The organism is Prevotella sp. ICM33, assembly GCF_000517825.1.
Taxonomy (GTDB): Bacteria; Bacteroidota; Bacteroidia; order Bacteroidales; family Bacteroidaceae; genus Prevotella; species Prevotella melaninogenica.
In genome coordinates this window covers 1-44,024 of record NZ_JACD01000011.1, presented here as the reverse complement: position 1 = coordinate 44,024, position 44,024 = coordinate 1, and the positions used below count along the sequence as shown (strand labels likewise).

Sequence of the window (44,024 nt, the reverse complement as noted above, 5' to 3'; positions counted from 1 at the left end):
GTACATATCATAAAGTTCAATGTTCAAACCTCAAAGTTCAAAGTATAAAAATTCGCGTAATTCGTAGTTAACTTTATGATTTGAACTATTAATGACTACGAAACAATGCGGATATAGCAACAATGCAAAAAAAAATAACGATTTTTCTTGTTTAAAAAAAAAATCATTTTGTATATTCGCAGCGTGTTAATATAAAGAATACGATTGATAGACAAGTTTTAAATTATGAAATACACCTCTTGTAGAGAATATAATTGCAGGCAAACTGATAGAAAAGTTCGGTTTATGCCTGTAAAATCCATTCGGTTCTTTTCATCCAAGAACTCTAATCATTATTGGACAGAGTATAATCAGACAAAAACGTAGGATATGTCTAAAATGCTCTACCTTCTTGAAAGATCTTAGAAAGAATCTTCTGGATTTACAACCTACAAGCAAGCGTTATTTCTTTACCTAAAAGATAATTTAGAGGAATCTCTATTACCCCATACCTCTTGTGAACAATACGAATCAAACGTTGAGAATAAAATATGAAAACCTTTTGTACAACTTTAATTTTGTTATGCCTTACTGTCTGCATATCAGCACAAACCTTAGACAGTACTATTACCATTGAAGGTAGAGTGCAAGACTTTGTTACTCATGTAGATGTCCCTGGCTGCTTAGTTGAAGTGCTAAATGCTAATGACAGCTCAGTCGTTGCTTCAACGAAGGCTCTTGAAGAATATCAGAATGGCGAACAGAACTGGAAAACATCTGAATATAGGATAACGATTCCACGTAAGGAGGGTGATTATATCCTTCGCGTTACTGAAGACGGTTTTATGCCTACCTACGTAAAGCTCCCACTGCATCATTTTTACAAGCGAGAGATAAGCAGAGAAGTTGGTACCATCTTTCTGAAACGACCGAAAACAGTAGACTTAAATGAGGTGGTTGTTAAGGCTACAAAGGTGAAGTTCTATCATAAAGGCGACACGATTGTTTATAATGCCGACGCTTTCCAGTTAGGTGAAGGCTCTATGCTTGACGCCCTTATTCGTCAGTTGCCCGGTGCTGAACTAAGCAAGGATGGACGCATATATGTTAATGGAAAGTTTGTTGAGAGTTTGCTTCTCAATGGAAAAGATTTTTTCCGTGGAGATAATACTGTTATGTTTGAGAATCTGCCTACTTATATGGTAAACCAAGTAAAGGTGTATGACCGTCTTGGTGAAAATAGTCGTTTTCTCGGACAAGAGGTGGCAGGAGACAAGAAATACGTGATGGATGTTCAACTGAAAAAGCAATACAACATTGGATGGGTAGGTAATGTGGAAACTGGTGGAGGGACAAAGGAACGCTACTTGGCTCGTCTGTTTGCTATGCGGTTTACTGATCACTCCCGTTTGGCTGTCTATGGAAATATGAACAATCTAAACGACGACCGTAAGCCCGGTGAGAATGACAATTGGTCGCCTTCTGATCTTTTTGGTGGGTTGACACAGCAACAGTTAGGAGGTCTTGACTATAATATAGATGCACGCAGTGGTAAGTATAAACTTAGTGGAAATGCACAGGTTAGGCATGCTGACAACTCGATAGTGAATAACACTAATCGTACAAATTTCCTTGCTAACGGAGATACATACGACCGTATGGTAGCTAATAATAGAAATCACAATTTTACTCTCTCCACCGATCATCAGTTTTATTTTGAGTTTAAGAATGCCAACTTGAATATCAAGCCACGTTTTAACTACCAATATTATAACAATAAAAGCGGATATTCTTCGCTGACGCTTAATCGTAGTTTTACGTCTTTCTCAAAGGCGCAGTTGGATAGTTTGTACACACCAATGATAGGTAGGGAGTTGATTCGCACAGCCATTAACAGAAATCTTCGCAATGGATTATCAATTGGACATTCTTTAGAAGGTTCGGTTTCGATGGAGTCGTTAATTAAGTTCAAGCATTCTCCCGACCATATCACCCTTTATGCTGATGCTTCTTTGAGGCATGCTACTGAGGATAGCTTTGACCGTAACCGAATTGATTATTATACCAACGGTCAGCAAAGTAATACAGACTTCCGCAATCGATATTTCAACAACCGTCCTGACCACGGCTACAGCATGACAGGTAAAGTGACTTACAGCTATTTAGTAAAGCGGGGCTTGTTCTTCGACTTTAGTTATAAATACAATCGGACTACCTCAAACCGATATTCTTCACTCTATCGTCTTGACCAGTTAGCAGATTGGGGAATTAATTCAGAGCACGAGCTTGGAACACTTCCTTCTGTGGATGCTTATAACAGAGTAATGGATATTCATAATAGTTATGACAGCAGGCAGACGGATAATACCCATACCCTCGGAGCCTTTCTTGTATGGAATAAGAAAACGACGAAGTCGGAGTGGTGGGCACAGCTTGTACCTAATTTATCGCTGCTTTCACGGACGATGCATTATCATAGTGGAAATGTAGATACGACTTTTACGAAACGTTCTATACTTTACAATATGTATAGTACGTTCATCAAATGGCGTAGTACTGATCACAAATATGAATTCATGCTTCAATATCATGTGAACGGGCAAGCTCCAGACATGAACCTGTTTGTAAACATCCTCAATACCACTGATCCATTAAACGTAACAATGGGTAATTCCAACTTGAAACCATCCTATAAGCACGAACTTATATCACACTTCCTACGTATATATCCGAAAAAGGGGCTGATGTGGTTAATAGAGGCTCAATATATCCCCACTGTTAACGCTATTGCTATGGGCTATACCTACGACAAGGCTACAGGAAAGCGAACATTCAGACCAGACAATGTGAATGGTAATTGGCGAGGTCAGCTTGCTTTAGGTGGTGCTGGACCATTGACCAAAAATCGAAAGTTGGATTTTAAAGCTATGGCTGGGTTAAGATATGAGAAGAGTGTCGACCTCATTGGTTTGGCAGGCACGTCTGCTGCTAATAGGAGCATAGTAGAATCGTTAAACTACGTTGGTGATTTACAGCTGAACTATAGGCTTGGGCAATCTTCCATTGGTTTCATTAGTAAAGGAAACTGGGCACATGTCGATGGCACTCGTGAAGACTTTAAGGCATTTAATGTGAGTGATTTCAATTACGGTTTAACAGCACAATTACAGTTGCCATGGGATTTCCGACTTGGGACTGACCTGACAATGTACAGTCGTCGAGGTTATTTAGATAAGTCGATGAATAGCGATGATTTGGTGTGGAACGCTCGCCTGTCACGATCATTCTTCAAAGGACAACTTACCTTATTGCTTGATGGCTTCGACATTCTTGGTCAACTGAATAACGTCACACGGACGATGAATGCACAAGGAATCACAGAAACTTACAGTAATGTTATTCCCCGTTACGTGATGCTACATGCCGTCTATCACTTCAATATTATTCCTAAGAAAAAATGAAAAGTATAAGACGCTTCCGAACTTTGAACTTTGAACTTTGAACATTGAACTTTAACGTAAAAGACTACGAATTTCTCTAATTAAGCGAATCCTTATTGCTAAATAATTCGTGTCATTCGAGAAATTCGTAGTCTCAAATCATAAAGTTCAAAGTTCAATGTTCAAACCTCAAAGTTCAAAGTATAATTAAATGGAATTAGAGTGAACCGTTGTTTGCCTGACGAACCATCTCAGATGATGCATAGAGGTAAACCTCTACACGGCGGTTAGCCTGACTAACAGTCTTGTTCTCGATAGGGTTGGCACTACCGAAGCCCTGTACTGAACGAATCTGACGCCTGCTTACACCACGACCCTTGAGGTAAGATGATACCGCATCAGCACGACGCTGTGACAATGGGAGGTTGATGTTGTCGTTACCAGAAGCATCAGTGTAACCCTGGATAGCAACGTCACAGTTAGAGTTGCGCTGCATCAAAGAAGCGAACTTTGTGAGGTCGTTCTTAGCAGATGCGCTGAGGTTTGAACCGTTCAATGGGAAGAGGATACCAGAGTCGAAGGTAACCTTCACACAGTCTAAACCATTAGCATCTGTCACCTTGTCGACACGTGCGTTTGGCAACTGCTGTGCTGCCTCGCGTGCTACCTTGTCCATGTGACGACCGATGAGGGCACCAGCACCAGCACCTATTGCACCACCAATAGCAGCACCAATGGCTGTACTCTTACCATTACGACCTATAATCTGACCGACGATACCGCCTAATGCTGCACCACCGCCGCCACCGATTAATGCACCTGTACCTTGCTTTGTCTGACAACTTACGACAGTGAGGAGACACATTCCTGCTGCCATCATTTTCATATTCTTCATAATCAAACGTATTTATTGATTAATATCTTTTACCTTTTGACTTGGCTTTTTAGCCGCACCTTAATTCATTTTAATTCGTGCAAAGTTAAACAAATATATGCCATTGGGCACGCATTGCCAACATTTTTTTGTATTTTTGCAAAAAATAAAGCTAACTCGGCAAAGTGAAGCAAGTTTCGTTTGCACTCATTTGCATTATTTTCGCAAAGGATAGGCTGGTATTAGCAAGTGGGGACGGGGTTCCCTTTGGTCTTGACTTTCTCAGCCGTATCTGTGTGCAAAGTTAGTGTTTCAAGGCATACTCACAAAAGGGAAATGCCTATAATAGCATGGGAAATCCCCTAAAGGTGCAAAATAAAAAATAGAATAATATATTTATGGCAAAAGAACTAAAAGAGATGACCAAGAGAGCAGACAACTACTCTCAATGGTACAATGACTTGGTAATAAAGGCAGACTTGATTGAGCAGTCTGCCGTACGTGGTTGTATGGTTATCAAGCCATACGGCTATGCTATCTGGGAGAAGATTCAGGCACAGCTTGACAAGATGTTTAAGGAGACTGGTGTGCAGAATGCTTACTTCCCAATGCTGATTCCTAAGAGCTTCCTCTCTCGTGAGGCTGAGCACGTAAAGGGATTCGCCAAGGAGTGTGCCGTGGTTACTCACTATCGTCTGAAGGCTACAGAGGATGGCAATGCAGTGCAGGTTGACCCTAACGCAAAGTTGGAGGAAGAGCTGATTATCCGTCCTACCAGTGAGACAATCATCTGGAATACCTATAAAAACTGGATTCACTCTTGGCGCGATCTGCCATTGATGTGCAACCAGTGGTGTAATGTTATGCGTTGGGAGATGCGTACGCGTCCTTTCCTCCGCACATCTGAGTTCCTCTGGCAGGAGGGTCACACCGCTCACGCTACACGTGAGGAGGCTGAGAAGGAGGCACAGACCATGTTGCGTGTCTATGCTGACTTCGCTGAGAAGTGGCTTGCTGTCCCTGTCGTACAAGGTGTGAAGAGTGAGACTGAGCGTTTTGCTGGTGCATTGGATACCTATACGATTGAGGCGATGATGCAGGACGGTAAGGCTCTCCAGAGCGGTACTTCTCACTTCTTAGGTCAGAACTTCGCTAAGTCGTTCGACGTTACCTTCCTTAATAAGGAGAACAAGCCAGAGTATGTATGGGCTACCTCATGGGGTGTTAGTACCCGATTGATTGGTGCGCTCATCATGACCCACTCTGACGATAACGGTCTCGTTCTTCCTCCAAAGATTGCACCTATTCAGGTGGTTATCGTTCCAATCTTCAAGGGTGAGGAGCAGTTGAAGGCGCTCACCGACAAGTTGCAGCCAGTGATTGATCAGCTCCGTGCGTTGGGTATCACCGTTAAGTATGACGATGCTGACAACAAGCGTCCGGGCTTTAAGTTTGCTGACTACGAGTTGAAGGGTGTGCCAGTACGTCTCGCTATGGGTGGTCGTGACTTGGAGAACAACACTATCGAGGTGATGCGTCGTGACACCTTGGAGAAGGAAAGCGTAAGCTTTGACGGCATTGTTGAGCGTATCAAGAACCTCCTCGACGAGATTCAGGACAATATCTTCAAGAAAGCTAAGGACTTCCGTGATGCTCACATCTACGAGTGCGAGAACTATGAGGAGTTCAAGGAGAAGGTGAAGGACGGCGGTTTCTTCCTCTGCCACTGGGATGGTACTGAGGAGACTGAGGCGAAGATTAAGGAAGACACGCAGGCAACCATCCGTTGTGTCCCTTATATGTTCGAGCAGACACCGGGCGTCGACATGGTTAGCGGCAAGCCTGCTAAGTATCGTGTCATCATCGCAAGATCATACTAATCGTCAACAATACACATAGATTTAACGGCTTCAGGATATTTATAAATGCAGGACTAACAACGAATGCTTATAAATTCTGGAGCCGTTAATCTTTTTTATTCTAAAGTCTAAAATCCTAATTAAACAACTATTGTCTTATGAAAAAATCACTTCTAACTTTCGTTTTACTCCTCGCTGTAACAGCGTTGAACGCTCAGACCTTAATCAAGGCTAACTTCCAAAAGGGTGACCAAGCTACCTATGAGAGCGTAGCTGATATTAAACTCAGTGTTCCGATGGCTGGAAACTCTGAAAGCATAAAGACAAACGGCCAAACAAAGATTACCGTAAAAGATGCTTCTGCAGATGGTTATGTCATCGAAATGACGACAACCAATATCAAGATGGAAGGCAATCAGGAGGTTGCACAGCAGACAGGAAACATGCTGAACCAATACCTCAGTAATGTTCCACTGCTCCTAAAGACAGATGCTAACGGAAAAGTGAAGGACATCTTGAACTATACTGAAGTTCAAACACAGGTTAGCAAATTAGCAATGGCATCCATTGACTCGCTCTATAAAGCCAAACCTGAAATGGAGAAGACACTGCCTAAGTATAAGATGGCTATGTCTATCAACAGCCTACTCACCAAAGAAGCTTTTATCGAGTCTGCTGAAAACAATTCTTTCTTTATCTTTTTTGGTAAGACCCTCAAGACGGGTGACAAAGTAGACATGAATAAGCAAGGCATCAAAACCACTGTTACCTACGAGGTAAACAAGGAGCCAAACGCACTCAATATCATTGGTAAGATTAAGGGCAATATGACCGAAGACGATGTCAAAGCCTTCTTTATTGACAAGATGAAACAGATAGGTGCTGACGAAGCTATGGTTTCAAAACTCGATGCTAACTGGGAAAGAATGAAGCAGATGGGTATGGCAAAAATGGATGTCGACGGTACTTCCATGACTAAACTCCTCAACAGTGGTTGGGCTACTGAATACAGTACGGACGTGAAAACAAAGATGATGGGTATGGAAATGGTCATCACCTCTGTTACTAAATTGGTAGAACATAGCTGGAAATAAGCATCTTCAGAAATTTGGATTGATAAGTCTGTCGCCTAAGTTTTGAACTTTGAAGTAATGTCACACGGAGGGACGGAGAGGACGGAGGATTGTTAGACACAAAGCGATAGGAGTCGCGGAGGCACCGTCGGTGCAGGGAGCAACAGAGTTTGTTTGCAAGCTTTGTTAGCGACGTATGCCCAAAGCATTTGTTTCAAAAGTTATCAAGAATTTGTAAGCTACGTCTCCGTCGCTCTTTGTGCCATTAGCACCTCCGTGCTATTTCGTTTATCTCCGTTCCCTCCGTTTCTCTGTGTGCCTTATTCTGTAAGAAGTTTGGTTTATTACGTCATATTTTGAAAGCCTCTTCTTATTTCCTTCTCTCACGCTAAAGAGTCGCCTCTTTTTCTGTTTGTGTGCTTATGAATCCTACTGACAAGAATTGACAAAACAGACCATGCGCCTATATTTATTTCGTATTTATGCTTAGCACTAATTGTGCGAAGTGTAAGCACCAGATGTGCGGGGCGTCCGCACGTCCATTAGAGGCTGCAAAAGAAATTGAAACTTTAGATTTTAGAGTGATAAGGTTTGCCTCTTGTGTTTAGCGTTTGAAGTAATGTCACACGGAGGTACGGAGAGGACGGAGGATTGTTAGACACAAAGCGATAGGAGTCGCGGAGGCACCATCGGTGCAGGGAGCAACGGAGTTTGTTTGCAAGCTTTTTTTCGGGAGGTATGCCCAAAGCATTTGTTTCAAAAGTTATCAAGATTCCGCACGCTACGTCTCCGTCGCTCTGTGTGCCATGGTCACCTCCGTGCTATTGCGTTTATCTCCGTTTCCTCCGTTTCTCTGTGTGCCTTATTCTGTAAGGAGTTTGGTTTATTACGTCATATTTTGGAAGATTCTTTTTCTTTCTCCTCATACGCTAAAAAGTCGTCTCTTTTTCTGTTTGTGTGCTTATGAATCTTATTGACAAGTATTGACAAAACAGACCATGCGCCTATATTTATTTCCTATTCATGCTTAATACCAGTGGTGCGAAGTATAAACACTATATGTGCGTGCCGTCCGCACATATGTTAGAGGGAGGCAAAAAGGCTCTTTCTCTTACGTCATAAATCATTACAAGGCACTGCTTATTGACTTACAGGCGGACGGATTTAGCGCATTACACTTTTATTTTATCTACAATAACAGACTATTGCGACGTGTAATCGTATAAAAAAACATAAAAATACACAACCAAACGCATTCGGATTTGGTTATTCACATATTTATATGTACCTTTGCACGCCGTATCAATTTTGGATAACGGAAATTAGCTATATTTTTAGGAGGAAATAGTAAACAATTCATGAGACAACTTAAGATTTCAAAAAGTATCACCAACCGATCAAGTGAGGCACTGGATAAGTATCTCGTTGAGATTGGTCGTGAACCGATGATTACCGTTGACGAAGAGATTGAGCTGGCACAGGAAATCCACAAAGGCGGTCGCAAGGGCGAGCGTGCGAAGGAGAAACTGATTAAGGCTAACCTCCGTTTCGTCGTTTCTGTAGCTAAACAGTATCAGCACCAAGGACTCTCTCTCACCGACCTTATCGACGAGGGAAACATTGGTTTGGTTAAGGCAGCAGAGAAATTCGATGAGACTCGTGGTTTTAAGTTTATCTCATACGCTGTTTGGTGGATTCGTCAGAGTATTCTGCAGGCTATCGCTGAGCAGAGTCGTATCGTGCGTCTTCCGCTGAATCAGGTGGGTGCTATCTCAAAGATTAATCAGGTAACGAACGAGTTTGTGCAGCAACACAACCGTCGTCCTTCTATCCATGAGTTGGCAGAGTTGACTGGTATCGATGAGGCTCGCATCCGTCAGAGCCAGAGTGCAGACAACCATCACATGAGTATCGACGCTCCATTTAGCGATGACGATGATAACTCAATGAGTGATATGCTGTCTTCAGGTGACGACTCTCGTACCGACCGTGGCGTAGACTTCGAGTCAATGTCAGACGATCTCCGTGCCGTTCTTCAGAACACTTTGAAGGATCGTGAGATAAAGATTGTCACCGAGTGTTTCGGTATCGGTTGCCAAGAGAAGGGTTTGGAAGAGATTGGAACAGAGATGGGTCTTACCCGTGAGCGTGTTCGCCAGATTCGTGAGAAGGCTATCGAGAAGATTCGTGAGAGCGGAAATGCACGCGTACTCATGAAGTACTTGGGATAAAAAAGACAAAAGATAGATTTCAATTATAGAGGTGGATGTGTCAAATGAGGCGCATCCACTTTTTTATATCTGCTGATGAGGAACCGTAAAGTGCAAGAACCGCTTTGCAGCAAGTCTTTCACTTCTAAGCGACTGAGAAAGACAATAAAACGAAATCAGCAACGTTATATAATGTATGAAACGTAAGGATATTCAGAAATACATATTACTACTATTGTTCATGGTGACTGCGCAGTTGGCATTTGCGCAATCGTTCACACTGCAAGGGAAGGTTTCCGACAAGGAAGGCAACCCTATCGAGTTGGCTTCTGTTATGGTGGTGACGCAAGGAAAACTGTCGATGACCAACCTAAAAGGCGAGTTCAATATGCAGTTGCAGAGTGAAGACTCCGTGAAGGTGCGCTTCTCAATGATTGGCTACAAGACAAAGACGAGGGTTCTCGTGCGCCCAAAGGGAAAGCAGACATTACTCGTACAGCTTGCTGACGACAACGCATTGGAGGAGGTTGTAGTGCAGGGCAAAGCCAAACAGCACGGTACAACGGAAGAATTGGATATTCAAAAAACTAAACAAGGACCCTCTACATCGGGCAATGCTGTCGAAGAAATGGTACAGACTCAGGCGGGTGTTTCTACCCACTCGGAGCTATCCTCACAATATAACGTGCGTGGTGGAACGTTCGATGAAAACTCTGTCTATATCAACAATATAGAAGTATTCCGCCCCTTCCTTGTGCGAAGCGGACAGCAAGAAGGACTCTCTATTATCAATCCCGACATGGTAGAGAGCGTTGGTTTCTCAACCGGTGGATTCGAAGCGAAATATGGTGACAAGATGAGTTCAGCCTTAGACATCACCTATAAACGTCCGAAGAAGACGGAAGCCTCCATCTCAGCCTCTCTCTTAGGTGCCAGTGCCTACCTCGGATTGGCTACGAAGAAGTTGACATGGACCAATGGTGTGCGTTATAAAACCAATCGTTACCTCCTCGGATCACTCCAGACAAAGGGTGAATATCGTCCGTCATTCCTTGATTATCAGACTTATCTCTCATGGCAACCCAACAAACGTTGGCAGGTAGACTTCATCGGTAACATCTCTGACAACCGTTATAACTTCGAGCCAGAAGACCGTGAGACAAACTTCGGAACGCTGCAGAACGTGAAGAAGTTCCGCGTCTACTTTGATGGACAGGAGAAAGACCTCTTCCGTACCTTCTTTGGTTCGTTGGCTATCACACGCCATTTGAGTTCTCGCACCGACCTCTCCCTCCTCGCATCGGCTTTCACGACGAAGGAGCAGGAGCGTTATGACATTCAGGGACAGTACTGGCTGACACAGACGGAGACGTCGGAAAACCTCGGTGTGGGTACGTATATGCAGCATTCTCGCGACTATCTCAATGCTGACGTGAAGAGTTTGAAGCTGATGATGCAGCATCGGGCAGGCAAACATAAGATTGAGGGCGCAGTGACCTATAAACTTGAGCGTATCAAGGAGAACTCTGCTGAATACGAATATCGTGATTCAGCGGGTTATAACGTTCCTCATACAGGTCGTGACTTGAAGATGATTTACTCGCTTCGTGCTCGTAACGAACTCAAGGCGAAACGCTTTGAAAGCTACTTGCAGGACACATGGAACTTCCAGACACGTGACTCTGTTCCAACGCTTTTCACACTGAATTATGGTGTACGCTTTGCGCATTGGGACTTCAACGGCGAGAGTCTGTTCTCTCCACGTGCATCGCTGACCATCACACCGGGTAGAAACCGCAACCTTAGTTTCCGCATTGCAGGTGGTATCTACTATCAGGCACCGTTCTATAAGGAGCTTCGCGACACATCAATCGTCAATGGTGTTACCTACGCAACGCTCAATAAGAAGATTCGCGCACAGCAGTCTATCCACGCATTGGCAGGTATGACCTATCGCTTCGAGATGTTAGGTCGTCCGTTTAAGTTCACTGCGGAGGCTTATTATAAGGCACTCTCACACCTCGTTCCTTACTCTGTTGACAATGTGAAGGTGACGTATTATGGTGAGAATACAGCCACAGGACACGCCACAGGTCTTGACCTTAAACTCTTTGGTGAGTTTGTTCCGGGTGCTGACTCATGGCTGACGCTGAGTGTGATGAACACGAGTATGAAGTTGAATGGTAAGAGTATTCCACTCCCAACCGACCAGCGTTATGCGCTCAACCTTTATTTCACGGACTTCTTCCCGGGTACGACGCGTTGGCGTATGTCGCTGAAATTGGCTTATGCAGACGGTCTTCCATTCTCTGCTCCACACAAGGAATTGGAGAATAACACCTTCCGCGCGCCAGCTTACAAGCGTGCCGACATCGGTATGAGCTATCGCCTATTAGACAATAACGATGGCCATCGCAACACAATCTTTAAGAATATCTGGCTCGGTTTGGACTGTCTGAACCTCTTTGGTATCAATAACGTCAACTCGTATTATTGGGTGACAGACATCGCCGGACAGCAATATGCCGTGCCAAACTACCTTACTGGACGACAGATAAATGGTAGGGTGACGGTGGAGTTTTAGAAAGAAAAGCCTCACCCCCAGCCCCTCTCCGAATGGAGAGGGGAGTGAAATGCGTGATACCCCTACTGATAGAGGAAGTTCTTAAATCAGGTTTTCCGTTAAATATGTGGATGCTTTTCGTATTGCTTTAACGGAAGAATCAAAGTTACTCATTAAACAAAAATATAGCTAAGATAGTCAACTATCTATCCTATTATCATCCTCTGACATTGAAAACCTTTTCATTTTAAGACTTCAAAAATCTGCTAATAGACTTTGAAAAATCATTACATAATTTCAAAGAAAACATCAATAAATTCCGGTAAAAACACATATAAAAAGCAGGTTTGTAATCAACAGAAAATCAATTAGTTATAAAGTAGTAAAGTGCAAGGTGGTTAAATGAACTTCAAAAGGGCGTTAGTAAGGGTCTTAAAGAGCATCTTTTGCAAGCCAAAAGGGCGTCTTTTAGAAGCCAAAAGAGCATGTGTTGGTTTTGAACTATGTGAAAAGAGTTTACAAAAAATAAACCTTGGGAATAAGTTGTTTGTAGAAGACAGATAGATATCGCACCTAATTACATTTAGCATGTAGTTTATCCCCCCTTTGTAAAACCATCTAATTAGGACTAATCATACCATGTATGTGGATTAATCTCATTCTATTAACAATCTACGTATTTAACGGGAGAACCTTAAATCATCTCAAAGCGAATTGTTGCCAGCACTCCCGCTCTCTCATTACTTCCCTTTGGTCAGTGACCATTGGTTCTGAGAGGGGGAGGGACTGGATTTCTTTATGCTTTACATTTCCCTTTGGGGAGAGGAATGGCGAGGAGAGTAGATAGCGAATTTCCCCTATTGATTGGGAAAGTCTTTAAGTAATCTCGAAGCGAATTTTTGTTAGCACTCCCCCTCTCTGTAGGAGAGGGGGTTGGGGGGTGAGGCTTTGGCTCGTTAATGCTTTTTGAGACTCATATTAAACCCAGCACAGATTCCCATACCATTCTGCATATTGCTGTAGGTGGTACGGATAGTAGAGAGGCCAGCTTGAGCAAGGGAATTGTTAGAAACATCGTTCAAAGCCTGTAGGAAACGGTAGTAGGCTGGGGCGATGTGATAGAACTCTAACTGTAATCCTTCCTCTATACCATACTTTGTCTTTAGCTCTGCCAAAGACGCTTTGGTCTCACCTCTTATTCCAGTGTAAGGTTCAACGTTCAGACGAAGTGTGTAAGTCTTGCCGTTGATTGTCGCATCATCGAAGACATAGAACTGCTTATAGAAGTCACTACTGAAGTCGAAATCATCGTCAATGTCTGACAATGGGTTCAGAAGCGGTTCACTTGCCGTTGAGATAGGTATATACTCAGTTACCAAGTCGTATCTTACAGCCACACTATCATAGCTGTTGCTCTTACGTCCCTCCATATAGTCAGCGTAAGAATAGTAGCTCATCACCTCCTGCATATAGCCACCCATATTCTTAAAACAGGTAACATAAAGGTAGCGCAACTTCTTACTCTTGACACGCACAGCATAATAATCGTGTGTCTGGGCAGGGTCGGTGAAGGTGGCTTGCAGCTGCAGGAAGTCTTCTACATTTGCCGAAGGGTCTTTCTTCATACGTACCATACGTGTGGCAATATTGCTGATGCCAATCGGTTGTGGAATCTCCGTAGATGACTCGACAGCCTCTAAGCCCTGCGCTTCAACACGCAACTGCACCTTATCGCCCGCCTTCTGTTGTCCCAGAACACGATAGCGACCATTGCCCAAGGCAGTCACCGTCCTCGTCTGTCCGTTCAATTGATAGCTGATCACTGCATCATCAATCATCACATTCTTCTCTGTTGTGTTATATTGTTTCAAAGGTATGCTACGTGACACCGTGATATAAGTGGTGTCGGAAGTAGAAGGCATACAATAGACAACCAACTTTGGCTTTGCATCAGGCAGATTGCTGACACTGAAATCATCCTTGCAACTCATCACCGATAGGGCAAGGAAGAGGAGGAAAAATATCTTTTTCATGTTCGAAACTTAGAATTTAAATGTGTAACTGAACGATGGAATCACAGGGATGAACGCTATGTTCTTTATCTTCATCTGGTTATTGCCGTCGATTTTCACACGTACCCAGAGTGAGTTCAGGTGGCAATAAGCATTGTAGAAACTGAGGTTCCAGATGCGCTCATGCCCCTTCTTGGTGGTATGGTGGAAGTCGAAGCCGATGTCAAGACGGTGATAAGCCGGCAAGATAACGTTGTTAGGCTTTTCGTAAGCAAAGTTCAACTTGTTGTCATCAGATGAATTAAAGGTCAATCCTCCCTGCTCCTGCGCTGGAACGTCAGGCAATCCGATATACTGAGTAGGGATTGTCATGCGGTTACCTGTGCGGAATGTCCATGCTGCGAAGGCTGCAATCTTCTTTGTGATGTTCCATCTTCCGGTGAGGGTGAGCTTATGACGGTTGTCAAACTTATCATAATACCAACCATCGTAGAAGTCATCAAACTTCTTCTCAGTCCATGAGAGGGTATAAGAACCATGTAGTGTGAGGTTGGAAACGTTGTAATCAGCATCCAATTCAACACCGTAAGAGCGACCATCACCCTCCATAACCATATAGTCCCAGTTGGCTGCTGGTGGCTCCAATCCTGCCCAACTTGAATACTGTAGGATATGACTTGAGCGCTTGTAATAAGCCTCCAACGAGAGCAACCAGTGCTTGTTAGGTTTCATATAAGCTCCTGCAGCCACCTGCCAAGAGCGCATCGGGTGTAGTCGAGCCGTCGTTGGCACCCAGTAGTCGGTTGGAAGATCGAGGAAGGAGTTGGCAATCTTGTGTACAAACTGGCTCATCAGCGTGTAGCTTGCCTTAAGAGACAGACGCTCCGTTGGCTGGAACTTCATCGAAAGACGTGGACTCAGTGTTGCGAAGGTCTTACCGCTAATATGGAAGACATCGGCATTCACACCCCCGTTGAGGCTCCATTTCTCGTTGAGTGTCATCTCGTCTTCGGCATAGAAGGTCAGCTGATGTGCCACATTCTTATTATAACTGTGGGTCGCAATCGTGTCAGCCTTTGCCTCACTATTGGCTTGATAGTTATCAAAACGGTTGTAAGTCTGTGGCTGGAAGCGATGATAGGTATAGTCCTGACCAAAGCGAATGTGGTGACGAGGGCTTGGACGGAAGTCGAAAGCTGCTCGATAGCCAATGTCATCAATAGATGAGCGATAGCCATGAGAGGTCAATGTCAGTTGTTCTTTCTCTCCGGGGCGTGTAAATCTCCACTCGTCTGAGCTGCTAACCGTTGAGCGATTGTGCGTATAAACGGCTGTGAAGTTAGCAAAGAGCTTCGGTGAGAATTGGTAGTTCCAGTCTAAGGCAGCATTGAAGTTACCCCAGTGGAAGCGATTCACATAGATGTCTACGTCATTATAACCACTGCTATTGTTACTGTGCCACTCGTCTTTTGCGTCCAATCGGTCCTCACCAGAGTAGACACTCAGCGACATTCGCGAACGTTCGTTGAAGATATTGGTCAACTTGAAGTTTAAGTCATGGAAGAAATACGACATACTCAACTTATCCTCATTGTCGCTCTTGTGGTTCATTATTGCAAAGGCAGGACGCGTGAGGAGGTCCATCCAGCTACGACGCAAACCGAAGTTATAGGATGTCTTTCCCTTTCTAATAGGTCCCCCGATATGGAAGGCACCATCGAGTAAGCCGATACGATAGCTGCCGTGGGTCTTATAAAGGTCGCCATCAGCCGTGCGAACGTCGATGACACTCGATAGACGACCGCCATAACGTGCTGGGAAACCGCTCTTGTAGAAGTCGACATTCTTCACAACATCGGCATTGAACGAAGAGAAAAGACCTAATGAATGGTTGGTATGATAGAGAGGTGTACCGTCGAGTAAGAAGAGGTTTTCGTCGCCATTACCACCATGAACGTAGAGACCGCTGGCAAGTTCCATACCGTCAGCCACACCGCTCGTACGCTGTAAGGTCTTGATAACGTCCGGACTACTCAACAGTGCGTACTCCGTTTTAATATCTTTCTGTGAGAGAGAGAGTTTTCCAGTCTGCGTTTTCAACAAAGGTGAGTTTAGGTCTGTCGTCACAACCACCTCATCCAACTGTGCTTCGTTTTGCAGGATGATGTCATGGTTTTGGTTTGCAGATAGGTCAATGGTCTCAATAAGGGTTTTATATCCTACGTAGCTACACCTTATTTCGTGTCGTCCTTCGCCCAATGTGAGCGAGAAATGTCCGTAGGCATTCGTCATCGTGCCTTGTCGTGTGGTGAGGTCGTAGATAGTTGCATTGATAAGTGGCTCTCCGTTACGGTCTTTCACATATCCACTGAGCGTAAAACGCTGGTGCGTCTTGTCCTCATCAATGCCCCGAATCATTCTTTCTTTTGGTGCTTCGTTTTTCCATGTTACCGCACCAATCCCGTTAGCCTTGTGTGCATACAATCCCAAAGGGCTGAGCCATAAGGCAGCTAATAAAAACTGTTTATTCATCTGAAATAAATTTAAGCGGTGCAAAGATAATACTTTTAATTCAGAATTCAGAATTCAAAATCCACATATAATTCATAATTTATAATTCACAATTCATAATTATGATTACTAGTATGATTGATAGTAGACAAGTTTACGAGTGGACAAGTGAACCAGTTGCTTGTAGACAGAGTAAATAAAAGACAAAGTAACAGATGAATAAAGTTCTTTTGAGTAACAAATTTACGGGTGAACGAGTTGCTTGTGCTGGACTTGTTTTTAACATTCTCTTGGTTAAAAACTAATGACAAAAGAGGAGCCTAATCCTAAAGAATGAGAACAAGTGCGCACTCCTGACACACGATAAGGTAGGAGATTGTAGTCTATAAGGAAACGAACATTATAATGCTGACGAACTCTGAAGGTCAGTGAAAGACCTGTTCCAAAACCTACTCCATGATGAGAATCAATTAAATCGTCCGTTAACTTTATGTCGGGATAAAACACAGATGAAACCAAGAGTTTACTACCGAGAAGCCAACGCTCTGATAACGGATAAGAGAAATAAGCACCTCCACCTAACTTCCACGTATCGAAGACATTATCTTCAGCCTTGACATTGTCTACGATGACTGACGTACGGGTCACAGAGAACCGCCCACCAACACCAATATAGGGATTAAAGAAGTAGGCTCCCTCAACAGCTGAGGTACATCCACGCGACACCTTAACTTTTGAGCCTTTCCCATTGAGATGCGTACCTAACGGCTCATTAATAAGAAAATTAAGACCAACGTATGACGGCTTCTGTAGCTTATCAAACTTTTCCTCTACATCAGCTTTTCTTAACCCATGCTCCTTAAATATCAAATCCGTAAAATAATAGCCTAATTCTGTAGCCACAATACCTACGCCTGCCCCTGTCAGTACGTCGCTCAGCCAATGCTTATTGTTTGCCATACGCATTAAACCTGTCGCAGCTGCCACTGTGTAAGCACCGACACCTATCCATGGACTCCGATAGCCATACTCCTTATTCAGCATGGTAGCAGTCATAAAGGCTGTCGCAGTGTGCCCAGAAGGGAAAGAGCGTAGGTCCGTACCATCTGGACGCTCTACTTGAGCAGAATATTTTAACGAATTAACAATACCTGCCATCAACGCTACCGACATAGCATCAGAGGCAAGCATACGCCCCCAGCTACTTCTACCTTTCACGCCACTAAACTTTAAGCCAAGCATAACGGCAGCAGGGAGATACTGCGTGTAGTTATCTAAACTCCTATCAAATCTTGGTATATAGTCATTTCGCAAACCACGAAATTGCCTACTCTGCCCTTTCATGATAAGACCGTTTATAATAAGTGGTGCACAAGTATATATAATCCTATCAAAATGCGGTTTCGAAGCGTTACAAGACTTTTCCTCTCCTTCCGCAGGAACACATTTTATAGAGGGAACTAAACCTGTGTCAGCAACAAGGCTTAAACTATCAACCATTTTTATTGAGTCCGCAATCCGTATGCTATCTTGCAATACAGCAGATGCCTTTGCCTGACAACAAAGACATACGAATAGTATCGGTATAAAAAATAACTCCTTAAAACGTTTCATCTCCTCAACGAGCATTGATCGTAAGTTTGTCTAACATGGGTTTATCGGCTACAAAATTACTACTTTTCCACGGGAAATGAGAATATTTTTTACCTTTAAGAGTAATCTTAACAACTATCTGTCGATAAATGATTATAATTTACCGAAATTCACACACCCTCTCCTCATTATTTCCTTTGGTCAGCGACCGCTGAGTTGGAGAGCCTTCCACTTACCATCCTTCAAGACAAGGACCTTATTATTCTTAACCTGACGATAATTAGCGATGCTATCGTACTGCAACAAAGCTATTTCATGAAACCATGGAATATGGAAGAATTCCACTCACAGGAAGATATCTGGTTTATGAACTCACAAAGGTTCAATAAGGCGGACTGCTCCGTAAACTTTTGTTGGATAATTTCATAACCTAAAAATCAAAAGGGCGTTAATTCCATTCGAATTAACGCCCAATTGGTTTTGAAAAGATGCCCTTTTGAAGTCTTACTAACGCCCTTTTGAAGTCCAATTGAGCACCTTTTTAAATGGACTTTCCTAACGTTTTGATATAAAGTGTGTTACAGATGTGCTGATATTGCTTACTTTTAGGGCATTTCCCCACCTTTTATCGAGTTTTTCTGTAATAATATTTCAAAAGAATTATCCATACAATAGATTTCAACTTCACCACAATTAATTTTCATTTTATCGTATATATCTTGCAATGGAATCGTATCTATAACTTTATATTTCTGTGTATCTATAACGATAACTTCTAACTCAGTAGCAATAAGTATTTTCTTTTCAAATATAGCCATTTCACAAAAAAGAAAGCCTAAGTCTAAATACATTATTCTACGTTTCAAGTCAAAATCATAGATAACAAAATCTTGATCAATTCCTATAGCAAATATCTTTGGGAATACTTCTATGAACTGAGGGCGTAATAGGTCACTTGACCAAGCAATTTTTGCATAGGAATCGCCTTCCACTATCTTCCCATATATTCGATAAGAATCATTATGATAGTCTTTGAATACTGAATCATAATTTAATCTTTTATATGTATCATAATCGATAATTTCAATGTTCATTTCTTTTTATTATATGTTTGAATCAAAATCATTACCGTAAAGAGACCAATTTAATAATGCTTTATATAATAATCGAAGTCTGCTTTATTTTTAGGGGCTATCTCACGCATTATAACCCCATACATTCCACTTGGTATTGGTGATTTCCAATAATCTAATCCCTTTCTCTTCAAGAAATAAACAACTTTCATTTTCTCATTGTACGCCTTTGAACCAATTGGGTATACGCATTTGCGTAATTTATATAGAATGTCTACTTCAAAAGTAGGGTAATCAGGCTTATCCACGTCTATTTCTGTAAACTTTCTGCGATAGTCTGCTCCTTTTTGTAGAAGATATAACATAATATCCATCCTGCCATGAATCATACAATTTTCTATTGCGCAATTTTCAGTAGATGTTGCATAATTAATGTTTGCTCCTGCATCAACTAATAATTTAACCTTCTCAAAGGAGGAAAACACAGCAGCACTTAAAGCAAATTCTCTCCTTGGTACAATATCTCCTAAACCATCCTCCTGAACTCCACAAGCTGTTGAATTTGGGTCTCCTCCATACTTCAGTAATAAAGCAAGTACTTTACTTGAAGGTCTTGTAAAGCGACAAGCTAATAAGACTGCACTTTCTCCAAAGTATTTAGTGGAGTCATCATGTGCATTAGGATTAGCTCCTAACTCTAATAATTTCTCAACGGATTCTATTTTATTAGTACTTGTTGCTAACATCAAAAGAGTCTGCTTGTACTTTGGATCTCGGTAATCTACAGGAATATGCATCTGTAAAACTTGTTTCGAAATCTCTGTAGTATCTTCATCCTCAACAGCCTTTGCTAAAGACCATGCAGGCGTATGTTTATACAACCTAAAATCATCTCCTAACATATCTTTTACGTTAGGCTCTATACACGAAAAACAAACGAATAACACTAATAATAAAAGGTACTTCATACTCATCATAATTTTATTCTTTATATCTTAAAATCCTTCCTATAAGTAAAATGAAAAAGCTTAAAATCCATATGTAGTATCCAATCTGCAATGAAACAATATCACTATGTTTTCCAGCTTCGTTAATAACAATATAGGGGCATCCGTGGAATAAGCATCCTAAAATGAGACTGCCTGTTAATAATATTATCCCGATACACTTTCTCTTTATAAATAAAGATATCAAGAAAAGAATATTCGCATACCATGATATATAATAAACAGTTAGTTCGCTATTTATAAATACTCCAGCCCATCCCAAGAATAAAGCCGTGTATCCCATGTAATCAAAGGAACTATCTCTTACAGAGAAGCATGGTAGAAAGCAGCTAATTATAAATGTAATTAGACCTATAAAGGTTATAATTCTCATGTTCATTTATATCCCTTTCTATTTAATTTGTTATAAGTCAATCTGTAAAGTATGTTTTGAAAGAACTAACTTACTTATAAGTTATTCGTGCGCTATCTACATAATATACATCAGGAAAAGGTTCCTTTAGCAAAAATCGTACTACGATATGATTGATAACCGAGTCCCCGTAAATCTGATATAGGCTATCTGATTCATGAGATGTTGGGATTTTTATCTTACCTCCTTTACATTCTATTCTAAATCCACTACTGGACCACCTCCCTCCAGAACCCGTTGGAATATAATACAATACTGGAAGTTGTTTGGTCATATAACCTTTCAAACTTCTGCTTTTCAAATCGCATATAATGTAAAAGATTAACCAAACTACAAAAAACGCACAGCCTACAACATAAGAGTAGTAATGCATTTTTTTCTTTATCCTAAGTATTATATAAGAAAACAGAAAAATCAAAATGTTTAATGATATCATATAGAAATACGTATCTATAATGACATTCGATCCCATATAGAGTAGTATCCACAGCCCCGCTAAGGCCAAGAAATCCCAAGTTGCTTCTTCCTTTAATATTTTCTTTAGATTCATTGTCTCATCGAATATTTATAACTAAAACTTCTCCAAGGAAAAGAATGCAGTTTTTGTCTGCCTTGGAGAGTTCTAAGAGGGAATTAACAGAAATGTCCTAATATACATAATCTACATTCTCCTCCGCTCCTTCGGAAACTCCTTATCAACAATCCGCTTGATGATATAGTTGCGGATGAGCAGAGGAATACCGAAAATAAAAATCACTGGAATGAAAACTGGTACAAGAAGATGCAAATAGAGGTTTGCACGCCTTGACCTGAACGTTTCGCCTTCAAGATTATTACCTATAGGTATGGCCATAATCTCATTTCCGAAGAAGTAAAGCCATAGAGAGATGAGGATGATGATAGAACCTATCACATAAACATTGAGCACTGCCTTCTTGACAATCCTTGGCCGCTCCTTCTCGGGTACGCGCTGCAAAGAACGTACTGACTTGGCTATATTGTTTGCACGATTATACTTGTCGCCCAAAAATTTCTTTAGCATCTTATTCATAAGTTTCTCTTTTAGCCTTAACTGCCTTGAAGTATAAAATAATAAGGGGTCCTTGGATGATTGACATCGTCTCTTTCAAATAGTTGCAGTCCCTCAAAGAAGACATTGTCATCATTGACCAGCTTTTCACAGACATGATTATGAATCTTATAAATGAGTTCAGATACTGTGAAGTAGCTGCCATTGTCTGCTTGCAGGAACACTTTTTCTTCCCTTGAATCTTCCAGTTCATCATCCCAATGTTCGTACTGCACCAGAATACGACTGCCAATCAACTTCAGTTCATCCGTCCAGACACCAGGGGTGTATTCGCCAGTGATTTCTTCATTATACGCTTGCAATTCGTCTGCAAACGCAGCCAACGAATAATATCTCTGTTGCCTGAAGCTCCACGCAATGCCGCATAGCAATTCTTTTGGGAATCCTGTACGCTGGTCTGTTTCTATAGGTTTTATTTGCTGGACTTCTTCTGGCAAGGCATCTGTAAAGAGACGGCCCGTATCCTTGCCGTATTTCAATGCCAAGTCATAATATGACATACTGGCATCCTCGCCAATCATATCGTAGATGGTCTTACGAAGCTCTGGCAACAGGTGGAGATCGTGATAGTTTATCCTGTCGCTATAGGCCTTATATCCTTGCAGCAACAAAGCACTGGAGTAGTCTATGCTACCCGACTTCGAGCCTCTGATTTTATATTCTTCTTCCTGCTGGCGGGATAATTCCGTCCGAAATTTGAGCTCTCCACGTACAAGGTAGACCCCATCGTCATAGTTCAGAAAGAACTCTGGAAAGTCTAAGGTGTGGAAATCAACTGCCTCATAGGCATAATGTGTCCAGTCAAATCCCTGTCTGTTCCGTCGTTTGAAGCTGCTCTTATAGATGAAGCTGCCAGGAATGATAAATTCCCGACTATGTAATTCAGGTGTATCGGATATTTCTTTATACACAGCGACCAGATAACAGTCTGAGAAGAAGTCAAGAGCGCTATCCTTTCCAACCTGTTTCGTTAGCCGGCTAATATCCACAAGAATCTTGCCAAAAAAGTATTTCTTGTAATAATCATTATAGATATAAAAGATATCACCTTCTTTTATCTCTTTCTCAGCATGGGTTATGCCCCTGTTTAGCTTGATTGCCATAATTCTTCTTTGTTACTTCATTACGTGTATTTTGCAATTTCATAACACCACCATATTTATAAATATAATATTATTCTATATATGCAAGACGGCGGATAAAGTCAAAGTCCGACTCTTCGTATTGGCAGATATAGTCCTTGTTTCCTTGTATGCCGAATTTAGCTCCAACTGCACCTTAGCTTCTACGCATAGTTTCTTAACCACATTCCCAATGGTTGTGTCATTCCACGAGAAGCAGCTGTGTGCCGTTTCCATTCTGTAGGTAGCAGAATAACCTGAAACGATGATACATCCAAAATCACTGTCCCCATGCTGCAGATGCACATTCGTAACAATGTTAGAAAAGATTAACCACAAATATTTTAAGAGAAACGATAAGACCAGCTTCTCTCCCGTAAGTATTTTATAAGAATGCAACCTACTTCCTACTTTCAGGTGAAGTTGCTTGGCTTGTAGGATGGTAAGGAAACTTAATCCCTCGTTGTTCAAGTTTTCGTTTTACTTCCTGTGCCATCTTCCCGTTCTCAGAATCAAGGTCAAACCCTTCATCATAATAATCCTGCACTGCAGAGGCAACATTAAAATCAGGATCTATATCACTCATAGGATTTGCTCCTAAATTTAATAAGAAGAGAACCATATCCCAATTATAGATAGAAGCCTGACTTCCAATGATAGAGGCTCCAGATATACAATAGTTTATGTCTGCACCATGTTCTACTAGATATTTAATTTTTTCTTTACTTTGAAAATTGTCATGACATGAAGCTTCTAATGGCGTGATACCGATAGTATCATTTACATTCGCACCATATTCTATAAGAAGTTTCATGTATTTAATTTCATAGTATGGATCTCCTGAGGTTTCAAGGCAGACACCTAATTCTTTTTCTTCACTATAACCTTCCTTTTGGTATCCAGGTTTACTATAGAAATTATTGACAATATTAGGATTAGCACCATTCTCTAATAATAATTTCATAATATCATACTCTTTCCTCATCAATGCAAAGTACAAATAAGTCATACCACCCCCACTCAGCTTGTTAATATCCACACCTTCTTGTATTAGTAATCGTACAGAATCAAGATTATTGTTATAAATAGCTGAAGCCATCTCCAACTCTTTTCCCTTCGAAAAATAATCTGTTGGAAGAGGAGTACTCGTTTTCTTTTCTTTAACCATAAAACTGCAACTTGTTAAAAACATTGATATAAAAACTAAAATAATAAGCTTCACCATAATGAAAGATTACGTATGTAATGTTAATAGGTTTTTATCTTCTTTATGTACTTCTGATAGCCTCTCTAATTCTTCAATAAGTAAAGGAAGACTATGTCCATCTAACAAATATTTCGATGGATCTTGAATATTAACTAAAGTCTCCCACCCTAATAAATAGATAGGAAAATAACAGTTTGTCGAATTTTCTTTGTAAATTAGTAATCGCTAAAGAACTGATTTTAAAGACAAGACAACAAAACTATTATGGAAGCAAAAATAAAGAAAATAAGTGAGTTATCCAAACTTTTGAGTGTTAAAACTCGAATGAGTGATGATTTATTTCATCTTTTTGGCAAGTTTGGCAACGGTCACCTGTTATCTCGCCTTTCATTGGAGAAACAGGACGGAGTTTCGACTTCGCAAGCAACTTGTTAACTTGTCCACTCGTTGACTCGTCCACTTACCATGTTACTCTGTCTTTTATTCACCCTATCTACAAGCAACTTGTTCACTGGTTTACTCGTCTACTCGTTCACTTGTCCACTTGCCTACTCGTCAACAAAAAAACTTCACAACCTTGCATTTTCAATAAATTTTGCTATATTTGCAAATTATTTAATACATATGTATCACATGTTTGTTGAGATTATAGATATTTTATACTATGAGTTTAAGCTGTAGTCATTGTGTATGGAAGGCTCAAAAAGAGTTTTGTTTGTCCTTTTATATGATAGAGAAAGTGTTTCACAATCGGATTTAATAAGATCAGACTAAATATAACAAAGTTTATGAGTAAAAAGTTACTTATGTGTTTTGCCATGCTGTTTATGTGCGTAAGCGCAGCATTGGCACAAACTAAAATTTCGGGTACCGTAGTGGCTGCCGACGATAACGAACCCGTTATCGGTGCTACCATTATGGTCGTAGGCACCAAGTCAGGTGCAGTAACCGATGTTGATGGTAAGTTTTCGCTTACCACTGACGTTGCTAATCCTCAGATCACTGTGGGCTACATCGGTATGACATCACAGACGCTGAAGGGTACTACCGACATGAAGGTGGTGCTAAAGTCAAGCACTCAGACACTGAACGAGGTTGTTGTGACGGGTCTTACCCGCACCGACCGCCGTCTCTTTACGGGTGCTACGGACAAGGTTGATGCAGAGAAGGCACGCCTGAGTGGTGTGGCAGATATCAGCCGTTCGCTTGAAGGTCAGGCAGCGGGTGTGTCTGTTCAGAACGTCAGCGGAACCTTCGGTACGTCACCAAAGATTCGTATCCGTGGTGCTACCTCTATCTATGGTAGCAGTAAGCCACTTTGGGTTGTCGATGGTGTCATCATGGAAGATGCAGCCAATGTCGGTGCAGACGACTTAGCATCGGGTAATCCAGAGACCCTTATCTCTTCTGCGATAGCAGGTCTTAATGCCGATGATATTGAGAGTTTCCAGATTTTGAAGGACGGTTCGGCAACTTCTATCTATGGTGCGCGTGCGATGGCAGGTGTGATTGTCGTTACTACGAAGAAAGGTAAGCAAGGACAGGCACACATCAGTTATACCGGTGAGTTCACCTCTCGCCTCGTTCCCTCTTATAGCAACTTCGATATCCTCGACTCAAAGGAGCAGATGGGTATCTACAGAGAATTGGCAGACAAAGGTTGGTTGAACTTCTCAGAAGTACTCAATGGTAGCGAGTATGGTGTATATGGAAAGATGTACGAGTTGATTAACAAGTACAATGCTAACACTGGTCAGTTTGCTTTGGAGAACACCACAGAGGCACGCAACCGCTATCTACAGCGTGCAGAGTTCCGCAATACCAACTGGTTTAAGGAGTTGTTCTCATCAAATATTATGCAGAGCCACTCTATCAGCTTGAGCGGTGGTACACAGAAATCAAACTACTATGCATCGTTTAGTGCATTGTTAGACCCGGGATGGTATAAGCAGAGCAACGTAAACCGTTATACGCTCAATGTGAATCTCACACAGCACTTGTCAGACAAGCTGTCGTTGAACCTCATTGGTGGTGCCGCTTATCGTAAGCAGCGTGCGCCAGGAACCTTGGGACAAGACGTCGACGTTGTAGGTGGTGAGGTGAAGCGTGACTTCGATATCAACCCTTATTCCTACGCAAGCAACACCTCACGTGTACTTGACCCATCAGCAACCTACGTAGCGAATTATGCACCATTCAACATCTTCAACGAGTTGAATAACAACTATATCGACCTCAACACCCTCGATGCTCGTTTCCAATTGGAATTGAAGTATAAGCCTGTCAAGGGTTTGGAGTTGTCACTCTTGGGTGCATTCAAATATATGGCTTCAACACAGGAGCATTTTGTGAAGGATAATTCAAATCAGGCATTAGCTTATCGTGCGATGTCAAACGGAATTATCCGCGATGCCAACAAGTATCTTTATAAGGACCCTAATAACCCTTACGTGTTGCCAATGACCGTGTTGCCATACGGTGGTTTGTATCATAAGGGCGATAACCGCATGAGCGATTATGACATTCGTGCAACGGCAAACTATAGTCACACCTTTGCCGAGAAGCATATCATGAACCTCTTTGGTGGTATGGAGTTGACGAGTATTGAACGTCAACGCAATGCCTTCGAGGGTGCTGGTCTGCGTTATGATGCAGGTATGGTACCATTCTATATCTATCAGTATTTCAAGCGTGCATTGGAGTCGGGCAATACCTATTATACTATTAACCCAACCAACTCACGCAGTGTAGCCTTCTATGGTAACACTACATACAGCTATCAGGGCCGTTACGTCTTCAATGGTACACTTCGTTATGAGGGATCAAACCAGATGGGTCGTAACTCAAGCGCACGCTGGATGCCTACATGGAACGTGTCTGGTGCATGGAACGTACATGAGGAGAACTGGTTTAATAAGCTCTCTCCATTGAACAAACTCACCCTGCGTGCCTCTTACAGTCTTACGGGTACACCTCCAGATGCGTCTTATAGCAACTCAACCGCTATCATCACCGCTTCAACTCCTTTCCGTCTCTTTGCAGAAGATCAGGAACCACAGCTTGAACTGAGCGAGTTGGCAAACTCAACCCTTACCTATGAGAAGAAGAACGAGTTGAACCTTGGCTTCGATGCTTCACTGTGGAACAACCGTTTGGGTATCACCTTCGACTACTACACACGTAGAAACTTCGACGAGATTGGTCCGATGGTAACAGCTGGTTTGGGTGGTGAGATTATCCGTGCTGCTAACGTTGCCGAGATGAATTCTAATGGTCTTGAGCTGAGTATCTCTTCTGTAAATATCAAGAAGAAGAACTTCTCTTGGACAACCAGCTTCATCTACTCTTATGCAACAACCGAGATTACAAAGCTCTTCAATCAAGGTAACGTGATGAGTCTTGTGAGTGGCAATGGTTTTGCGAAGAAGGGTTATCCTGCTCGTGCACTGTTCTCAATCCCATTTATGGGCTTGAATAGCGATGGTATGCCAATGGTGCTCAATGAGAAAGGTCAGGTGACAACCGACGATATCAACTTCCAAGAGCGTACAAAGACCGACTTCTTGAAGTATGAAGGTCCTACCGACCCACCACATACAGGTTCGCTTGGCAATATGTTTACCTATCATGGTTTCCGTCTGAACGTGTTCTTCACTTATGCCTTCGGTAATGTCGTACGCCTTGATCCTAAGTTCCGTGCACGTTACAACGACCTCGTTTCCATGACCAATGCGTTCAAGAACCGTTGGATGGCACCAGGTGAGGAGAAAGAAACCGACGTTCCGGGTATCCTTTCAAAGAGCCAGTATATGGCAAACACCAATGTTCGCTTGGGTTACAACGCTTACAACTACAGCGATGCACGTATTGCAAAGGGCGACTTCATCCGCCTCAAAGAGATTTCTTTAGGCTATGACTTCCCTGCGCAGATGTTCCAGAGTAGCATGATCAAGAACGTATCGTTGAAGCTTCAAGCTACCAACCTCTTCCTGCTCTATGCTGACAAGCGACTCAATGGTCAGGACCCAGAGTTCTATAATGTGGGTGGTGTAGCATCGCCTATGCCAAAACAATTTACGTTAACAGTGAAACTTGGACTTTAAAACTTTATGAAGATGAAGGTCAAAAAATATATTCTATACTTGCCAGTGGCTGCGTTAGCGTTAGCACTTACGTCGTGTAACGACTTCCTTGACAAGTATCCAGATAGCCGTATGGACCTCAAGAATCCTACGGAAGTGAGCCAGTTGTTGGTGAGTGCTTATCCACAAGCGCATCCAGCCTACCTCACTGAGATGTATTCGGACAATACTGACGAGCAGTTGCATAGTACTTGGAGTGCGTTCGACCGTTTCCAAGAGCAGGCTTATCAGTGGAAAGATATTGACGATGTGAGCAATACCGAGACCCCTTATCAGCTCTGGTCAGCGCATTATGCAGCTATCTCAGCTTGTAATGAGGCAATTGAATACATTGAGCGTACTGTCAAGGATGCGCAGTCAGAGGAAGACTATCGTGCACAGTTGGGCGAAGCCTTGCTCTGTAGAGCGTTCTCAATGTTCCAGTTGTCAACCGTCTTCTGTCAGGCTTACGACAAGACTACTGCTGCCAATCAGTTAGGTTTGCCTTATCCAACAGAGCCAGAGAAGGTTGTTGGTCGATTGATAGAGCGTGGTACATTAGCTGAACTTTATCAGAAGATTGAGGCAGACATGCTGAAGGGTATTTCTCTTGTCGGTACAAAGTATGCAAAGCCTAAGTTCCACTTCACCAAGCAGGCAGCTTACGCTTTCGCAACTCGCTTCTATCTCTATGCACAGCAGTATGACAAGGCTGTGAAGTATGCTGATATGGTATTGGGCGATCAGCCTGCCGACATCCTTCGCAACTGGGCTGAATGGAACCGCTTGGGTCCAAGTGGTAACGTACAGCCAAACGCCTTTGTAAACGCAAGCAACACTGCCAACATCATGTTGTTGCCAGTTCCTTCACAGTGGGGTGTTATCAGTATTCCTATTCAGGCTGGTAGCAAGTATGCGCATGGCGAATTGATTAGCAAGAACGAAACCTTGCAGGCTCCGGGTCCATGGGGTGACAGCGGCTCAAGTTTGAACTATACCGTTCTGTATAATAATGGTGTGTCAAAGTATTGCTTGCGCAAGCTTCCATACGTACCAAAGGTGATTGACGCAACAGCAGAGATTGGAGTACCTTACGGAGAGTATGCAGTATTCAGCACAGACATCACCTTGCTTGAGCGTGCTGAGGCTTATGCCCTCTTAGGTCAGTATGACAAGGCATTGAAGGACATCAACACCGAGTTGACAGTCTTCTCAAAGAATAGAAAGCAACTCACACTTGCAGACATTCAAGACTTCTATGGTTCAATGGCTTATTACACACCAACAAAGCCAACACCAAAGAAGAAACTCAATCCATTGTTCACTGTTGAGGCTACCACACAGGAACCTCTCTTGCAGTGTCTCTTACAGTTGAAGCGATTAGTTACCATCCACGAGGGTTTCCGTCTGCAGGATGTTAAGCGTTATGGTATCACAATGTATCGTAGAAAGGTTGATGTGCAGTCAAACGTTACTGCCGTAACCGACTCTATGAAGGTTGGCGACCCACGCTTGGCTATTCAGTTGCCACAGGACGTCATCACAGCGGGTGTGAAACCTAATCCACGTAATAATTAAAACGATAGGTTATGAAAAAGTATTTATATTTGGTTGCAATCGCTCTTGTCAGCTGTGGCGCAGTCTTGTCTTCATGTAGTGATGACAAGATAAGCGGTGACTCTATCTTCTCAACGAAGGCTGTGGAGCGTAATGCTTTCGACCAGTGGTTGTATAAGAACTACACCATGCCTTATAATATAGACTTCCAGTATCGTCTGAAGACAGAGGAGACCGAGCAGGCTTACAACTTCGTTCCTGCCGACTCTGCAAAGACAGTGAAGTTAGCGATCCTCACAAAGTATATGTGGTTTGATGCTTATGCAGAGACCGTCGGACTTGACTTCATCAAGGAGAATGCCCCACGTATCATCTTAGTGACAGGTACTCCGGGTTACACACGTTATCGCACAGAGGTAATCGGTAGTGCTGAGGGTGGCTATAAGGTGAGATTAGGTAAGGTAAATGCCCTTACCGATGACCAGCTGAAGGACTATGGTAGTATGAATAACTACTATTTCCACACGATGCACCATGAGTTCATGCACATTCTTAATCAGAAGAAGCCTTACGATGAGTCGTATGATAATATCTCACGCTCTGACTACGTAAGTGGTAACTGGACTTCTATCCCTGACAAGAAGGCGCAGAGCATGGGTTTCGTTTCGGCTTACTCTATGGAGAATCCTGCTGAGGATATTGCCGAACTTTACTCTATCTACGTGACCAGTACGCCAGAGGATTGGGCTACAATTATGAAGAATGCGGGTAACAAGGGCGGTACGATTATCAACAAAAAGCTGAAGATAATTCGCGAGTACATGAGCAATTCATGGAATGTTGACATCAAACTGCTGCGCAATGCAATCCTCAGAAGAGGTGGAAAGATTGGTACACTCGACCTGAACACACTGGAATAAGAGAACGGGTAGTGTACATATTATCAATAAATAAATAAACAAGGGCTTCTGACTTAGCCTGAAACTCCCCATGCAAGGGTGTGAGAGAGCATGAAAGACTAAGTTCAGAACCTGACAAAAGTAAATGAATACGCAAATGAAAAAGGTATATTTACTATTCATGGCTATCGTACTGACACTTTCTTTGCAATCGTGTCTACATGACGATAAGACCACTTTCGACCTCCCTGCGGCTGAACGAATTGAGAAGAAGGTTGCTGATTATAAGGCGCTTTTAGAGTCGTCAGAGGATGGTTGGGTAATGCAGTATTATACAGGAAAGAACTATAGCTACGGTGGTTACACGCTGTTGCTGAAGTTCAAGAACGGCCATGTTACCGCTATGGGTGATGTGAAGGACGTTGAGGCACAGGCTACTTCGGGCTATGATGTAGTGAAAGACTTGGGTCCTACCTTGTCATTCAATGAGTATAACGCAGTGATTCACCCATTAGCTGAGACTTGGCTGGGTAGTCCTGATGGTGCGCAGGGCGACTATGAGTTCTCTATCCTCCGTGCAACCAACGATAGTATCTTCCTTAAAGGACGTAAGTGGCATAACGAGATGGTGCTTACTCGTCTGCCAAAGGGTACCAGTTGGGAGGAGTATATGCTCGGTCTTGTTACCGTAATGGAGGGTATGAATGTCGAGACCTACGACTTTGTCTTGGGCAATGACACCCTCGCACAGGGAACACTCACGCAGGAGGTAAGACGTCTTAGCGTTACCTTGGGCGATAAGAAGTGGGAGATGCCTTATTGTACTACCAATACGGGTATTACACTCCGTGAGCCTATCGTCATTGGTAACAAGAAATATCAGCACTTCACATGGAATGATGCCGACCACTCGCTGACGCAAGACGACCTTAAAATCATTCAGTTCTTGCCTAAGAGTCATAAGAATATCGATTTCTGGATTGGTGAATGGCAACTCAAGACGAACCTGCGTAAGCGTATCAAGCTTACCTTGGAGATGGGTTCTGTGGTAAACACGCTGAAGGGTAAGTTGAATATTAATAATATCAACTATGAGATTCTCTTGACTTACGACCCTGCTACGGGCCATCTTGAGCTTCCTGGACAGCCAGTGACCGACCCTACTTATAAGTATCCAGCAGGTATCGTAATGATTCCAGCATCGCAGAAGGAAGGTAAACTCTTCGGTGAAGGTAAGGGTAGCTTGTTCTTCACATGGGATGAAGATATGCAGCGTGCTAAGGCTGAAGACAGTGGTCAGATTACAGGACATGCCGTAGACTCCTTCTTTGGTGTGGCTTATGGCGAAGACCTCCAGCCTGTCACCGATGCTCAAGGCAACTACGTATTTGCCTTCACATTGCCAAATATCCAGTACATGACGAAAATTAATTAATTATGAAGAAGTATATTTCTATATTCCTACTCGTTGCAGCTGCCGTTCTTGGGACGGCATGCAGCAACGATAATAACGAACTGCCTGAGTATGCTGCGGGATTGAAGGTCGTAAAGGCGCAGACTGCGTTCAACGTGATTGGTGGTGAGAATGAGGTGAAGATGGCTTCTGAACCTGCTCAAGCTTATGCGCAGGATGCGTGGCTGACGGTTACGAAGAAGGCTGAAACACTCTTGTTGACGGCTACAACCAATACCAGTCCACAGACGCGTAACACGCTCTTGGTTATCAAAGACGCAAAGGGCGACTCTATCACACTGAACGTTCAACAAGAGGGTATCACCTTCGGACTCCCTGCTGGGCAGGATATCTTCACTGACGATAAGGCGGTGCAGAAGACAATGATTGCTACGGCTAACGTTCCTGTCACCTATACAACGACTGGCGACTGGCTTTCTGTTGCTGAACAAGGTAGTGAACTGACCGTAAAGGCAACGGAGAACACTACGGGTAAGGCTCGTGTGGGATGGGTTATCGCTAAGGCTGCTGGCTTAGTTGACTCGCTGAAGGTGGTGCAGGCTTCATTGGCTGACTTCGTTGGCGAATATAAGCAGGCGGCAAAGATGCGTAATGCTGACCGTACTTTGTCTGAGAGAACCTCTGACGTGCGTATCGAGGCGACGGGTACCAATAAGGCGAACTTCATTGTTGATAACAAATACACGTGGGCAGTAGACTTCATTCCTGGTAGTGGCTTCAAGATGACCAACGGTAAGGTCGTTGCAAAGAATGAGGTGCAGACAGGTGTTTACGAATACTTTATCTCTGTCATCGTGGCTGACGACTTTAGTAAGGAGCATGAGACGGCTATCAATGGTACGCAGGAAAGCATCCTCCTGTCTATCGACGACGCTGGCAACCTTGTCTTCAAGGAGGCTCAGAAACTTGCCTCTGAGCAAACCTTCTCCTCTTACGGCTGGAACCGTTTCTCCGATTCTAAACCAGTCATGGGTGCCTACCGTGGAATCGGTGAGGTCTATGTGCAGCCAAAACTTACGCGGAAGTAGGGGTTGTTCAAGTTGACGAGTTAACGAGTTGCTTGTGAAGGAGACAGAGTAACATGGTTAACAAGTAGACAGGTTAACAAGTAGCTTGTCAACTCGTCTACTTGTCAACTCGTCCACTTCAAAGTAACATACGAACATATTTTTAGATGACGAGTGAATGAGTTCCTAACTTGTTCACTCGTTTTCTTTTGCTATCATCTATTATCCTTTTTCACAAGCATCTTGTCCACTCTTCAACTTGTTTAACTCGTCCACTTTCCCTCTTAATAATCTTCAAATTCTTTCCAATGTTTGCAAAATTGGAAAGAATTGGAAAGGTTGATAACTTTACACATAATTCATAATCCATAATTATGATTATCGATGTAGTGACGGTTCAAAGCTCAAGGGTTAAACACAATGGTAGGTATATAAGAAGCAATAGTCAGCGAGACACCCAATTGCCAACAGAGTCTTAGGACATAATGTGTAGGGACTTGCGAATGCTCATCCCCACACACCTGCCATTCATATACTACTTATGGGTAAGACATCAATTACATCAAATACTACAAAGTATAAACTACCAGCTACAATTCCCGCAAAAAGATAGTTTCCGTTGATTCTTGTTACGATCTTCCACAATAAGAATGCCTTTCACTTTATAGCATTCATTATCACCTTTGCTTTGTGTATGGTTGATTGTCACTTTTAAAGTAAACCTTTTATTCTTGTACCAAAATACGTCTTTCTGATTTGATACAAGAGTAAACTCTTCTAAATGACGATTAATCATCATGTAGGCTGTAGTTGCAAGGTCATTCACCATTATGTAGCTTTTATTTCGCATTTTGTTTGGATACTTATAAAAGACACAACATCCACCATCTATCTCTGATGGTATAGAGTCGAAGCTCCCTATTTCAATGCTGACATTCGATTTTACCTCTGCAAAAGATGTGAGAGAATATAGTATTGAAAAACAAGTAATTATAGATATCTTCAAAGTATTCATTTCTATTTGTTTTATAATTTCACTTAGGCGTAGTTATCTCTTTTTGTTTGCAAATATATAAAATAGTTTCTATATACGGTATTTTAAGCATATAATATTTTACTAACCCAAGTTTAATACCCACTTTCGTCTAAATCTAACTATCACCGTACTTTCCTCGTTCTTCTTATGGACTCTGTGCCTTACAATTTTTATTCTTCTTGAATGGTGAGTGTTTTAGGTTCAACTTATCTACAAATTTTATTCTTCTTGAATGGTGAGTGTTTTAAGTTCAACTCATCGTAAATCTGCTTGGGTTTCTTCTCATTTTTTATGTAGCTTATCTGGTAGAACTATCCCGAAAATTTATGAAAAATAATTTTGCCTGTTAAACTTGGGTTAACTGCGAATTACGCGAATGACACGAATTATTTAGCAATAAGTTTAGCGTAATTAGTGAAATTCGTAGTTCTAATCAAAAAGTTGACTGCGAATTACGCGAATGGCACGAATTATTTAGCAATAAGTTTAGCGTAATTAGTGAAATTCGTAGTTGGTATTACTATGCAATAATGAAAAAAAAACCGCTATTAGACTCTGAAAAATCATTACATATCCTTGCTCATTCCCCTTTCAAAGTTACGAGAAAAGCCACTAAAAAAGTTACTCTGCAACTGACAGAGAATCAATAGGTTACAAAATCGCAAACTAAAAGGTGCTTAGTTAGATTTCAAAAGGGCGTTAGTAAGGGTCTTAAAGAGCATCTTTTGCAAGCTAAAAGGGCGTTAATTCGAACGCTATTTGTGCCCTCCTGCATGATAGTGAACAAGTGGACAAGTTAGACGAGTAAACAAGTTGCTTGTTAACTCCTCTACTCTTCAACTTACTATGTTACTTTGTCTTTGAAACAAGCAACTTGTCTACTCGTCTACTCGTTCACTTGTCCACTTACCTTGTTACTCTGTCTTTCTTCACAAGCAACTCGTTTACTTGTCTAACTTGTTCACTCGTCTACTCATCAACTTGCCTCACACGCAGAGAATAGGAAGCATATTCTCCGCAAGTTTGCGGAGAATAATCGTTTTTTTCTCCGCAAAGACTTGGCATTATAGCAAAAAAGTTGTAAGTTTGTTGCATTAAAACAGAGGTCTATGAAGCATCAATATATATGGCAGAATGCTGATTTGCGTAAGATGACATGGCAAGACAACGCCCTTAGTTCACTTATCTCCGATGTTAGTCTTCGGCGTGGAAACTTACTCGGTAGACTTTCTATGTTTGGATTTAAAGAGCAGGGAGAGTCTATGCTGGACTCGCTAACGGAAGAGATTATTCATTCATCTGAGATAGAAGGAGAAAGGCTTAATAGAGATAGTGTGCGTTCGTCTGTCGCTCGACAGTTAGGACTCGCACATGATGGTTTGCCCAAAACTGACCATTATATCGAGGGTGTCGTACAAGTGATGCTCGATGCTACCCAGCATTTCCAAGAGTCACTTACCAAAGAGAGACTCTTTGGCTGGCATTCTGCCCTATTCCCAACAGGATATAGTGGAATGTATAAGATTACCGTGGGCGATTGGCGAAAAGGTAAAGAGGCGATGCAGGTAGTGTCGGGAGCTATGGGGCGACAGAAAGTGCATTATGAAGCGCCACTAAGTAGTGATGTGCCACAGCTGATGAGACAGCTATTGGCATGGATTGACGACACAACACTTGGCATTGATCCATTAATAAAAGCGGCAGTAGCCCACCTCTGGTTTGTCACGATTCACCCTTTCGACGATGGTAACGGACGACTCTGCCGTACGGTAACTGAGATGTTACTATCAAGGGCTGACAATACCTCACAAAGATATTACAGCCTTTCGTCTGAGATTCTCAATCATCGAAAAGACTACTATACACAATTAGAGAAGGCACAACACGGCGGATTAGACATCACAGAATGGATTGTATGGTTCCTTGAAACACTCCGTAAGGCTTTAGATACTGCACTTGAAAAGACGGAAGGCATCATCAGAAAGGTGCGCTTTTGGGATGAACATAAGGACCTTCAACTAAACGACCGACAAAGAAAGGTGCTCAACATGCTCCTCGATGGTTTTGAAGGGAAACTGACTTCCTCTAAGTGGTACAAGATAAATCACTGTTCGCAAGATACCGCAACTCGTGACCTCAACGACCTTGTCAAAAAGAATATATTGAAGAAAAGTAGTGAGGGAGGACGTAGCACAGCCTATGAAATGCTGATATAAGACAGAAAAGAAAAAAGAAGAAGAACAACAACGACAAGCAGCCCCTCCCCCTTGCCCCTCCCCCAAGGGGAGGGGAGTAGAATGCGAGATACCCCTATGAATATGAAGTGGACGAGTGAACGATGAAATGGATTTAAAGGACTTAAGACAACTTATACTTTAATTCTTGTGTTCGTTATAGTTTTGTCAAAAGCAGTAAACTTCATAATTAATCCCTCCTTTTGTAAGGTTCCTATTATTTTGCTTGTTGGAGAATTAATAGTTGATGATGTCAATGCTTTTATAATAGTAAAGGTCTTCTTATCTGATTCTTTATTTACTATGATCATTCCCCCTGGCAAAGTATTTGTTTTTACAAGAAACATGCGATTTTTGCTACGCACATTGATTATATGGAAGCCATCCTCGGTTTCTTCTATCATGTATTTACCTGAACAGAAGGGCTTGCTCAATATAGAAAACTGATGCTTAGTAATGAGCTCATTCTCTTCTGATTGGAATGACTCTATTGATTTACATGAATCTGTGGTTGATGAAGAGTTTATGGGTATGGGGATATCTTGAATAAGAATCATATCCTCATTCCCTTCGCTCATATCTACTTCAACATAATCATGTATACTTTGTGTTTTCCTTAAAGTACTCCTTTGAACATTGATATTTTTTTCTTCTCCGTAAAAGTATGATTCCCAATCTCGGTCTTCATCAGGTAGTCCAAATTGAGAGTACATACCGACATTGTCCAATATGATACATTGTTTGTTTCCATTCTTACGCAAACCTCTTCCAACCTGTTGTATATACTTAACTAAAGACTTTGTTGGTCTTGCCAATTGTATGAACTCTATGTCTGGACAATCAAAACCTTCCGAAAATATGTCTACGTTAACAATGATATCAATGTCACCATTCTTAAAAGCTTGGATTATATTATAACGGTGTTGTGGTGGAGTTTTACTATCTATTTTTTCGATTTTTACACTGTGGCTTCTGTATTGCTCACAAATATGTTCGCTATGTGAGCGGGAGATACTATAGATTATACCTTTTTTACCAAATGCGATTTTTGAATAGCTATCATACAGTTGGGCACGAATCTTAGAAGTATCTATAACATCTATAAGTGCTTTTGTCTTATAGTCTCCATCAATATCAAACTCTCTAATGGTATTAATTGATTCAATAACTTTAGAATTTATAGGGATAGAGTAGTACTGATATGATGCAAGCCATCCTTTTTTTATAAAATCCTTGATAGGCATAGAAGGGATATATGCATCAAATAGACTTGAGAAACCGCAGTTGTTCATTCTCCATGGAGAAGCCGTTACACCGAGTTTCTTTGCGTTGGGACAGAAGTGCCAAAGTTTCTTATATGAGTGTGCAATGGCGTGGTGTGCCTCATCAATGATTATAAAATTAAAGCTTAAATCATTAATAAGACTCCTGTTAGAAGCGTGTGTTATTGTTTGTATGGATGCAACCTGTATAGGTTTTGTCGGGTCACGCATCTCTTTCATAGTTCCGGCTAATACGCCATGGTCGATTCTGTATTTTGATAGACTATTAGAGCATTGTTCTATAAGTTCGCTCCTATGAGCTATTATGAGTATACGGAAAAAGATATTATGACGAAGTCCCCATACATTGATGTCTCGAATGATGGACGTAAATAAGCGAGTTTTACCTGTACCAGTAGGCATCTGGTACAAAATGTTGTTAGCAATATTCCATCGGCTAAAGATTTCTTCTTTAGCTTTTAGCTGGTAATCACGTAATGTGATGTCTTGCTGATAAAACTCCTTATAATCCATGTTATACCTCGTCTGCAGGGGCAAGTGATTGCAAAATAATATTCATCTCATTAACCTCAGCTCGGGTTAGAGCACGCCCTTTAGTTGTAGTCCAAGACTTACTAAAAGAAATAAGGTCGTTTAACCATTTTATCTTATCTGACTTTGTCCTAAAAGAGTCTGTTACTTTAATGGAGAACTCCTGTTCAAATGTCTTAAAACTCTCATCATTCTCTTTTTGGGTATGCCATTTATTATCTATGATTTCCTTGAGATCTTGCATGTTCAAATACTCAGTCCATTCTTGATCTTCGTCTTCACTATCATCCATTCGCATAAGACATCTTCCTTTTATGGATTTTATCTGATTTTCCCATGTACTTCCATATAAATCTTCCAATTTCAACAATACTTTATTTTTTATCTGTTTTTCTATAGCTTTGCCATATGATTTACCTTGCTCTTGAAGGTCTTTGTCCTGCGTTTCAATCCATTCTGTCAAACCTTCAGGATTATAAGAGGATATCTTTTGGCGAATTGCATTTTGATATTTTCTGAGCCAGAAAGTGTCTGCTCCTGCTCCCTTTATGAGTAGAATCTGGCTCTTGTCATCCGCTGGTATATTGCATATATAGTCTATTAAGGCATCAAAATAGGGAGCCATCTTCTCTTTTTGCTCCTTCGTGCCTGAATCTTGGGCAAGAGCATGTTGATGAATGAGGTGTTCATTAAATGAAGATATAAGGGATATAAACGCATACGTACCGCGGTTACATTCTATAAACTGCTCATACTCTTCAGAATGCTCTTCATTCATTTTATAGTAGACATAGGCATAGCACTCCTTAATGAGATTTGATATGCATTTTTGAGAATCTTTCATAGCTTTATTATGCTCTATGCACTTTGTGTTATAGAGACAAACATCGGTATGTTTGGTAAACTCTTTTGATGTTGCTTTGGGAAGTAGAGATGATTGTGATAATGCAGTGTCAAAGGGCTTGAAAGTAAGCTTAGCAGTATCCTCACCAATAGAAATTTTTCTTGTTAAAACACTATTATTTCCTGTAGCTAATTGTTTGATAATAGATGAACGTAAGGCTTTGAGTCTGGAGTCAAGACGTGGAGATTCCCAGTTTAAGTCCTCATTTAAGTCAAGGCGTAAGCCTGGGCTTACAGCTTTCTGGTGCTCATTAATATCCATAAAAATTTTCAACTGATCATCAGATGGTAAGCCATTAAAAGCTACTACGGGTATTGTATTTGTGTCCTTATACTTTGAGCCTGCATACCCATAAACGCGATGCTGTCCGTCTATAATATATGCAATACAATATGCATTTGGAATAGTAAGGTATCCCAATTTTGTTTTTGTGTTATCACTTCCTCCGGCAGCTTGTTCAAACTGTACTCTGTTCTTCTTATTTGAATTGTCGAAATTAACGATAACTGTGTTTGGGAAATATCCTCCTTTATCTATAAACTCACCAATTCCTTTGAGTCTTGAAGGAACGAGTAGTCGTTGATACGTAGGCATTGAGATCTGAGTGTTTACTTTTGTTCGATGTAGTACGAATCCAATTTTGAGCAATTTAGCAGGCTCTATAGATAGCATGTAGTATTCGTGTCCTCCCATACTACCTCGAAGTGCAGGGATGCGAATTTTCTCATTGTTTATTCTTTCATGCTGAAACATGAGTCCATAGAACTGATATATTACAGTGGATTTGTAAGACTTGATCAAACTGTTCACATAGTCATATGTGTTATCTGTAAACTGAAATATCTTATTATCAATCAAGCGTCTTTCATCGTAGCAATCTTTAGGATATGTATAGTTTCTTGTAGCGAAGATAAACTTCACCTTTTTCTCTTGCCCATAGATTTCTTTTAAAACACGCATTACTCCTTCTTTGTAAAGGCATATTTCTCCTATTTCCTTTTTGAAAGAAGCTTGTTTTATGTTTTCAGTAGCTTTGCATTCTACAACGAAAATGGCTTCTTCACCAACTGCTACGACATCAATTTGATGTCTTTCTTCTGAATTTTTACCCCATGGAATGACCAAATTTTCGTCATAATTCAGAATTCGGAAGCCGAGGTTATAGAACATACACCAGATATCATCTTCAAAACAGATGTCTATAGGTTTAAGTTTTTGAATCTTTGCTTTGTGTTTAGAAGTAGAAACCTCTTCCCAACCTTCACTAAGATAGCCTTCTAATTCATTCAAAGAAATACTTCTTGTTTCATAAGGAGTTTTCTTTGCCTTGAACTTCTTTGTAAGAACAGAGGGATCATCTGTCATGTGTTCTTTTATACTCTGGATTTGAGTTGGTGTTAATAGTGCCATATTTATATACTTATTTATTGTCCGTTGTTATAGTTCTTTATAAGTAACTCTATTTCTTTTTTTCTTTTGCCTACATGAGCATTTATGTATCTGTGAGCTTCTATATGAGTTATATGATATCCCTGATAGAGCTTTGTAAAATAAGATTCTCCATGACTATCCATAGAGTTTGAGTTACTCTGCATTATTTTACATCCTCTATCTGTCATTATATCACAGAATTCTTTTAATCTTTCCTGCTCTTTGTCATCAAATATGTTATGAGAATACTCTTTAAAGTAAGCTGTTCCCGATAGTGGGCGATACGGTGGATCTATATAAATGTAATTATAGTTTTGTCCCAAGTGTTTCATAATGTTACTATAGTCCCCAGTATAGATTTCAACCTTTTTAAGCAGTTTATGGTCAGCCAATATAAGCTTCTCATCACATATTGTAGGATTCTTGTATTTACCAAATGGAACGTTAAACTTTCCACTGGTATTAACTCTATATAAACCATTAAAGCAGGTCTTATTTAGGAATATAAAAAATGCAGCTTTTTCTTTATCTATTATTTCCTTGTTATTGTAATCATCACGTACCTTATAATAATAGCGTGACTTCTCATCCATATTTGGTAACTGCAAATATTCTTTTTCTATCAGCTTCAGTTGTTTAATAAGAGTTTGAGGATTGTTCTTTATGAGTTTGTAGCAGAAAATCAAATCTTTGTTTACATCGTTGATAACAACTCTGTGTATATTAGTAAAATGCGTAAGCATATAAAATAACATTGCACCGCCACCAACAAAAGGCTCAATATATGTAATACTATCTTGCTTACAGAAGTCATCAGGTAAATGAGTCGAAAGGAGTTTCACAAGTGAACCTTTCCCTCCAGCCCATTTTACAAATGGTTTTGCAACTTTTATTGTTTGCGGCTCATCTTTTATTGCCATAATTCTTTAGAATTAGTGTTGAAGAAATTTGGTTTAATCATCACTTTTCAGGTCATAGTGATTTTTATCAACTTCAAGGCTTCTGTTCTTTTTGAAACTTTCCTATTGGCAGCTGACTTATATTTGTAGATCATTTCTTTACCGTAGTAGGTGATAATTCAAGTTGATCCAATAGATCTTTAGTTATTCTTTTCCATCGAAAAGAACTCCTTATTATATATGATTTCCCATTGTCTTTATGTTTCACATCATAATAAGTTTTACAAAGGTATTAAATAATATAGGAAATCCATAACATTAAGAACTTTTCTGAAAAAAATCAGTGTTTTATTAGTATTTTCTCCATTTTATGATTTATAAGTGTAATTTGTATTGTGTTATTTTCGTATGTTTTTATTTGCCCTTTCTATGAAGAACGTATCACTTTATAGGATTTAGAACCATGAAAGCATATTATCAAGAAGCGAAAGGAGAAATGTTGTTTGTGGATACGAAAGATTGAACTATCTGATTAAATCCGAAACGGTTATTAGGACCTAAACGTATTTTGTTTTAGTATCGAGCAGATTGCTTGTCTTCTGTGCGCAGATGTAGCCGATTATGTAATGTTATAAAGACAGACAAGGTGGTGGTAGGAAAACAAAAGATGGTAGGAAACAATACAATAGTAAGGATTATGAGTATTATGGACTAATGACTGCTTGCCTTTAAACGCACTTTTCTATACTTAAATAACGTTCGATTCGTAAGTCCAAAAACTGCTTTGAGGCTTTGAAAATCCATTACATATTTCGGTTTAATCCCTTTCAAAATTACGAAAAAAGCCACCTAAAAAGCGTCTCAGCAACTATCAGTAAATCAGTCTGTTATAAAACGGCAAAGTGAAAGGTGCCTAATTGGACAGCAAAAGGGCGTTAGTAAGACCTCAAAAGGGCGTCTTTTGCAAGCTAAAAGGACGTTAATTCGAACGCTATTAACGCCCTCCTGATTTTCAGTCTGTGAATTATCTTTACGAAAGTTGACGAGTTGACAAGTTAGACAAGTGAACGAGTAGACAAGTTGCTTGTGAAGGAGACAGAGTAACATGGTTAACAAGTAGATAGGTTAACAAGCAACTTGTCAACTCGTCAACTTGTCAACTCGTCCACTTCAAAGTGAGACAAAGTAACATAAGAACAAGTTTTCCTTTATAGCAAGCCACTCGTCCACTTGTTACTCGAAAGAACTTTGTTCTCTTGTTACTTTGTCTTCCATTATCCTGTCTACAATCAACTTGTTTACTTGTCTACCTGTCTACTTGTTTACTTGTCTACTTGTCTAACTTGTCAACTCGTCCACTTGCAACAAAAAACCGTGCCAAGGTCGGCAAAGACCTTGGCACGGTATGTGACTAACGCTGTGGAATTATTATTGCGTCGATTTAGTAGTTTGACTCCTCAACCTGGAAGAAACTCTGTGGGTGGTTACATACAGGGCAAACAGCTGGAGCCTTCTTGCCGATAACGATGTGACCACAGTTGCGGCACTGCCAGATGCAGTCGCCATCACGAGAGAATACTACGCTATCCTCGATGTTCTTCAAGAGCTTGCGGTAACGCTCCTCGTGGTGCTTCTCAACCGCACCAACGCCGCGGAACTTAACAGCCAACTCTGGGAAGCCTTCTTCCATAGCATCCTTTGCCATCTGCTCGTACATATCAGTCCACTCGTAGTTCTCACCAGCTGCTGCGTCAGCGAGGTTTACGGTTGTTGTAGGGATATCACCACCGTGGAGGAACTTGAACCAAATCTTAGCATGCTCCTTCTCGTTGCGTGCTGTCTCCTCGAAGAAACCTGCAATCTGCTCATAGCCGTCCTTCTTAGCCTTTGAAGCATAGTAGAGATACTTAGTGTGTGCCTGGCTCTCACCTGCGAAAGCGTTCTTAAGGTTCTGCTCAGTCTTAGTACCCTTCAAAGCCTCTGGGTTGAACTCCTTGAACTTCGCAGCCTTAGCGTGACATACTGGGCACTCTGCTGGAGCCTCTGTTCCCTCGTGGATGTAACCACAAACGGTGCAAATAAATTTCTTTTTCATAATGTTCTTGTATTTGTATAATGTTCTTGTATTATAATAATGATATGCGTACGAATTACGAATACTATCGCTTTTATACCCACTGACAGTCAGTTGGATATCTATTGTGTTCTTGCTCTGTAATTATTACAATCTTTCTGGGTGCAAAGGTATTAATTATTTCCGAATCTGTCAACTTTAATCGCTCTTTTTTTATACCAAACGACCTATTTAGACAACGAATAATTAATGAATGAATAGTACTAACAGGGCGCATAAAAGACTAAAAACCTCTGTGTTTCAAGTTCCAAATAGGATGTTTCAAACCCCAAGTTCCAATCATAAAGTTAACTACGAATTATGCGAATGCCACGAATCATTATACTTTGAACTTTGAGGTTTGAACTTTGAACTTTATGATATGTACCTTTAATGACTACTAATTACGCGAATGCCACGAATTATTATACTTTGAACTTTGAGGTTTGAACTTTAAACTTTATGATATGTACCTTTAATGACTACTAATTACGCGAATGACACGAATTAT

Annotated in this window: 26 protein-coding genes and 2 pseudogenes; 12 read left to right on the top strand and 16 right to left on the bottom strand. The window is 41.2% G+C overall.

Annotated elements, in window-relative coordinates; all coding sequences use genetic code 11:
* Positions 1 to 530 precede the first annotated feature (530 nt).
* Positions 531 to 3,440, top strand: a complete 2,910-nt coding sequence (locus HMPREF1505_RS02905; protein WP_036922256.1) for an outer membrane beta-barrel protein — start codon at positions 531 to 533, stop codon at positions 3,438 to 3,440.
* A gap of 196 nt (positions 3,441 to 3,636) precedes the next feature.
* Here HMPREF1505_RS02905 and HMPREF1505_RS02900 read toward each other — a convergent pair whose 3' ends face one another.
* Complete coding sequence (locus HMPREF1505_RS02900) at positions 3,637 to 4,314, bottom strand: OmpA family protein (RefSeq protein ID WP_036922253.1); 678 nt, start codon at positions 4,312 to 4,314, stop codon at positions 3,637 to 3,639.
* Between the two features lie 377 nt (positions 4,315 to 4,691).
* On the opposite strand from HMPREF1505_RS02900, the gene proS reads away from it, so the two are divergent.
* From proS to HMPREF1505_RS02880, 4 genes are all read left to right on the top strand, one after another.
* The gene (gene proS / locus HMPREF1505_RS02895) at positions 4,692 to 6,173 is read left to right on the top strand and encodes a proline--tRNA ligase (RefSeq protein ID WP_004359175.1); all 1,482 of its coding nucleotides are present in this window, start codon (positions 4,692 to 4,694) and stop codon (positions 6,171 to 6,173) included.
* A 137-nt stretch (positions 6,174 to 6,310) separates the two neighbouring features.
* The gene (locus tag HMPREF1505_RS02890; protein WP_036922250.1) at positions 6,311 to 7,246 is read left to right on the top strand and encodes a hypothetical protein; all 936 of its coding nucleotides are present in this window, start codon (positions 6,311 to 6,313) and stop codon (positions 7,244 to 7,246) included.
* 1,337 nt (positions 7,247 to 8,583) lie between these two features.
* Positions 8,584 to 9,456 carry an RNA polymerase sigma factor RpoD/SigA gene (locus HMPREF1505_RS02885; protein ID WP_004359180.1) on the top strand — a complete coding sequence of 291 codons (873 nt, stop codon included), beginning with the start codon at positions 8,584 to 8,586 and terminating at the stop codon, positions 9,454 to 9,456.
* A gap of 175 nt (positions 9,457 to 9,631) precedes the next feature.
* Positions 9,632 to 12,019 carry a TonB-dependent receptor gene (locus HMPREF1505_RS02880; RefSeq protein ID WP_036922247.1) on the top strand — a complete coding sequence of 796 codons (2,388 nt, stop codon included), beginning with the start codon at positions 9,632 to 9,634 and terminating at the stop codon, positions 12,017 to 12,019.
* Positions 12,020 to 12,954: 935 nt separating this feature from the next.
* Here the strand turns inward: HMPREF1505_RS02880 and HMPREF1505_RS02875 are convergent.
* From HMPREF1505_RS02875 to HMPREF1505_RS02835, 10 genes and pseudogenes are all read right to left on the bottom strand, one after another.
* Positions 12,955 to 14,031 (bottom strand): DUF4249 domain-containing protein, encoded by a 1,077-nt coding sequence (locus HMPREF1505_RS02875; protein WP_036922244.1) that lies wholly within the window; start codon positions 14,029 to 14,031, stop codon positions 12,955 to 12,957.
* 9 nt (positions 14,032 to 14,040) lie between these two features.
* A complete protein-coding gene (locus tag HMPREF1505_RS02870; RefSeq protein WP_036922240.1) occupies positions 14,041 to 16,542 on the bottom strand; it encodes a TonB-dependent receptor in 2,502 nt (833 codons plus the stop codon).
* A 273-nt stretch (positions 16,543 to 16,815) separates the two neighbouring features.
* Positions 16,816 to 18,150 (bottom strand): phosphatase PAP2 family protein, encoded by a 1,335-nt coding sequence (locus tag HMPREF1505_RS02865; RefSeq protein ID WP_036922237.1) that lies wholly within the window; start codon positions 18,148 to 18,150, stop codon positions 16,816 to 16,818.
* Positions 18,151 to 18,315: 165 nt separating this feature from the next.
* Positions 18,316 to 18,459, bottom strand: coding sequence for a hypothetical protein (locus tag HMPREF1505_RS13080; protein ID WP_155948905.1), 144 nt, complete (start codon positions 18,457 to 18,459; stop codon positions 18,316 to 18,318).
* Between the two features lie 260 nt (positions 18,460 to 18,719).
* Positions 18,720 to 19,208 carry a hypothetical protein gene (locus HMPREF1505_RS02860; RefSeq protein ID WP_036922234.1) on the bottom strand — a complete coding sequence of 163 codons (489 nt, stop codon included), beginning with the start codon at positions 19,206 to 19,208 and terminating at the stop codon, positions 18,720 to 18,722.
* A 50-nt stretch (positions 19,209 to 19,258) separates the two neighbouring features.
* A complete protein-coding gene (locus HMPREF1505_RS02855) occupies positions 19,259 to 20,089 on the bottom strand; it encodes an ankyrin repeat domain-containing protein (RefSeq protein ID WP_231480325.1) in 831 nt (276 codons plus the stop codon).
* A gap of 1,178 nt (positions 20,090 to 21,267) precedes the next feature.
* Complete coding sequence (locus HMPREF1505_RS02845; RefSeq protein WP_036922225.1) at positions 21,268 to 21,657, bottom strand: hypothetical protein; 390 nt, start codon at positions 21,655 to 21,657, stop codon at positions 21,268 to 21,270.
* A gap of 17 nt (positions 21,658 to 21,674) precedes the next feature.
* Positions 21,675 to 22,799: a hypothetical protein gene (locus tag HMPREF1505_RS02840; RefSeq protein ID WP_036922222.1), complete on the bottom strand. Its 1,125-nt coding sequence runs from the start codon at positions 22,797 to 22,799 to the stop codon at positions 21,675 to 21,677.
* Positions 22,800 to 22,878: 79 nt separating this feature from the next.
* Positions 22,879 to 23,201, bottom strand: a pseudogene (locus HMPREF1505_RS13395) (contractile injection system protein, VgrG/Pvc8 family); the annotation flags it as partial.
* Between the two features lie 16 nt (positions 23,202 to 23,217).
* Positions 23,218 to 23,985: an ankyrin repeat domain-containing protein gene (locus HMPREF1505_RS02835; RefSeq protein ID WP_081722915.1), complete on the bottom strand. Its 768-nt coding sequence runs from the start codon at positions 23,983 to 23,985 to the stop codon at positions 23,218 to 23,220.
* A 303-nt stretch (positions 23,986 to 24,288) separates the two neighbouring features.
* Here HMPREF1505_RS02835 and HMPREF1505_RS13075 point away from each other — a divergent pair.
* The 6 genes and pseudogenes from HMPREF1505_RS13075 to HMPREF1505_RS02810 all read left to right on the top strand — a co-directional run.
* Positions 24,289 to 24,447, top strand: a pseudogene (locus HMPREF1505_RS13075) (IS4 family transposase); the annotation flags it as partial.
* A 365-nt stretch (positions 24,448 to 24,812) separates the two neighbouring features.
* Entirely contained in the window at positions 24,813 to 28,127 is a 3,315-nt protein-coding gene (locus HMPREF1505_RS02830; RefSeq protein WP_051412299.1) for a SusC/RagA family TonB-linked outer membrane protein, read from the top strand.
* A 12-nt stretch (positions 28,128 to 28,139) separates the two neighbouring features.
* Positions 28,140 to 29,723: a RagB/SusD family nutrient uptake outer membrane protein gene (locus HMPREF1505_RS02825; protein WP_036922265.1), complete on the top strand. Its 1,584-nt coding sequence runs from the start codon at positions 28,140 to 28,142 to the stop codon at positions 29,721 to 29,723.
* Between the two features lie 11 nt (positions 29,724 to 29,734).
* The gene (locus HMPREF1505_RS02820; RefSeq protein ID WP_036922216.1) at positions 29,735 to 30,622 is read left to right on the top strand and encodes a putative zinc-binding metallopeptidase; all 888 of its coding nucleotides are present in this window, start codon (positions 29,735 to 29,737) and stop codon (positions 30,620 to 30,622) included.
* Between the two features lie 136 nt (positions 30,623 to 30,758).
* Positions 30,759 to 32,036, top strand: a complete 1,278-nt coding sequence (locus tag HMPREF1505_RS02815) for a DUF4302 domain-containing protein (protein WP_036922262.1) — start codon at positions 30,759 to 30,761, stop codon at positions 32,034 to 32,036.
* A gap of 2 nt (positions 32,037 to 32,038) precedes the next feature.
* Entirely contained in the window at positions 32,039 to 33,103 is a 1,065-nt protein-coding gene (locus HMPREF1505_RS02810) for a BACON domain-containing protein (protein WP_036922214.1), read from the top strand.
* A gap of 562 nt (positions 33,104 to 33,665) precedes the next feature.
* On the opposite strand, the gene HMPREF1505_RS02805 is transcribed toward HMPREF1505_RS02810, so the two are convergent.
* Positions 33,666 to 34,097, bottom strand: coding sequence for a hypothetical protein (locus HMPREF1505_RS02805; protein ID WP_051412298.1), 432 nt, complete (start codon positions 34,095 to 34,097; stop codon positions 33,666 to 33,668).
* A gap of 1,130 nt (positions 34,098 to 35,227) precedes the next feature.
* On the opposite strand from HMPREF1505_RS02805, the gene HMPREF1505_RS02800 reads away from it, so the two are divergent.
* Entirely contained in the window at positions 35,228 to 36,334 is a 1,107-nt protein-coding gene (locus HMPREF1505_RS02800; protein ID WP_036922211.1) for a Fic family protein, read from the top strand.
* A gap of 152 nt (positions 36,335 to 36,486) precedes the next feature.
* Here the strand turns inward: HMPREF1505_RS02800 and HMPREF1505_RS02795 are convergent, their stop codons facing one another.
* The 4 genes from HMPREF1505_RS02795 to rbr form a co-directional block, all read right to left on the bottom strand.
* Positions 36,487 to 38,148, bottom strand: a complete 1,662-nt coding sequence (locus tag HMPREF1505_RS02795; protein ID WP_036922208.1) for a DEAD/DEAH box helicase — start codon at positions 38,146 to 38,148, stop codon at positions 36,487 to 36,489.
* A gap of 1 nt (position 38,149) precedes the next feature.
* A complete protein-coding gene (locus HMPREF1505_RS02790) occupies positions 38,150 to 40,480 on the bottom strand; it encodes a DGQHR domain-containing protein (RefSeq protein ID WP_036922205.1) in 2,331 nt (776 codons plus the stop codon).
* A 14-nt stretch (positions 40,481 to 40,494) separates the two neighbouring features.
* Complete coding sequence (locus HMPREF1505_RS02785) at positions 40,495 to 41,421, bottom strand: Dam family site-specific DNA-(adenine-N6)-methyltransferase (RefSeq protein WP_036922202.1); 927 nt, start codon at positions 41,419 to 41,421, stop codon at positions 40,495 to 40,497.
* Positions 41,422 to 42,841: 1,420 nt separating this feature from the next.
* Complete coding sequence (gene rbr, locus HMPREF1505_RS02780) at positions 42,842 to 43,495, bottom strand: rubrerythrin (RefSeq protein WP_036922198.1); 654 nt, start codon at positions 43,493 to 43,495, stop codon at positions 42,842 to 42,844.
* Positions 43,496 to 44,024 lie beyond the last annotated feature (529 nt).

Bases quoted from the DNA above. Each gene is read 5' to 3' on its own strand.
- HMPREF1505_RS02820 (WP_036922216.1), top strand. From the start codon at position 29,735: ATGAAAAAGTATTTATATTTGGTTGCAATCGCTCTTGTCAGCTGTGGC.
- HMPREF1505_RS02795 (WP_036922208.1), bottom strand. From the start codon at position 38,148: ATGGATTATAAGGAGTTTTATCAGCAAGACATCACATTACGTGATTAC.
- HMPREF1505_RS02875 (WP_036922244.1), bottom strand. From the start codon at position 14,031: ATGAAAAAGATATTTTTCCTCCTCTTCCTTGCCCTATCGGTGATGAGT.
- HMPREF1505_RS02840 (WP_036922222.1), bottom strand. From the start codon at position 22,799: ATGGCAATCAAGCTAAACAGGGGCATAACCCATGCTGAGAAAGAGATA.
- HMPREF1505_RS02845 (WP_036922225.1), bottom strand. From the start codon at position 21,657: ATGAATAAGATGCTAAAGAAATTTTTGGGCGACAAGTATAATCGTGCA.
- HMPREF1505_RS02900 (WP_036922253.1), bottom strand. From the start codon at position 4,314: ATGAAGAATATGAAAATGATGGCAGCAGGAATGTGTCTCCTCACTGTC.
- HMPREF1505_RS02905 (WP_036922256.1), top strand. From the start codon at position 531: ATGAAAACCTTTTGTACAACTTTAATTTTGTTATGCCTTACTGTCTGC.
- HMPREF1505_RS02890 (WP_036922250.1), top strand. From the start codon at position 6,311: ATGAAAAAATCACTTCTAACTTTCGTTTTACTCCTCGCTGTAACAGCG.
- HMPREF1505_RS02855 (WP_231480325.1), bottom strand. From the start codon at position 20,089: ATGTTAGGAGATGATTTTAGGTTGTATAAACATACGCCTGCATGGTCT.
- HMPREF1505_RS02825 (WP_036922265.1), top strand. From the start codon at position 28,140: ATGAAGGTCAAAAAATATATTCTATACTTGCCAGTGGCTGCGTTAGCG.
- HMPREF1505_RS02860 (WP_036922234.1), bottom strand. From the start codon at position 19,208: ATGAACATTGAAATTATCGATTATGATACATATAAAAGATTAAATTAT.
- proS (WP_004359175.1), top strand. From the start codon at position 4,692: ATGGCAAAAGAACTAAAAGAGATGACCAAGAGAGCAGACAACTACTCT.
- HMPREF1505_RS02870 (WP_036922240.1), bottom strand. From the start codon at position 16,542: ATGAATAAACAGTTTTTATTAGCTGCCTTATGGCTCAGCCCTTTGGGA.
- HMPREF1505_RS02785 (WP_036922202.1), bottom strand. From the start codon at position 41,421: ATGGCAATAAAAGATGAGCCGCAAACAATAAAAGTTGCAAAACCATTT.
- HMPREF1505_RS02805 (WP_051412298.1), bottom strand. From the start codon at position 34,097: ATGAATACTTTGAAGATATCTATAATTACTTGTTTTTCAATACTATAT.
- HMPREF1505_RS02790 (WP_036922205.1), bottom strand. From the start codon at position 40,480: ATGGCACTATTAACACCAACTCAAATCCAGAGTATAAAAGAACACATG.
- HMPREF1505_RS02800 (WP_036922211.1), top strand. From the start codon at position 35,228: ATGAAGCATCAATATATATGGCAGAATGCTGATTTGCGTAAGATGACA.
- HMPREF1505_RS02815 (WP_036922262.1), top strand. From the start codon at position 30,759: ATGAAAAAGGTATATTTACTATTCATGGCTATCGTACTGACACTTTCT.
- HMPREF1505_RS02835 (WP_081722915.1), bottom strand. From the start codon at position 23,985: ATGGTTAAAGAAAAGAAAACGAGTACTCCTCTTCCAACAGATTATTTT.
- HMPREF1505_RS02885 (WP_004359180.1), top strand. From the start codon at position 8,584: ATGAGACAACTTAAGATTTCAAAAAGTATCACCAACCGATCAAGTGAG.
- rbr (WP_036922198.1), bottom strand. From the start codon at position 43,495: ATGAAAAAGAAATTTATTTGCACCGTTTGTGGTTACATCCACGAGGGA.
- HMPREF1505_RS02830 (WP_051412299.1), top strand. From the start codon at position 24,813: ATGAGTAAAAAGTTACTTATGTGTTTTGCCATGCTGTTTATGTGCGTA.
- HMPREF1505_RS02880 (WP_036922247.1), top strand. From the start codon at position 9,632: ATGAAACGTAAGGATATTCAGAAATACATATTACTACTATTGTTCATG.
- HMPREF1505_RS02865 (WP_036922237.1), bottom strand. From the start codon at position 18,150: ATGCTCGTTGAGGAGATGAAACGTTTTAAGGAGTTATTTTTTATACCG.
- HMPREF1505_RS02810 (WP_036922214.1), top strand. From the start codon at position 32,039: ATGAAGAAGTATATTTCTATATTCCTACTCGTTGCAGCTGCCGTTCTT.